This window comes from Alkalinema pantanalense CENA528, from assembly GCF_050753345.1.
Taxonomy (GTDB): Bacteria; Cyanobacteriota; Cyanobacteriia; order Leptolyngbyales; family Leptolyngbyaceae; genus Alkalinema; species Alkalinema pantanalense.
In genome coordinates this window covers 1-57,671 of record NZ_JBLZFX010000020.1, presented here as the reverse complement: position 1 = coordinate 57,671, position 57,671 = coordinate 1, and the positions used below count along the sequence as shown (strand labels likewise).

General features: G+C 49.9%; 51 protein-coding genes and 1 tRNA gene (1 of these 52 running past the window's edge). 30 read left to right on the top strand and 22 right to left on the bottom strand.

From position 1 onward, the window contains the following. On the top strand, positions 1-998 hold the 3' portion of the coding sequence (locus ACN4EG_RS09045; RefSeq protein WP_431629019.1) for an HD domain-containing protein. 250 nt of this gene lie to the left of the window's left edge; only the last 998 of its 1,248 coding nucleotides appear in the window; the start codon falls outside the window, past its left edge; the stop codon is at positions 996-998. 142 nt (positions 999-1,140) lie between these two features. Here the strand turns inward: ACN4EG_RS09045 and ctpB are convergent, their stop codons facing one another. After that, entirely contained in the window at positions 1,141-2,478 is a 1,338-nt protein-coding gene (gene ctpB / locus ACN4EG_RS09040) for a carboxyl-terminal processing protease CtpB (RefSeq protein ID WP_431629018.1), read from the bottom strand. 737 nt (positions 2,479-3,215) lie between these two features. Between ctpB and ACN4EG_RS09035 the strand changes: the two genes are divergently transcribed. After that, on the top strand, positions 3,216-4,184 hold the full coding sequence (locus ACN4EG_RS09035) for a hypothetical protein (protein WP_431629017.1): 969 nt from the start codon (positions 3,216-3,218) through the stop codon (positions 4,182-4,184). Between the two features lie 10 nt (positions 4,185-4,194). Here ACN4EG_RS09035 and recJ read toward each other — a convergent pair whose 3' ends face one another. The 3 genes from recJ to ACN4EG_RS09020 all read right to left on the bottom strand — a co-directional run bounded on the left by recJ (position 4,195) and on the right by ACN4EG_RS09020 (position 8,149). Next, positions 4,195-6,624, bottom strand: a complete 2,430-nt coding sequence (recJ, locus tag ACN4EG_RS09030; protein ID WP_431629016.1) for a single-stranded-DNA-specific exonuclease RecJ — start codon at positions 6,622-6,624, stop codon at positions 4,195-4,197. Positions 6,625-6,681: 57 nt separating this feature from the next. Beyond that, the gene (locus tag ACN4EG_RS09025; RefSeq protein WP_431629015.1) at positions 6,682-7,485 is read right to left on the bottom strand and encodes a PD-(D/E)XK nuclease family protein; all 804 of its coding nucleotides are present in this window, start codon (positions 7,483-7,485) and stop codon (positions 6,682-6,684) included. A gap of 79 nt (positions 7,486-7,564) precedes the next feature. Next, complete coding sequence (locus ACN4EG_RS09020) at positions 7,565-8,149, bottom strand: PAP/fibrillin family protein (protein WP_431629014.1); 585 nt, start codon at positions 8,147-8,149, stop codon at positions 7,565-7,567. 521 nt (positions 8,150-8,670) lie between these two features. Between ACN4EG_RS09020 and ACN4EG_RS09015 the strand changes: the two genes are divergently transcribed. The 4 genes from ACN4EG_RS09015 to ACN4EG_RS09000 all read left to right on the top strand — a co-directional run bounded on the left by ACN4EG_RS09015 (position 8,671) and on the right by ACN4EG_RS09000 (position 12,072). Then, the gene (locus ACN4EG_RS09015; RefSeq protein ID WP_431629013.1) at positions 8,671-8,910 is read left to right on the top strand and encodes a DUF3134 domain-containing protein; all 240 of its coding nucleotides are present in this window, start codon (positions 8,671-8,673) and stop codon (positions 8,908-8,910) included. Positions 8,911-9,291: 381 nt separating this feature from the next. Then, the gene (gene mraY / locus ACN4EG_RS09010) at positions 9,292-10,398 is read left to right on the top strand and encodes a phospho-N-acetylmuramoyl-pentapeptide-transferase (RefSeq protein ID WP_431629012.1); all 1,107 of its coding nucleotides are present in this window, start codon (positions 9,292-9,294) and stop codon (positions 10,396-10,398) included. A gap of 81 nt (positions 10,399-10,479) precedes the next feature. Continuing rightward, a tRNA-Ser gene (locus tag ACN4EG_RS09005) sits at positions 10,480-10,571 on the top strand. A gap of 175 nt (positions 10,572-10,746) precedes the next feature. After that, positions 10,747-12,072, top strand: a complete 1,326-nt coding sequence (locus ACN4EG_RS09000) for an ABC transporter substrate-binding protein (RefSeq protein ID WP_431629011.1) — start codon at positions 10,747-10,749, stop codon at positions 12,070-12,072. 251 nt (positions 12,073-12,323) lie between these two features. Here ACN4EG_RS09000 and ACN4EG_RS08995 read toward each other — a convergent pair whose 3' ends face one another. Beyond that, positions 12,324-13,157: a tetratricopeptide repeat protein gene (locus tag ACN4EG_RS08995; protein WP_431629010.1), complete on the bottom strand. Its 834-nt coding sequence runs from the start codon at positions 13,155-13,157 to the stop codon at positions 12,324-12,326. Between the two features lie 773 nt (positions 13,158-13,930). On the opposite strand from ACN4EG_RS08995, the gene ACN4EG_RS08990 reads away from it, so the two are divergent. The 3 genes from ACN4EG_RS08990 (at position 13,931) to ACN4EG_RS08980 (ending at position 15,321) form a co-directional block, all read left to right on the top strand. Further along, positions 13,931-14,398 carry a hypothetical protein gene (locus ACN4EG_RS08990; protein WP_431629009.1) on the top strand — a complete coding sequence of 156 codons (468 nt, stop codon included), beginning with the start codon at positions 13,931-13,933 and terminating at the stop codon, positions 14,396-14,398. A gap of 208 nt (positions 14,399-14,606) precedes the next feature. Beyond that, a complete protein-coding gene (locus ACN4EG_RS08985; RefSeq protein ID WP_431629008.1) occupies positions 14,607-15,170 on the top strand; it encodes a glutathione S-transferase family protein in 564 nt (187 codons plus the stop codon). 10 nt (positions 15,171-15,180) lie between these two features. Continuing rightward, positions 15,181-15,321 carry a hypothetical protein gene (locus ACN4EG_RS08980; protein WP_431629007.1) on the top strand — a complete coding sequence of 47 codons (141 nt, stop codon included), beginning with the start codon at positions 15,181-15,183 and terminating at the stop codon, positions 15,319-15,321. A 290-nt stretch (positions 15,322-15,611) separates the two neighbouring features. On the opposite strand, the gene ACN4EG_RS08975 is transcribed toward ACN4EG_RS08980, so the two are convergent. Then, on the bottom strand, positions 15,612-16,175 hold the full coding sequence (locus ACN4EG_RS08975) for a DUF721 domain-containing protein (protein WP_431629006.1): 564 nt from the start codon (positions 16,173-16,175) through the stop codon (positions 15,612-15,614). 266 nt (positions 16,176-16,441) lie between these two features. Here ACN4EG_RS08975 and ACN4EG_RS08970 point away from each other — a divergent pair, with 266 nt between their 5' ends. From ACN4EG_RS08970 to cynS, 4 genes are all read left to right on the top strand, one after another. Next, positions 16,442-17,947, top strand: coding sequence for a hypothetical protein (locus ACN4EG_RS08970; protein WP_431629005.1), 1,506 nt, complete (start codon positions 16,442-16,444; stop codon positions 17,945-17,947). A gap of 109 nt (positions 17,948-18,056) precedes the next feature. Then, positions 18,057-18,830 carry a PspA/IM30 family protein gene (locus tag ACN4EG_RS08965; protein WP_431629004.1) on the top strand — a complete coding sequence of 258 codons (774 nt, stop codon included), beginning with the start codon at positions 18,057-18,059 and terminating at the stop codon, positions 18,828-18,830. A gap of 33 nt (positions 18,831-18,863) precedes the next feature. Beyond that, positions 18,864-19,115 carry a hypothetical protein gene (locus ACN4EG_RS08960; protein ID WP_431629003.1) on the top strand — a complete coding sequence of 84 codons (252 nt, stop codon included), beginning with the start codon at positions 18,864-18,866 and terminating at the stop codon, positions 19,113-19,115. A gap of 231 nt (positions 19,116-19,346) precedes the next feature. After that, positions 19,347-19,796, top strand: coding sequence for a cyanase (gene cynS, locus ACN4EG_RS08955; protein ID WP_431629002.1), 450 nt, complete (start codon positions 19,347-19,349; stop codon positions 19,794-19,796). 43 nt (positions 19,797-19,839) lie between these two features. On the opposite strand, the gene ACN4EG_RS08950 is transcribed toward cynS, so the two are convergent. After that, positions 19,840-20,760, bottom strand: a complete 921-nt coding sequence (locus tag ACN4EG_RS08950) for an alpha/beta fold hydrolase (protein WP_431629001.1) — start codon at positions 20,758-20,760, stop codon at positions 19,840-19,842. A 298-nt stretch (positions 20,761-21,058) separates the two neighbouring features. On the opposite strand from ACN4EG_RS08950, the gene ACN4EG_RS08945 reads away from it, so the two are divergent. From ACN4EG_RS08945 to frr, 3 genes are all read left to right on the top strand, one after another. Beyond that, entirely contained in the window at positions 21,059-21,601 is a 543-nt protein-coding gene (locus ACN4EG_RS08945; RefSeq protein ID WP_431629000.1) for a thioredoxin family protein, read from the top strand. A gap of 216 nt (positions 21,602-21,817) precedes the next feature. Beyond that, positions 21,818-22,546: a UMP kinase gene (pyrH, locus tag ACN4EG_RS08940; RefSeq protein WP_431628999.1), complete on the top strand. Its 729-nt coding sequence runs from the start codon at positions 21,818-21,820 to the stop codon at positions 22,544-22,546. Then, a complete protein-coding gene (gene frr / locus ACN4EG_RS08935; RefSeq protein WP_431628998.1) occupies positions 22,536-23,081 on the top strand; it encodes a ribosome recycling factor in 546 nt (181 codons plus the stop codon). The genes pyrH and frr overlap by 11 nt, the downstream gene beginning before the upstream one ends. A gap of 297 nt (positions 23,082-23,378) precedes the next feature. On the opposite strand, the gene ACN4EG_RS08930 is transcribed toward frr, so the two are convergent. From ACN4EG_RS08930 to ACN4EG_RS08920, 3 genes are all read right to left on the bottom strand, one after another. Further along, complete coding sequence (locus tag ACN4EG_RS08930; protein ID WP_431628997.1) at positions 23,379-24,500, bottom strand: geranylgeranyl reductase family protein; 1,122 nt, start codon at positions 24,498-24,500, stop codon at positions 23,379-23,381. A gap of 244 nt (positions 24,501-24,744) precedes the next feature. After that, positions 24,745-25,548 carry an RDD family protein gene (locus ACN4EG_RS08925; protein WP_431628996.1) on the bottom strand — a complete coding sequence of 268 codons (804 nt, stop codon included), beginning with the start codon at positions 25,546-25,548 and terminating at the stop codon, positions 24,745-24,747. Between the two features lie 87 nt (positions 25,549-25,635). Next, positions 25,636-26,640 (bottom strand): hypothetical protein, encoded by a 1,005-nt coding sequence (locus tag ACN4EG_RS08920; protein ID WP_431628995.1) that lies wholly within the window; start codon positions 26,638-26,640, stop codon positions 25,636-25,638. A 217-nt stretch (positions 26,641-26,857) separates the two neighbouring features. Here ACN4EG_RS08920 and ACN4EG_RS08915 point away from each other — a divergent pair, with 217 nt between their 5' ends. After that, the gene (locus tag ACN4EG_RS08915; RefSeq protein ID WP_431628994.1) at positions 26,858-27,841 is read left to right on the top strand and encodes a stage II sporulation protein M; all 984 of its coding nucleotides are present in this window, start codon (positions 26,858-26,860) and stop codon (positions 27,839-27,841) included. A 121-nt stretch (positions 27,842-27,962) separates the two neighbouring features. Here ACN4EG_RS08915 and ACN4EG_RS08910 read toward each other — a convergent pair whose 3' ends face one another. From ACN4EG_RS08910 to ACN4EG_RS08900, 3 genes are all read right to left on the bottom strand, one after another. Further along, on the bottom strand, positions 27,963-28,223 hold the full coding sequence (locus ACN4EG_RS08910) for a hypothetical protein (protein ID WP_431628993.1): 261 nt from the start codon (positions 28,221-28,223) through the stop codon (positions 27,963-27,965). Between the two features lie 122 nt (positions 28,224-28,345). Then, the gene (locus tag ACN4EG_RS08905) at positions 28,346-29,971 is read right to left on the bottom strand and encodes a C39 family peptidase (RefSeq protein ID WP_431628992.1); all 1,626 of its coding nucleotides are present in this window, start codon (positions 29,969-29,971) and stop codon (positions 28,346-28,348) included. 310 nt (positions 29,972-30,281) lie between these two features. Further along, on the bottom strand, positions 30,282-30,731 hold the full coding sequence (locus tag ACN4EG_RS08900; protein WP_431628991.1) for a peroxiredoxin: 450 nt from the start codon (positions 30,729-30,731) through the stop codon (positions 30,282-30,284). Positions 30,732-30,898: 167 nt separating this feature from the next. Here ACN4EG_RS08900 and psb32 point away from each other — a divergent pair, with 167 nt between their 5' ends. Then, positions 30,899-31,612 (top strand): photosystem II repair protein Psb32, encoded by a 714-nt coding sequence (gene psb32, locus ACN4EG_RS08895; protein ID WP_431628990.1) that lies wholly within the window; start codon positions 30,899-30,901, stop codon positions 31,610-31,612. A 139-nt stretch (positions 31,613-31,751) separates the two neighbouring features. Here the strand turns inward: psb32 and ACN4EG_RS08890 are convergent, their stop codons facing one another. Then, positions 31,752-32,138 (bottom strand): DUF4346 domain-containing protein, encoded by a 387-nt coding sequence (locus ACN4EG_RS08890; RefSeq protein WP_431628989.1) that lies wholly within the window; start codon positions 32,136-32,138, stop codon positions 31,752-31,754. Between the two features lie 997 nt (positions 32,139-33,135). Then, positions 33,136-33,891, bottom strand: coding sequence for a hypothetical protein (locus ACN4EG_RS08885; protein ID WP_431628988.1), 756 nt, complete (start codon positions 33,889-33,891; stop codon positions 33,136-33,138). 671 nt (positions 33,892-34,562) lie between these two features. On the opposite strand from ACN4EG_RS08885, the gene ACN4EG_RS08880 reads away from it, so the two are divergent. From ACN4EG_RS08880 to ACN4EG_RS08870, 3 genes are all read left to right on the top strand, one after another. After that, complete coding sequence (locus ACN4EG_RS08880) at positions 34,563-35,507, top strand: RnfABCDGE type electron transport complex subunit D (RefSeq protein ID WP_431628987.1); 945 nt, start codon at positions 34,563-34,565, stop codon at positions 35,505-35,507. An 88-nt stretch (positions 35,508-35,595) separates the two neighbouring features. Then, complete coding sequence (locus tag ACN4EG_RS08875) at positions 35,596-36,984, top strand: DUF2330 domain-containing protein (RefSeq protein ID WP_431628986.1); 1,389 nt, start codon at positions 35,596-35,598, stop codon at positions 36,982-36,984. Positions 36,985-37,010: 26 nt separating this feature from the next. Further along, positions 37,011-37,184, top strand: a complete 174-nt coding sequence (locus ACN4EG_RS08870; RefSeq protein ID WP_431628985.1) for a hypothetical protein — start codon at positions 37,011-37,013, stop codon at positions 37,182-37,184. Between the two features lie 22 nt (positions 37,185-37,206). Here the strand turns inward: ACN4EG_RS08870 and ACN4EG_RS08865 are convergent, their stop codons facing one another. Further along, positions 37,207-38,529, bottom strand: coding sequence for a four-carbon acid sugar kinase family protein (locus ACN4EG_RS08865; RefSeq protein WP_431628984.1), 1,323 nt, complete (start codon positions 38,527-38,529; stop codon positions 37,207-37,209). A gap of 184 nt (positions 38,530-38,713) precedes the next feature. Further along, on the bottom strand, positions 38,714-39,079 hold the full coding sequence (locus ACN4EG_RS08860; protein WP_431628983.1) for a hypothetical protein: 366 nt from the start codon (positions 39,077-39,079) through the stop codon (positions 38,714-38,716). Between the two features lie 746 nt (positions 39,080-39,825). Here ACN4EG_RS08860 and ACN4EG_RS08855 point away from each other — a divergent pair. Continuing rightward, a complete protein-coding gene (locus tag ACN4EG_RS08855) occupies positions 39,826-40,272 on the top strand; it encodes a pentapeptide repeat-containing protein (protein WP_431628982.1) in 447 nt (148 codons plus the stop codon). A 131-nt stretch (positions 40,273-40,403) separates the two neighbouring features. Here ACN4EG_RS08855 and ACN4EG_RS08850 read toward each other — a convergent pair whose 3' ends face one another. The 4 genes from ACN4EG_RS08850 to ACN4EG_RS08835 form a co-directional block, all read right to left on the bottom strand. After that, the gene (locus ACN4EG_RS08850; RefSeq protein ID WP_431628981.1) at positions 40,404-41,348 is read right to left on the bottom strand and encodes a glycosyltransferase family 9 protein; all 945 of its coding nucleotides are present in this window, start codon (positions 41,346-41,348) and stop codon (positions 40,404-40,406) included. Positions 41,349-41,467: 119 nt separating this feature from the next. Beyond that, entirely contained in the window at positions 41,468-42,958 is a 1,491-nt protein-coding gene (locus tag ACN4EG_RS08845) for an HlyD family efflux transporter periplasmic adaptor subunit (protein WP_431628980.1), read from the bottom strand. A 421-nt stretch (positions 42,959-43,379) separates the two neighbouring features. Continuing rightward, the gene (locus tag ACN4EG_RS08840; RefSeq protein WP_190569701.1) at positions 43,380-43,694 is read right to left on the bottom strand and encodes a DUF6679 family protein; all 315 of its coding nucleotides are present in this window, start codon (positions 43,692-43,694) and stop codon (positions 43,380-43,382) included. Between the two features lie 1,018 nt (positions 43,695-44,712). Next, positions 44,713-46,236, bottom strand: a complete 1,524-nt coding sequence (locus ACN4EG_RS08835) for a hypothetical protein (protein ID WP_431628979.1) — start codon at positions 46,234-46,236, stop codon at positions 44,713-44,715. 353 nt (positions 46,237-46,589) lie between these two features. Here ACN4EG_RS08835 and ACN4EG_RS08830 point away from each other — a divergent pair, with 353 nt between their 5' ends. From ACN4EG_RS08830 to ACN4EG_RS08795, 8 genes are all read left to right on the top strand, one after another. Beyond that, positions 46,590-47,294, top strand: coding sequence for an FHA domain-containing protein (locus tag ACN4EG_RS08830; protein ID WP_431628978.1), 705 nt, complete (start codon positions 46,590-46,592; stop codon positions 47,292-47,294). A gap of 119 nt (positions 47,295-47,413) precedes the next feature. Then, positions 47,414-49,555, top strand: coding sequence for a glycine--tRNA ligase subunit beta (gene glyS / locus ACN4EG_RS08825; RefSeq protein ID WP_431628977.1), 2,142 nt, complete (start codon positions 47,414-47,416; stop codon positions 49,553-49,555). 58 nt (positions 49,556-49,613) lie between these two features. Beyond that, the gene (murD, locus tag ACN4EG_RS08820) at positions 49,614-50,981 is read left to right on the top strand and encodes a UDP-N-acetylmuramoyl-L-alanine--D-glutamate ligase (RefSeq protein WP_431628976.1); all 1,368 of its coding nucleotides are present in this window, start codon (positions 49,614-49,616) and stop codon (positions 50,979-50,981) included. A 433-nt stretch (positions 50,982-51,414) separates the two neighbouring features. Continuing rightward, complete coding sequence (locus ACN4EG_RS08815) at positions 51,415-51,633, top strand: hypothetical protein (RefSeq protein ID WP_431628975.1); 219 nt, start codon at positions 51,415-51,417, stop codon at positions 51,631-51,633. Between the two features lie 14 nt (positions 51,634-51,647). Beyond that, entirely contained in the window at positions 51,648-51,770 is a 123-nt protein-coding gene (locus tag ACN4EG_RS08810) for a hypothetical protein (RefSeq protein WP_431628974.1), read from the top strand. 292 nt (positions 51,771-52,062) lie between these two features. Beyond that, a complete protein-coding gene (locus tag ACN4EG_RS08805; RefSeq protein WP_431628973.1) occupies positions 52,063-53,886 on the top strand; it encodes a HEAT repeat domain-containing protein in 1,824 nt (607 codons plus the stop codon). A gap of 333 nt (positions 53,887-54,219) precedes the next feature. Next, positions 54,220-55,947 (top strand): ABC transporter permease, encoded by a 1,728-nt coding sequence (locus tag ACN4EG_RS08800; RefSeq protein WP_431628972.1) that lies wholly within the window; start codon positions 54,220-54,222, stop codon positions 55,945-55,947. A gap of 15 nt (positions 55,948-55,962) precedes the next feature. Continuing rightward, positions 55,963-57,327, top strand: a complete 1,365-nt coding sequence (locus ACN4EG_RS08795; RefSeq protein WP_431628971.1) for an ABC transporter ATP-binding protein — start codon at positions 55,963-55,965, stop codon at positions 57,325-57,327. A 143-nt stretch (positions 57,328-57,470) separates the two neighbouring features. On the opposite strand, the gene ACN4EG_RS08790 is transcribed toward ACN4EG_RS08795, so the two are convergent. Continuing rightward, positions 57,471-57,671: winged helix-turn-helix transcriptional regulator (locus ACN4EG_RS08790; RefSeq protein ID WP_431628970.1), on the bottom strand; the 201-nt coding region annotated here is incomplete at its 5' end.

Genomic DNA, 57,671 nt, shown 5'->3' with positions numbered 1-57,671 from the left:
TGCAACCGTTTCGATCGACCGTTCTCTGTGCCGCGCTACTGCATGATATTGGCCACAGTGCTTTGAGCCATACAGGGGAAGAAATTTTTGGCACTCACCATGAAGTCTGGACATGCCGGATTTTGCACGAGTCCCTGCCGATCCGTGAATTGCTCGATCGCTTTAATCCTGATCTGTTGCCACAGCTCGAAGCGGTCTATCACAAAAAACATCCCATTCCGCTGGTCTGGCAATTGGTCAGTAGCCAATTAGATTGCGATCGCTTGGACTATTTGATGCGAGATAGCTATTTTACAGGTGCATCCTATGGTCATATTGATTTAGATCGGATTTTGCTAGCCCTGCGTTATGACCCCGTGACGCAACAGCTGACAGTAGCGCAAAAGGGAATTGCCGCGATCGAACATTACCTGGTGGTGCGATCGTTTATGTATAACCAGGTTTACAACCATCCTAAAAATTTGGCGGCGACTTGGGTCTTAGAGCGTTTATTTGCCCGTGCTCGCGAGGGAGGGAGCGCGGGCAAAATCTGGGCTGATGCCGTGATGGGCGCTTGGTTACAGGGGGATTGCGATCGCCTATCGTTGGAACATTACCTGGCATTGGATGATTCTCGGCTGCTGTATCACATTCAATGCTGGCAAGATGCCTCAGATCCGGTGTTAGCGGATCTCTGCCGTCAGTTTTACGATCGGGATTTACCCAAGGCGATCGAAGTGACTCAGGTATGCCCTGATCGGCGATCGGAAATTCGGGAATGGGCCAATCATCTAGCTTTACAAATAGGATTGGATCCTAATTACACGATCGGGGTTCGAGTGGCTCGTAGTCGTGGTTATACCCTGTATCAGCGGGGCATTAATTTGCAAACGACCCAAGGCTTGCAGGAAATTAGTGAACGATCGGCCTTGGTTCGCACCCTCATTCAACCGATCGAGCGAACCTACCTCATCTGTCCCAGGGCGATCGCGCAAACCATGAAAGAAAACCTCCCATAGCTGCCAGGACGACCGGAAGCGAATGGAAGGTGGATGGGCAACGTTCGGTAGCGGTTGCGTTTGTTCGTGTTGTGTCCGTTAGGGGGATGTCTGCTAGCGTTGTGCTGGGCAGTAATGAGTTGACGACCAGCAATACCAACCCCTACTGGGCGAACAATCCAGGGGTTGTACCAGGTGTGGCCGGACGCTGGCCAACATTTTGATTGCCCGTGTTGCTATTGGCAATTTGCTCTAGGGCTGCGATCGCTCGAATATACTGCGGATCCTCCAGGGTACCTAGCAGTTTTGGATTGGTATAGAGCTTGCGTTGCTGATCGGTAGACAGATCTAAAACGACGTTGGGTTCAATTCCCTTGTGACTAATGTCGGTTCCATTCGGGGTGTAGTAGTGGGCGATCGTCACGGCTAAGCCTGATCCATCCGAAAGGGGATGGACGGATTGAACCAGTGCTTTCCCGAAGGTTTGGCTACCCACAACGGTGGCCCGTTTGTTGTCTTTCAAAGCTCCAGTTAAGATTTCGCTGGAACTGGCAGAGTTTTTATCGACCAAAACAGCTAGAGGTAGCTTAGTTAAAGCGGTGCGATTGGCCGCAATTTCTTCGCTTCCCCCTTTGCGATCGACAGTTTTGACAATGCTGCCTTGATCCATCCACATACGGCTAATTTCGATACTGGCTTGGAGTAAGCCCCCCGGATTGCCCCGTAGATCCAGAACAAAGCTGTCTACCTTTTCAGAGAGCAGCGATCGAATCGCTTGCCGCATCTGTTCCGCCGCATGACTACTAAATTCACTCAGGCGAATATACCCAATCCGACGTTTTCCTTCTTGCTTGACGTCGTAGCGAACGGTTTGCAGTTCAATCCGGGCTCGCGTCAAGGGAACATCAAACTCACTGGCTCCCGATCGCCCAATCCGCAGAACCACCTTGGTGCCTTCCTGGCCACGAATCAGACTAGATGCGTCATCCACTGTCATTCCCTTAGTGGACTTGCCATTGACTGCCAAAACCTTATCGCCTGACTTTAAGCCGCCTTTGGCCGCAGGTGAGTTGGGCAAGGGTTCCACTACCGTTAAAGTTTTGGTTTGACTATCCAGTTCTAACCGGATTCCGACGCCGGATAATTCTCCCGATGTCTGACTATTCAGCACGTCAAACTGCTTAGGATCCATGAAGCGCGTATAGGGATCATCTAACTGCTTCAGCGCAAGGCGCAGAGCATTATAAGCTTGCTCTTTGGAGGAGTAGTCTCGGCTTAACAGATCCTGCCGAATGGCTTGCCAATCCTTGCGATTGAAGGTGGGATCAACATACTCATGGTTGACAATTTGCCATGCCTCATCAATTAGCACCTTAGGGCTGTCTTGGAAGGATGCCTGGGCGGGGCGATTGAGCAGACAGGGGGCAAGAACGGCACTGGTCAAAAGGGTCGTGCTGAGAAGCAACTGTGACAGAAAGGAACGTTGGATGAGGTGGTTCATTGGCTGCGATCGCAATAGTTAGGAACGGAATGAAAAAACCGGACAATCCGTAGCAGCGCTGATAGTCAACAGATCTCAAGGCTAAGGTTCATTGAGTGCGATACCTGTGTTTGACATCCCTGCTTGATATCTCCTGTGTATTAATATCCAAGGTTTATACCTAGGGTTAATACTGAAGAAGGCTGATATCTAAAGCATAGCCATCCAATCATTGAACGATGTTGATTTCTAGTGACTTACACAAAAAGGAGCCCAGACAGTGACTTGTTTTCACCGAGTTAATCACAATCACTCAAAAAGGTGAGAGCAATCCGGAGAAAATAACTTGTCCAAAGTAACTTGTCCCAAATAACTCGTCCAAAGTAGTAGACATCCTGACCTGAGCAAAGGCAGCAATGTGACGGTTTGACAAGTGGTTCAAGTCAGCGGTTTGAACACCTTGCTTGAATAAAGGGCTAGGTATCACCGATGTATCACGGAGAACACATACTACCAATCCTACTTCAGTCGAGATTGGGCTGGAAAAGTAAAATAAGCTGCCTAGGATAACGAATAAAATTACGGAAGTTATGGCTAGTGTAGCAGTAACTTTTGGCAAAATGGGAGCGCAAAAGCCGAAAGTCTTGCAAAAGCTAGGAAGCGATCGAACGTCTTCAATTTTGCAGCAAGCTGACCTTATCCGATGTCGCTAGTAATACTGCTTCGGTAATACTGTTGCCAATCACTAATGGAGTCCTATGGTTGGAAATCGCTGGAAAAACCTGTTATTCACTTTAGGGAAACTTGCGATCGCCGCAGGGGCGCTGACGGGGCTGGTTGCTATGCAGCGTACCCAGTTACAGCAGGGTGCCGAGTTCACATTTTCTCCGGAGCAGCTAAATCAGCAGGAACGCTGGAAGCTTGATATTTTGCAGCGATCGCCTACCTTCGGTTTCGATAACTTAATGGCCGATTGGGTCTTTCTCAACTTCCTCCAGTACGACGGGGATGACGAAGCGCGAGCCCAATTAGGGTACGAACTGGCTCCCCAGTTTTTTGACCTAATCACTCGTTGGGATCCGCGTTTTGTTGAAAGCTATCTCTTTTTGTCGGGAACTCTGTCCTACCGACTGGGGAAGCCCGATATTGCAGTGGACTACATGACCCGAGGAACCAATGCGCTACAGGCCAATCAGCATCCCAAAGCATTTCTTCCCTGGCGGTTTAAAGCGTTAGATCAACTCCTGCTCCTCGGTGATGTTCCGGGATCGATCGTCTCCCATGACATGGCTGGAGATTGGGCGATGCAATCGATCGATCCTGATGTCAGCCGGGTTGGGCCATTGATGAAGCAGACAGCTGCGTTCCTCAAAACCGATCCCGATAGTCGTATGGTTCGGCTTTGGGGTTGGAGCTCAGTGTTTGAACAAGCGGAGGTCACGCGCGATCGGCAAACCCAGGCGCGGGCGCGGCAGGAACTGTTAAAAATTGGGGCGGAAGAACGGAAGGATCCCGAAGGCAGAACCTATTTCGTTCTGCCTCCTGACAATCCCAATGCCCCGACCGCTCAACCCAAAACTCCGTCTAGTCCCACGCCTACGACCGAGACAATTCCCAATGCCCAACAATCTCCAGAGGATATCCCCTCTACAAGTCCTAATCCCGCCGATCCGACCCCTCAGGCCAATCCAATGACTCCCCCTTCTGAAACACCAGCCAATCCTTAAGGAGTGCTGGCTAGGGTAAGGTTCTACGGGCGAATGTTTGTAGTAAGCCAAAGGGAACGGTTGCAAAATATTGTCGGCGGAACCCCTCTTCTCGAACGGCGTGGAGGAAGGGCTGGCCTGCGGTTCGCCAATCGGGATTGGAAAAGCTGGGGGTTTTTTGCTGGGGAGAGGATGGCCCACCGACGGTTAAGCCCCGATCGCCGCTGATAATCTCTAAGCCAAGGGATTGCAAAGCTTGAAGGCCAATGCGTAGGGTGGAGGGTGTGATTTGCAACTGTGCAAGAATCTGCTGTGGCGATGCCCAAGCTTCGGTGCGGCTGAGGTATTTGGCAATGCCCAACAGTTTGAGCCAAGGTTCTGGACTGGGGGAGAGGAGAGGGGCTGGGTAGGCGATCGCGAGGTATTTGCCTTCCTGATAGGCCCGTCGGAACCAAGGGGTGAACTCTTCCCAATCGGTTGGGCAAGTGGTCATCACTAAAATGTCAGCATCCTTGGTTGATAGAACTTTGTGTTCCTCAGGATCGAGGGCTCGCCAATCCAACAGCCAATCTAGGGCTGCCCGATCGGAGGAAAGGGGGGCAATGCGACTTTGGGTCGGTAGGGTATCGGGCCATTTCCCAGGTTGCTCGATCGAGGGGCTCGACCGTACGTCAATTAATCGCACTTCATAGCACCGTTGATACACATTATTTTCGAATTCCACCACCACATCACAGTGTCCTGTTGGAAGTTCTTCTTTGTAATGTCCCCACCAACTGCCGGAAATGCCTTCGGGCCAACTCTCTTCGCCACAGGTCTGATCCCACAGGCGAAAGGTGGTGCGAATGTAGGTGACTTTTTTGTTGTTGCGATCGGTGAGGTTGCGGTGGGTTGCTTGGGTAAACCACACATTTTTGAGCAGTAACCGAGGCGGCGGATTGCCCATACCACAGGGTTCGATGGCTCGCAGTTCCCGATAGAGATCTAGCCCCAGTTCCGCCACCGTAACTTGGAGGTCAACTGGTAAGGGACGTTGCCCTACCCGATCGGCCAGTTCCTGTAAAGCGCGTTGATTAATCGCCTCGGCAAATAGGGGTAAATTTTCGACCCCCAAACTTAACCCTGCGGCGTAGGGATGGCCACCAAAGCGATGCAGTAAATGGGCTTGATCCTTGACCAATTCGTAGAGGTCAATGTGGTTGGCCGATCGAGCGGAACCACGGGCGATTGATCGATCCCCTGCGGTGTTGGCAGAGGAACTTTCTGTACTCAGAAGAATGGTTGGACGACCAAACTCTTGGGCCACTTGACTCGCGACCAACCCTAAAACGCCGGGATGCCATTGTTCATCCCACAGCACAATCACTTGGGTTGTAGATAAATCGAGCTGCTGTACCCGATCGAGCACTTGTTCAGCCACTTCCCGTTGCAAGGCGCGACGGCGGGTGTTAGCCAGTTCCGTTTGTTCTGCCAGTTGGCGACATTGCGCGGCATCGGTGCTGGTGAGGAGTTCCACACAGAAATGGGCATCGCCTTGAATCCGACTGACGGCGTTGATGCGGGGGCCAATGCCAAAGGCAATATCCGTAGCCCGATCGCCGGCCCGTTTACAGAATTCCAGTAGGTGAAATAATCCAGGGCGGGTAGCGGTGGTGCGATCGGCCTGTTGTTTTAATTGAGCGATGCCCTGCTGCGCGAGATAACGGCAATCGCCCTTGAGTTCCACTAAATCGGCGACTAATCCGATCGCCACCAGATCTAACAGGTGTTCTAACGGTTTTACGGGAACCTTGGGCAAGCGATCGTACAGCGCTTCAACTAATTTGTAGGCTACGGCAACCCCGGATAGTGTAGCCAGGGGATGATCCGAGGGTAAATTGCGGGGATTGACGATCGCACACACCGGAGGGCGTTCCGGCGCTAACGTATGGTGATCAGTCACGATGACATCAATCCCTAGGGAATTGCAGTAGTCAATTTCCGCTAAGTTTGTACTGCCTGTGTCGCAGGTGACGATTAACTGACACCCTGCGGCATGAAGCTGATTGATCCCTTGCTGAGAGAGCCCATGGGATTCGGTCAAGCGATTGGGAATGTAATAGGTCAGCCGATCGTCCTTGGCAAAAAACTGTCCCAAACCATCCCATAGCACCGCTGTGGCTGTTACCCCGTCAGCATCAAAATCCCCCCAGATGGCGACTTTTTCCTGGTTCGATCGGGCCTGCACCAATCGATCGATCGCCCATTCCATCTCCTCTCCGAAGGCCCAGGCGGGACAGGGCTGATATTGCTGGGGGTTGAGAAATCCTGGCAAATTGTCCAGATCCCGCACCCCCCGATTCCACAACAGCCGTGCCAGATACTGACTGGGGAGGTGGGTGATGGATTGCAGCGATCGACAAAAGGTGTCGGGCGGTGATTCGTTGCTCAGAAGCCAGGGAGGAAGGATGGGGAGATTCATGGAACGCTAGCTGAGACAGGGGATCAAACAAAACAGGGAATCACACAAGACAGGACATCAAAGGGGAATTTCAGCGATCGTCTCCCAGGACAAAGTATCCCAGTCGGGGTAAGGCAGATCATGAGTTAAGTCCAGTAGGCTATGGCGTTGGCAACTAACGACAAAGGGACAGGTTTGGCAGAGGGGAGAACTTCGCGTTACTTGGGGAAAATCAGTACCAGCGGTTTCGTACTGAGTTAGCCATTGGCTGAGGTGAGTGAGTAACTGCATTAACTCCTGGTGAGTCCGATCGTGGCGTTGCTGATCCCAGCGTAGAGTGATTGATTGGGGAATGGCTTGTCCATCCCGCCCTTGGAAAAACCAGTAGGTCATGGCAAGGCTATCTGGCGAATAGTGGCTAGTCTCCGCTAACAGGTAGAGATAGAGACGGGTTTGCCATTGGCGTTCCAGGTTGCGAACTTGCTGGGGTTTAGGATAGGTTTTCCAATCTAAAATGTGCGCCTGCAATTGGCCTAGCAGCAACAGGTCATAAACTGCAACTAGGACGTGATCAGCTAGAGCGATCGTGCGGCTCTGTTCACTTTGACGAAGGGGTTGCGGTTCTCCCTCCAAGATCAAAATTTGGGGTGCCGCCGCCAAAAAGGCGTCAAACCAATTTTTCAGGGCTGGATTGGTGGCTGCTAAAGGGTCGATCGGCAACCCCAAATCCCACTGTTGCAATAACCGATGGAACTGACTTCCTTCTGCTAAGCGCAACGATTCCTCCGGCACTGTCGGTACAGCTAACTGTTCCAAAATGAGGTACTGGAACTTGCGGGGACAATTAGATAACAGAGAAAGTTGGCCTTGGGACAAACGCATGGCTAAACCACAGAGCAGAAACGAGGGAAACTCCTTCTCAATTCACTTACGGCTCGAATTGACGGGTTCAAAGAGTTCCCTAACACTTTGTTAGCACAAATATACTTCCTTCATTGCCGCGCCCAAGGCGTAAATCTTCATCTAAATAAGTAACGTCGATCCACCCATTGCGATCGCGGGGCGGAATCTGGAAATCCACCCCCAGAAATCGTTTACCGGCTTCAATGTCGCGGATGAGGGCTCTGGGTGACTGATATCCGATGGGGCGTTGTAACCCGGCGATCGCCCGTTCAAACTTCACCTCCAGTCGGCGTTCGGAAATGGGTTCAAATTGGGCAACCACACTAAATAGCCCTTCTAAAAAGGGAAGCCCTGCCACTTCTGCCACGTTGTAAACTCGATTGCCTTGGGGCCGAATACACTGATAGATCTCGCCCAAGTGATTGAACGGGATGCGATTTAACCCCAACAATTCCTGACTCGTGGTGTAGAGCAGTCGCCAATCCCCCGCGAGGAGATCAATCGCTTCCGTGGGTCGGGGCGTGGGGTTGCGATCTTCCAGCATGGCCACAGCGGCAGCAATGGCCAACTTGTCAGTCTCGGTCGCTAAGAGTCCGCGATTTTTTCCTGCGATCGCCGTTAGTAGTTCTGCCTTTCCCAGCATAGTTATTTTTCTAGCGATAATTTTCTAGTGACAGAGGCCCATGGGGGCCTATGCGGTATTGGTGGTATTGAGATGGTGCATTGATGGAGGTGGCGTCAATTACCGTCAGCTTGATGATTTCTTTACACTGTAACAAGGCGTTCCTCGGACTGGGCATCCTACTGCCTCTGCAAAATTACAGAAACTCCCTCAAGGATCAACGTTAATTTGCGGAAGCATCAGGTAATGGGTGGAGGGAAACTCCCTAAGGAGTAAAGTTCCTATATTTTGTGAAATCTTCCCCTGATTACTAGAAGTAACTGGTGAACATGTCTCGTAGACGGCTTTTCCAGAACTTGTCAACTGCGCTATAGTCCATCAGGGATGTTTTTTGCATTCAGTCTAAAAAATCTCGAGATTGATGCTGCAAAAATCACACTCGGTGATAAACTCTGGGTACCTCAAGCCCATCCTAATGTCTGAGTCTTTAATGTCTGACTCTGCAAACGCAGAAAACACGTAGCTAATCTAGAACCCACAACATGGTCTACAATCCTTCTCTTCGTCAAGAACCTCGCGATAAGCCAGCCAGTGTCATTCCAATCCAACAAGAGTCCTCAATCTTGGATTGGTTGGAACATACGGGTCGCCTCCGGGCACGGCAAAAGGGCGACTACGATTATGTCGATGATGAGGAAGAAATTAATGATCTGATGGGAAGCGATGACGAATCTTTTGATGATCTAGATGATGACGATGACCTAGGCGATTTAGAAGAATAGGAACAATTAGGTTTGAGTTGAAGCCTAGATGTTGAGGTATCTAGGTCTTCGGGATTGTCGGAATTTTTTAAGTGTGTCTCCTCGGACATGACATTCAAGTCTGAGCTTCGGGTTTATGATTCAGTTCTCCGCTAGCTCTTCAAGCAAGTGGATTTCAGGAAACCAAGATTGAAAAAATCTCCTACAATTCCCTGCAAGTAATGGCCCACAAGTAACTTACAAGTGAGGCCCGTTACTGCAAACGAGGAGAAGTATCTAGAATACGCTCTCTTTACTTTAGGGGTTCGTTGCTTTCCTGAGTTTCCATTTCTAGATGAGATCATTGCTTAGCAATGGGTGAACCTTTCAGTGTGGTGTAGTGCGTGAAGTGAGAGTGTCGTTGTGGACGCCAAGTTATTTACTAGCCAATCTTTTAGCTTTTCAGGAACGCGCCTCTTTTTATTCCTAACAGGAGGTCTAACCGGGTCGGCCATGTTGCTAGATCTCTGGGCAGGCCGATCGTTCATTCAAGGAGCTTCTCTTACCCTTCCTTTAGTGCTCTGTGCTGTGGTCACTGCCTTAGTCGGCTATCTTGCGGTTCCCCTCCTACGATCTCTCAAGGCTGGTCAAATCATCCGGGAAGACGGCCCCAAGGCCCATTTAAAGAAGGCAGGAACCCCGACGATGGGGGGAGCCTTTTTTGTTCCGGTTGCAGTGATTGCCGCCGTCCTCTGGTCTGGCTTTGCCCCCAAGGTTTTAGCAGTCTCAGCTCTCACCCTCGCCTACTTTGCCATTGGCTTCTTAGATGACTGGAAAATCATCCGTAAGAAGTCCAACAAAGGGATTTCCCCCCGTATGAAAATGGGGCTACAAATTGGTGGGGCTGTGCTCTTCTGCCTTTGGATGCTGCTGACCCAGTCTCCCGATTTAACTCGCATTGCCCTCCCGATCGGGTCTGGCCTGTCCCTCGGTGCTCTGTTTTGGGTGGTGGCCGGGTTTGTCATGGTAGCGGAAAGTAACGCGACCAACCTGACCGATGGAGTGGATGGCCTTGCTGGGGGTACCGTTGCCATTTCTCTACTGGGTCTGGGCGCGATCGCTGGGTTAGAAGGTTCCCACTATGCCCCAGAATTAATGATCTTCTGTGCCTGTATGAGTGGGAGTTGCTTGGGGTTCTTAGTGCACAACCGTAATCCCGCTAAGGTGTTTATGGGTGACACAGGCTCCCTCGCCCTTGGGGGCGCTTTAGCAGCCGTTGCCCTACTGACGAATTCTCTGTTTGCTTTGCTGATTGTCAGTGGATTATTCCTATGGGAAACCATTTCGGTCATCATCCAAGTCAGCTACTACAAAGCCACAAAGAATGCCGATGGGGTGGGCCAGCGCTTTTTCAAAATGTCCCCTTATCACAACCACCTAGAGCTCAGTGGTTGGACTGAAACCCAGATTGTTGGATGGTTCTATGCCGTCAATGCCTTTCTGGTCATGTTGTCGATGGCTCTGCTCTAGCTTTTCCTCAACGTTCTCAAAAAAAAATCTACTGCTTTACTTTCTTAAAATTTATCTGTTAAGATAACTAAGCAGTGGCCTGGAGAGGTGGCTGAGTGGTCGAAAGCGGCAGATTGCTAATCTGTTGTACGGCAGGTAACTCCGTACCGAGGGTTCGAATCCCTCTCTCTCCGTTCTAAAGCTCACGTGTTGATCCTAAAATTTAATACTTTCTGGGAAGGATGCTTGAATAAGCATCCTTCCTTATTTTTAGCAAATCAGACAACCATAGCCCTTGCTCCAATCCCACAGACCCGATACCCTTAACCTAAATAACAACCTAAAGTGTGTTGAGGGGTAAGACATTCAATGAGTAAATTGGGATCTTCTTCCAGAATTAGCCTGCCCAAGGCATTAGTAGTCGCAAGCTTAGCCCTTGGAGTAGGGGGCATCACGGCAGCCTGCCAGGAAGCTGAAACGCCTCAGACAACTCAGACAACTACTAGTGGCACATCTCCTAGTTCGGCGGTAGGAGATAGCAAGGGGCTGAAGCTAGGATCCCTATTGCCCTCAACGGGAGATTTAGCCTCCCTGGGTCAACCGATGATTGCGTCGGTTCCCCTACTAGTGGAGACGGTGAATCAGTGTGGCGGCGTCAATGGGGCACCTGTGACCTTAGTGGCTGCCAATGACCAAACGGATCCAGCGGCTGGAACGGAAGCAATGACCAAATTGGCAACTGTAGATAAGGTTGCAGGGGTGGTGGGTTCCTTTGCTAGCAGCGTCTCTATGGCAGCAGGTACGATCGCGGCTCGGAACAAGGTAATGCTGATTTCTCCCGGCAGTACCAGTCCCGAATTTACAAAAAAAGCTAAGGATTTCCAGGGTTTTTGGGCTAGGACGGCACCCTCTGATACCTATCAAGCTCCAGCCCTGGCGAAGTTAGCTTACGAAAAAGGCTATCGCAAAGTTTCTACGATCGTGATCAACAATGACTACGGCGTTGGGTTTGAAAAGGAATTTGTCAAAGCCTTCAAAGGTCTTGGTGGGACGATCGTCAATGAAGCCAAGCCCACTCGCTACGACCCTAATGCCCAGACTCTGAAAACAGAGGCGGCTGAAGCCTTTAGTGGGAAGCCCGATGCAGTGATAGCTGCCATGTACGGCGAAACGGGGAGCTTGCTGTTGAAATCCGCCTATGAACAAGGGGTCAGCAAGGGCATCCCAATTCTGGTGCCCGATGGGATGTACGCTGACGATTTGGCAGTCAAAGTCGGCAAAGGGACGGATGGGAAATTTATTGCGACCGGGGTGCTGGGAACGATTCCTGGCGCAAGTGGCAACGCCCTAGCAACATTTACCAAGATTTGGGAAGACAAACTGAAGCGGCCTGTGGGAGCCTATGCAGCCCACTCTTGGGATGCAGCGGCGCTTCTCGTCCTAGCTGCCCAGGCGTCCAAATCTAACACAGGTGAGGGCATCCAAAGCAAACTGCGGGAAGTGGCCAATGGCCCTGGTGAAGAAGTCACCGATGTCTGTAAAGGACTAGAACTACTCCAGGCTGGGAAGACTATTAACTACCAAGGGGCAAGCGGCAACGTAGACATCGATGAAAATGGCGATGTGCTAGGAACCTATGATGTCTGGACTATTAAAGAGGATGGCAAGATCGCCAAAATTGGCAGTGTGAAATAAAGTCGGCTTGCAAGAATCCTGAGCGAATGAGTGCATAGCTGAAATTAAGAGTTTGCTTGAAATTTGAAATTAAGAGCTTGCTTGAAATATAGCGGTCAGCCTCATTCGTTCTGGCTTCCATCCCAGGGTCTGTCCGTTTGCCAACCTGTTGTTTACCAATTTGCTTCCCAACTTGTTTGCCAAGCCAATAGTTTGCCAAGCCAATAGTTTGCCAAGCCAATAGTTTGTAATCTTATGGTAAGTGTGCAAACCTAGCCCGTGACTCCATCCCCTTTTTGAGTTTGCAGGATGTCGTTGAGCCAGCTCTCTACTTGCCACCAAAGCGGAGGATACACCGTCGGTTGGGATTCGTGGCTCAGATAATCTAGAGCTAGATAATAATCTGAGAGGGCGCAGTTCCAATCGCCAAAGAGGTGATGGGTACGTCCTCTTTCCGCATAAATGTGGGCGGATAACATGACCTGCTCGGTGTAGTTGGGTTCTTGCTGAACGAGCCATAGGGCTTGATTGAAGTTATCGATCGCAGCGGAGAACATATCTAGCTCGCGAAAGGTAATGCCCTGGTTGACCCAAGCTCGAATGTTGTAAGCATCAATTTCTAACGCTGTTTGGTAATCAGTGATTGCCGCAAACAAGTCTCCCTGGGCCGCGTAGTAGTTCGCCCGATTATTGAAAACATGGGCAAGGTTGGGATTGAGGCGAATGGCTTCGTTGTAGTCTCTCAGCGCTGCCTCCCAATGACCCTGTTGGGCATGGACCAGTCCACGGTTGTTGTAATCCGTTGCACTGTTAGGATTGCGATGAATAAGTAAATCAAATCCTGCAATGGCTTGGGTAAACTGACTGCGCTGCGCTGCAAATAGAGATTGTTGGCGCAGGAGTCGATCCCGATCGCTACAATTCCAGGGGGCTTGGCGAGAGGATGGGTTCCCTTGGGCAATTCGATGCTGGGTAGTCCGATGCCGCAGATGGGTATGACGCTGAGATCGGGCTAAAAATCGCCAGGTACCCGATCGTTGCAATTGCCAACGGGAATGGGGACGGTACTTAAGGGGTGAACGGCGGGAAGAAACAGATGAAAACATAAAAATCAACAATTACCCTGATGCGAAATCAAAAATTGGCAAAATGCCCGAATTTTACAAAAAAATCTAGCTTGACAAAAAATTAACTTTAAACACCAGAAAATGGTTTGGGATAGCAATCTACGAATCAGCGAGATTGATCCCCATGAATCTATGTTCCCTATGCAGCCAACACACCCGTCATCAGCACAACTTGAAATTCCTTCACTCAATTCTCAATGAAGTTTGGTCAACTTCCCGTAGATTGGCTGCCTACCTATGCCAGCGCGGGATAGATTAAGTCAAGCAAGCCAACTGGTTGAGAAAGCTGGTGGCAGAAAATTTAGGCTCGGAGCAATCTGTACTGCATGATCCTAATGTGCCCCTTCTCCCTAGAAAGTCAACACCTCTGCAAGTCAACACCTCAATTCTGCACCTGCTCAGCCTGCTGGTGAGTGATGGCTTAGAGAAGTTCAGTGGAGGTCGTTGCAGGGCTGATTGTGAACCATCGAGTTGCGATAAGGCAACAATAAGTTATTTGAAATGCAACACTGTGTCTGCAACTGTTCACAAATCAGTTGTCTTCGGTACAAAGTTGATAGAATGCGAAAAGTCATCTTGACGCTTCATCGAAAATTTTGGAGATAACTTCGGCCTTGGCTTAAATTCGGCTTGGCTTAAATAGAGGAATGACGGGAAAATCACGACCTACTGAGAAGAGACGATTCCCCTAGTCAATGACCTTTCTGCCGCCAAATTTCAGATTAATAACTTCTTCTGGTGACATAACTTCTATGACAATTGAGCAAAATACATACCCCAATGCCACGGATGTAGTAGCGGAAAGTTACCTGGTAGTGGGCTTAGCCACCTGCTTCTTGCGAGAAGATGGTGAAGTTCATCCTGTGCAGATTATTGAACCGATTCCTGCCGCTGCTCTCGAAGCTCTCCTGAAAGGGATTCCGACTTCCTATGAGCAAGCGATCGGGATTACGATCGGGTCTGTGCTCACACCGGAGGGTCTTCAGTTGCCGACAGCGTTTCCAGTGATCACGCAATTTTGTGATGATTTTGCTTACCGAGCAACGGCTGCTGCCCGTACCTATCAAGCCCGCCCGCAGTCCCAAGACTTGATCCCCTTAGGAACGACTCGGCAAGACTTCAACTATTCCACCGATCGCAAACGAATCCTCAATTCGCAAACCATTGTCCGCAACGAAGATAACGTTAAGCAGCATGCCTATACCCATCAAGTTCTTTAGGTTCATCTCAGGGAGAAGCCGTTATAATGAGCTGCTGGTACTTGGGTTCTATCGATCTCGGGATCGGGCTGGACTCCCTGAACGCTGCTGTGATTGTTTGATTCTCATCAATCCTATGCTATTTTCATCAATCACATTCTCCTCAATTGCATTGCTCTAAATCGCATCGTTCTAAATTGCATTGCTATCAATTACTGTCTGAATCGTTATGCTGAAACTTTATGGTGGCGCTCGCAGTCGCGCCACAATCATTCATTGGTACTTAGAAGAACTGGGTATTCCCTACGAATTTGTCCTGTTGGATATGGCAGCGGGTGCTCACCATGCACCAGATTTTTTGGCAATTAACCCATTTGGTAAAGTTCCGGCCATTGAGGATGGGGACTTCAAGTTATGGGAATCCGGTGCAATTTTGCTCTATCTCGCAGAAAAATACGGGGGTGGCTTCTCGTCGATCGAAGAAAAGTCGATCGCAAATCAGTGGATTTTATTCGCCAACTCGACTCTCGCAACTGGGATCTTTATTGAAGCTAGTCGAGAGAAAGAAATGCCTCGCTTGATGGGAGGGCTGAATACTTTACTGGAGAAGCAATCGTATATTCAAGGAGAGCAGTTTAGTGTTAGTGATGTGGCTGTTGGATCCCTATTAAGCTACATCCCCATGATGCTGAAGCTCGATCTGAGTGGTTATCCAGCCGTCCTCCACTACATGCAAAGGCTGGCTGAACGATCGGCTTTCCAACGGGCTTTCAGTAATCGTCCCGACCGTTGATTCTCCTTTGATGGCCTCTACTTTCATGACTTCCATCAGCATTTCAGAGGCAATGCTGGCTTCGGCAATCACGGCCTCTACAACGATCGCAGGGGCGACTAGGGGCGCAAAGCTAGGGATCGCGAGTGTGCAAGCATTCCAACTGCCTTGAACCGGAGAATTCAGTTGATGACAATAACCACCGCGTCGGCCTTCGATTTGATAATGCTTGCAGTGGCGGCAGGTCGAAATCCGGGGATCGCCTAGATTCATAGGGGTTGCGTACTGTGAAAGAAGGTTGATCCCATTCTGAACTAACGTGGAAAACACTTTTTCCCTCCCAAAACAGGCAAAGGCTATAGCCATGGTCATTTGCTCACAGTTTTGCGTGGAATTACTCATTCATATAATCTTTAGATTCTCGTCACGAAGAGTAATCTCAACAGAGGGAATAACTCCTTCCTAGAGTTGACATTTTGTTATACAAATCGAACAGGATCCCCACCGATCGAGCTCTCCAGGTGGGGTAGGGCATTGACAGACTGGACAGATTGGCCACTGGTGAGTGCGGGCTTGTACCTGGGCAGCCCACTGATGAAAAGTAGCCTCTGGAGTGTTGTAAAGCAAGGAAAGTTGGTACTGGTGGCTGATTGTGGGATCAAGTGATGGGTGCTGATCCCAGGTCTGGTTCGTGCTTATATTGGGACGAAGATCCGCCAGATCCCCCGATGAAGTCAACCACTGAGTGGTTGAAAAGCGAATTTTGACCAATTGCAATTCCAACGTTTGATTGAGCTTGTTCAGCAGTGATATCTGCTGAAACATTAAGTTTTGTACCCATACAGAATTGACCGTTGCCACCTGCAAAATATTTTGATGCAGGCTGATAGGTCGTGTGTGCTGGGCAAGGGTAGATCCCATAATTTCGGCCCACTGGGATTGGATGCGATCGAGTTGCTGATGTTCGATCGAAGGGGCCGGAATGGGTAACTGTGGAAGAACTTTACCTACGGAGTGCCAAGCCATAATGCTGAATTTCCCAAACAAAATTACTACTAATTAAAGATATCTTGCCAAGATTTCGGGGGATTGGGATGGTTGGTGATTCAGCTAAATCCTTGACTGTTCTGCCTTGGGATCAAAATTTTCGTGCAATTTTGAGCTACTCGACTACACTGGTACGCCATAGGGTTCTAAGAAGGCTTTGTACCTGATGAAACCTTGGGTGGGTGCTTAATCCGGCATTTTTTCCGATTTCAAATTGGATTTAGTCAAGACTCATAGATAAACCTATGCAGCAAGCAACGTTTGCCAACTCCACGAACAGCTCTTTAGCTGCTGTCCTGAATCCTCGCATCCAGACAGCCCTTAGCAACTTAGACAGTCGGCTAGAGGATGAACTCGCACGCTATCGTCGCTATCGTGCGGGGTTGAAGGTGGCTCCCTCTTCAGCTAAAGCTATGCATCCTAAACCCAAGCTTGATCGGGTGGAATTGGCATCCTTTGCTCCGATCGGGGCTCCATCGGGGTATGCATCGGTTCAATCTGGAAATGATGCATCTCGATCTCATCTAGACGGAGCCGATCAAACGTCGGTTTCTGTGGGGTTAACCAACGGTAGCTTGGATCCTCAGGACGAAGTAGCTACTGATTCCGCTTTAGCGGTGCTGCCCACCCAAGCCGATACTTTGGTCTCGATCGAAGCTTTGACGGCAGACACGATCTCCGACAATGCGATCTCTTACAACCCCTATGAGTTGTCGATGGATTTTACGGCTGCTCAAAGTAACCATGCCCCAACAGGTTACTTGCCCAGTGATTATCTGGAGTCCTCAGAAGCCTTATTACGCAGCCTTGCCGAAGAGGAAGCCCAAGCCGATTTAGAGCGGGGAGTATTGGAGAATCTGCTGACGCCTTTGGGGGTCGGCTCTATGCTGTTGATGTTGCTAGCCAGTGGGATGTTTGGCTATTTGGTGATGAATCCGAATAGCTTGAAGGCGATCGCGGGCTTGGCGGGAAGGGCGATCGCTGGGCTACGGGCTCCAAGCAATTCTCAAACGGTGGTTCAGGCTCCTGTAACAGTAGCCACCGAAGAACCTAATAATGGATTTGCCCTAGATTCCCAGGAATTTGCTGATCTCAGCTTGGGTAACTTGACGGCGTTGCGCACGGGTAGCTCAGGGGTTCCCATGGGTAAGCCACTGATGATGGATAAGAATAAAGCCGGTAAGCCTGTTCCGAATGGAGTGGTAATCAATCCCAAGCTTTCTGCTGGCAAAGCGGTAGTAGTCCCTGGCACCCCAATAGGGGGAATTCCCTCGAGCGCTGCTGGCAATGCTCAACCTTCAGGAATTGCGCCTGTGTTTGGTCGATCGGGGAATTCCGGTGGCCCAGTCCGTACAACGCCCCTACCCCAGCCGCGACGGTTTAGCGCTCCTGCCCCTGTTTATCGGGCTCCTGCACCCCGCTATAGCCCCAGCCGACCTAGCTCGATTAACAGTGGGAATACGACGCCACTGCCTCCGGCTCCTTTACCTCCGGCTCCGCTGCCATCCGTTGCCCCTGCTCCAGTCAATAGTTCAGAAAGCCCCAAGAGTTCCGGTTATAACGTGGTAGTGCCCTACGATAGCGATCGCACGCTGGAAAAGGTACAACAGCTTGATCCCAATTCCTACTTCCGCAATAGCGAAGCGGGGGCTGTAATTCAAACCGGGGGTTCCTACAATAGCGAGGCAGAAGCCCAGCAAAAGGTACAGGAGCTGAAACAGCAGGGCATTGAAGCTGAAGTACAAAAGTAACCTGAAGGGTGAACCGTAAGCTGGAAAATTGAGATTGAAAATTCAGTGAAAAAGCAATGAGAATAGAGGTACTGTTGCCGCTATTCTCTTTTTTGTTGAGGAATTTCCCATGGGTTTAGTCGATCGGGTCTGGCGTTTAGTCCGGGCAAATGTCAACGATTGGATTGAGAAAAACGAAGACCCCGAGAAAATCCTGGAGCAAGCGGTTGCGGATATGCAGGATGACTTGGTGCGGATGCGGCAGGCGGTGGCCCAGGCGATCGCGACCCAAAAGCGGACAGAACGGCAAGTGACCCAAGCGGAACTCCAGAGTAATGAATGGTACCGTCGGGCGCAGCTTGCTTTACAAAAGGGAGATGAAGCTCTCGCCCGCGAGGCCCTCACCCGGCGGAAATCCTACCAGGAAACTGCAGAGGCCATGGCGGGGCAATTGCAACAGCAGAGTGGTGTCGTTGGGCAACTGAAGCAGAATTTGCAGCAATTGGAAAGCAAGCTGATTGATGCAAAGACCAAAAAAGATATGTATATTGCCCGTGCCCGTGCTGCCAAAACTTCGCAACAGTTGAACGATATGTTGGGCGGCATCGGCACCAGCAACGCGATCCAAGCCTTTGAGCGCATGGAAGAAAAGGTAATGCAGTTGGAAGCGCAGGCAGAAATTTCTGCGGAACTGAGTACCGATCAGCTGGAGAAAAAATTCCAAGCGCTCGGTGAAGCGAGTGAGATTGATCAGGAGTTGGTGGAATTAAAAACCCAGTTACTAGGAACCACGCCGTCGGGACAGATTAGCAGTTCTAGCGGTTCAACAGTGGGCAATTCTACTGCCAATAGCTATTCCGATCCCGAGTTAGAAAAACTGCGCCGCGAGATCCGAGGCATTTAGACTTGGGATATTTAGATAACAGGTTGCATTAGGATGCAAGACCGGCCTTATCATCCGATCGACTGCGATATTTACGATCGCTTGTTGGAACTGATTTTGCGTTGCCGGATTTGTGAGGTGGTCTATCGCAATGAGGCTGGGGAATCGGTTGTAATCCAGGCCAAGCTCGTTGATATTTACAGCCAGAATGCAGTTGAATTTGTTCGTCTCGACTCTGGAATGGTGATTCGCCTCGATGATTTAATCACCGTCGATAGCGTGGTAATTCACGGATGCGAGATGTAGAGGCGGTGACTACGGCTTGCAAAATTTACGGCTTGCAAAATTGTTGTAGCAAGGGCACGGGATCAGTCGATCGAAAAAACTGCTTGTGGTTCACAGTTCGCTCCAACAACTTAGTCTCTAATGGAATAGATTTTCAACTAGGATTGCTGACGGCAACCGTTTTTCTGGCAATGGGCAGCGTAGTTGTGAATCAAGGGTTGTGAATTAGCTATTGTGAATCAGGAGTTCAGGATGTCTAGCGTTGAAATTCCCGCATTGACGCAAACATTACTTGCCGCCAAAAAGCAAAAGGGCTTGACGTTTGCTGACCTGGAATCCTTGCTCGATCGGGATGAAGTGTGGGTTGCCGCATTATTCTATGGCCAAGCGGCGGCCTCGGAAGAAGAAGCTCGCAAATTGTTAACGGCGTTGGATTTGCCGCAAACGTTGGTTGCTGAATTAACCGCCTGCCCCACGAAGGGCCTGGGGCCGATCGTGCCAACCGATCCGCTGATCTACCGCTTCTACGAAATCATGCAGGTGTATGGAATGCCCATGAAGGATGTCATCCAGGAAAAATTTGGGGATGGCATTATGAGTGCGATCGATTTCACGTTAGATATCGAAAAAGTGGAAGATCCCAAGGGCGATCGGGTGAAGGTGGTCATGAATGGGAAGTTTCTACCGTATAAGAAATGGTAGTGCTGTTGACCCATCCGGCCTAATCTTCACCGATCGTAGGAGTTTACAGGTGGGTTTGAATCCAATCCTGCACGATCGGGTTGACTAACTCCGGGGCTTCATCCTGGGGACAATGGCCAACGCCGGGGAGCGGAATAAATTTCTCCACTGCGGAATATTGGCTGAAGGCTCGCCCCAGGTCGATCGGTTCCCAGGGATCTTGTTCCCCCCAAACCACTAGGGTGGGACAGGTTAACTGGGGTAATAGATCCTCCGGTAGGGGGCCTTGGGAGTAGGCGGTAAAGGCCAAGAAAACGTCTACGGCACCTGGATCGCGGGCGGGGGCTAGCAAGTATTCCACTAACTCATCGGTCACAGTTTCTGGGCGGTGGTAGGCTTGGCGCAGAATATTTTTGACCGCTTTAGGTTGGGCAATTTGATTAAAAAAGAACTGACCGATCGCTTTGTTTTGTAAAACCGACTGCAAAATGGGAGCCCCTACCTGCTTATACCAAGCTTGTCCTTGGCGTTTGAGATCGTGGAGTAGCCGTAGGGAGCAGTTCAATAAGACAAGCCCGCGTACCTGATCCGGTTCGTCTACGGCTGCCTGCATCGCTGCCACACAGCCGATCGAATTGCCCACCAAAAATACCGGAGACCCAATCACTTCTCGGCAGAAATCGCGAATTTGCTGGCTCCAAGTTTCAAATGTGTAGGCAATTTCCTGGTTGGGTTTCGGTTTCGCCGATCGGCCAAAGCCGATGAGATCCAAGGCATACACCCGACAGGTCTGGGCCAAAACGGGAATATTCTTGCGCCAATGGTAGCAAGAGGCCCCGAAGCCATGGATCAGCAAAACAGCGGGGCGGCGATCGCCCGCAGATGGGTTAGGGATAGATTGGTCAGCAGTCGTTTGGTAGCCAATGTCAAACCCTTGCCACTCCCAAATCCGATAGGGCGTTGTTTCAGAACAGGCAACTGTCATAAGTTTCAGGGCATGGAATGAGGAAAGGGGATAAAAAATACTAACGGGATAAAAAGATACTCAAGCAAATGCTTGCTTCGACAAATTTCGATTGATGCAGTTGATTGATGTAGATCAAAAGATCTCAGCAGACAGCAGGTATGCAACCTACCTGTGTCATTGTGACTGTTTTAGCTTTGATTCTCAATCCATCCATTGTTCAGCAGACTTTAAGATTGTTTCTCAGGTTCAGTCTGACCAATTTGGTCTATAAATTGAAAGGAAACCTGTTGCCTTGAGGCTCTTGTAAAGTTCGACTATGGAAGGAACAGCGATCGGCGGATACGCGCCCGACTTTGAGTTGCCCGGTGCAGATGGCTCTGTGCATCACCTCGCGCGATATTTAGAACAGTACAAAGCGATCGGGGTGGTTTTCATGTGCAATCACTGCCCCTACGTCAAATTGTATTTGGATCGGCTCAAGCAGATTCAAGCGGACTTTGGTGGCCAGGGGTTTACGCTCATCGGCATCAATCCCAACGATGGCAAACAATTTCCTGAAGATGCCTTCGATCGAATGCAGCCCTTTGTTGAAGCTAATGGCATCAATTTTCCCTATCTGCGGGATGAAACTCAGGATGTGGCCCATACCTTTGGAGCCGAAAAAACACCCCATGTGTTTCTGCTGAACCAGCAAGGCATTCTCTGCTACAGCGGTGCCGTGGATGACAATGCCCAAAATCCAGCCTCCGTAACCCAAAACCACCTGCGAGATGCGATCGCTCGAATCTTAGCCGATGAAGCGATCGTGCCAACCTCAACGGCTCCGGTGGGCTGTTCAGTGAAATGGCGATCGGCCTAGTTAAGCGGGGTCATGCATCAGATTGCGCCTTGAGTGTTCACCTTTTGCAACGGCTTGATCAGTTAATGGTTTTGCTAAATGTTGACCTTATGGGCTGGATCATTTCATCCGGTTCTGGGCTTAATTGTGGTAACAGAAAAACTGTCATCTACTGTTACTGAAGTGCATCTGTCCTGGTATCGTAGGTTGGAAATCTTCGCAATCGGATAGGCGGGCATGAGCGTAACATATCGACGAGTGTTGCTGAAACTCAGTGGGGAAGCCTTGATGGGCGATTTAAATTATGGAATCGACCCTGAGGTAGTAGACGGCATCGCTCAAGAAGTTGCAGATGTAGTGAAGTCCGGTGTTCAGGTCGCGATCGTGGTGGGTGGAGGCAATATCTTCCGAGGCGTGAGTGGCGCAGCAGCCGGGATGGAACGGGCCACGGCGGACTACGTGGGGATGATTGCAACGGTGATGAACGCCATTACCTTGCAGGATGCGCTAGAGCGGATTGCGGTGCCCACCCGGGTGCAAACCGCGATCGCCATGCAGGAAGTCGCGGAACCCTATATCCGTCGTCGAGCCATTCGCCACTTAGAAAAAGGCCGGGTGGTTGTGTTTGGTGCAGGTTCCGGTAATCCTTTCTTTACCACGGACACCACCGCAGCCCTCAGAGCCGCTGAAATTGGAGCCGATGTGCTGTTTAAAGCCACTAAGGTAGATGGGGTCTATGATGCGGATCCAAAGAAAAACCCCGATGCGAAACGCTTCGAGACCTTGACCTACTCGCACGTTCTGACCCATGATTTGAAAGTTATGGATGCAGCGGCGATTTCCCTTTGTCGAGAGAACCATATTCCGATTATGGTATTTAACCTCTCTGTGTCCGGAAATGTACGCCGTGCTGTAATGGGTGAACCGATCGGGACGATTGTTGGAGGAGATTGTGATGTTAGCTGATGTTGAAGAGCGGATGAAAAAGTCGGTGGAGTCTACTGTGCGAGCGTTCAATACGATTCGGACGGGGCGCGCCAACTCCTCTCTGCTAGACAAAATTACGGTGGAGTATTACGGTTCGCCGACTCCCCTCAAGCAGTTGGCTAATATCAGCACGCCGGATTCGACGACGTTGCAGATTCAACCCTACGATCGCTCGTCACTGTCGTTGATCGAAAAAGCGATTTCCATGTCTGATATTGGTCTAACGCCAAACAATGACGGGTCTGTGATTCGGTTGAATATTCCCCCGTTGACCAGTGAGCGCCGTAAGGAGTTCGTCAAACTGGCGGCGAAGTATGCGGAGGAAGGTAAGGTTGCCATTCGCAGTATTCGTCGGGATGGCATTGATGCGGTGAAAAAACAGGAAAAGGACAAAGAAGTTTCGGAAGACGAGTCCCGCGACCTGCAAGACAAGCTGCAAAAGCTGACGGATAAGTACATTGCAGATGTCGATCGGGTGCTCGCAGAAAAAGAAAAAGACATTATGACCGTGTAGACCCACGATCGCATCGAAGTAATCGACAACAAAGAGCCGTCTGATAGACGGCTCTTTTTGAATTAGCGTGAGTTTGCTGAATTCGTGGTGCAGCGCGATCGTCGGGGCTGCTGCGCAGCGAAGATCGGGGAACTTCTCCCCGCCCCCCTGCTATGTCAGGGGACTCTACTCCCCCGACACCCCCCGAAAGTGAATTCTCCGTCCCAGTACGGGGGATTTGTGAGGGACATTGGTGTAATCGAACCTGGTATGTATGTCAAACCTACATTAAGCCTCAGATTTATGGCTGTTGAGTAGTTAACCCAACCCCGGAATTAATCCACCACTCAACCGCTTCAGCGCACGGGTTGCCACGTCAGCATATTTCATTTCGCCGCACATAATTTTACCCAAGCGATCGGTGGCGGTAGGCCGTTTCACGCCAACTTTGTAGCCAATTTGGGGCACCCGGTAAAAAATGCCAGCCAGCTTTTGCGCCCAGGCCATATCCTTGCCCCATTCTTCTTGAATGAGTTTGGTGTAATTGGCCAAAGCATTGGCATTTCCGGTCAGCGCTTGGTCGATCGCCTCCGCGGCCTTTACCCCGCTAAACATGGAAGGCCGAATGCCTTCGCCCGTGAACGGATCAACCACCCCTGCCGTTTCTCCCGCCAGCAGGGCATTGCGGGTATGCAATTGCTCGTCGCCATCCCACACAGAAATGGCCCCTTCCGTAATCTTGGCTTGGCTGAGGTTGTAGCCCTGGAGGCTGGAATATTCCGACAGCGCTGCCTTGAGATCTTCGTTGCCCTTGCCTCGGAAGGTTGCTGTGCCGATCGAATAGCCTTCTGCCTTAGGAAAGCTCCAAATAAAGCCGTTTTTGATGATACCGAAGTCGAATTGGGCGCGGGTAATACCATCCTGAACGGGGAGTTCTAGCAAGGCTCCAGTGCGCACCTCCCGAGGTTTGAACCCGAGCCACTGCGCCATCGGCCCTTTGGCTCCATCGGCAGCGATCAAATAGCGGGCTTGCAGTTCGCCGTCTGTCGTTTTGACCTGCCAATGGTCGCCACGAAATTCGATGCCCGTGACTTCGGTGCGATCGCGCCACTGGGCCCCCAGTTTTTCCGCCTGTTGCAGCACATAGAAATCAAAGGCCGCCCGATCGACCATCCACATCGGTTCCGGCGTATTCAAGCTGGCATCTACGGGGTCACTGACCCGCCAGGTATAGCGAATATCTGATACTTTTTTGGCAATGACGGGGCTGAAGTCAAAGTCAAACCATTGGCCTACAGCGGGAGATACGCCACCACTACAAGCTTTTTGCCGAGGTAGAGCCGCCCGCTCCAACACCATCACAGAGCGTCCACGCTTGGCCAAATGGTAAGCCGCAGATCCGCCGGCTGGCCCCGCACCCACCACAATGCAGTCAAACATAGAATTATCCATAGAGCTTTATAGGACTCCTGATCGGAACTTTAATACAGCTAACAGTCTTTTCGGATTGTTCTCCAGCCAATCAGCAAGAACTTTGTTCAAGATCACAGGTTTGATGAAGATTTACTTCAAGATCTACATGAATCTCAGCAAAACAGACCGTCTTGGTAGAACAGACCTTGAGTTCAGCCCCAGCCTTAGACAGGCTAAGAAGTAAACGTGGAGAACGTTTCCACCAGCGGATTTAAGCTAACCAGCGATCGCCAAATTGTTGCTGGTAGGCCAAGTACACTCCTTCCAAGAATAAATCTGGAGTCATATCGAAGGGCAATTTGTCTAAAGTCAGAACTTTTTGAACTTGTTTGGCTAAGTTGAGACTTGTGGTGGCCTTGGCATCTGCCGATAACTGGTTGCGCCGTTGGAGGTATTCCCGCACGATCGCGAAATCATCGGGGAGCAACTGCGTCAGATCGGCCACGGCGAGCAGGCGATCGGCCACCTCCTGCGCTTGGCCTGAGAGGGGAAAGGCCGCAGATCCCACAGGGGGTAATTCTTCTTGAACGACGACTGTTCCCGCTGCCCAGTCCCCTATGCGCTTTTCCTGTTTACCTAACACAATGAACACAAAGCCCAGAAATAATGTGTCATCGATGGGGCGTAGCAATGCTCTTAATGTGGCCTGCCGCAGGCTAACGGGTTGTCCATTGTCTTGAATAACGCGAATTTTGGCCCATTTTTTCCCTGGGGTTTGGCCTTTCCAGAGGGTTTCAAAAAAGATGAAATACCCTACAAAAATGACAAAGACGATCAAAAAGGGAATGGCGATCAGCCAGTTGCTCAGGCCCGAGTAGTCGATATTGAGTTGGAGGAGATATTCGGTGAGTTGGAAGGACAACGCCAGCCAGAGCAATAAAAAGACAACAATTACCAAAGCGAGAATGTGGTAGTCCACTAAGAGCGCAAAGGCTCGGCTACCAATACCTGCCAAGGTAAATTCCAGGGCAACGCTTTCCGGGGTGTAGAGGGTGATGCGGTTGAAATATTTCATGGGTAGGGTGCGATCGCATAGGGCATTCTACCGATCGCGCAAAGGATGAATTGCCAAAGGTGAGATCGCGTCGGCACTGGCAACCAATTATCGATCGCGCAAGCTCAGTCCTAAGCCTTCCCGCCGACTGCGCAAATCGTAATAAATCACGGATTGAATGATCTGCCAGTAGGGGAGCGTAAGAATGCTAACGGTAAATCCCAAAATCATCGCAATGATTGAGCTAATAATGGCGTAACTGGGTGTAGTTCTTGGCAAACTAAGGGCAATCGTTTGATTGACTACATTGATCATCACTCGTAAGAGGACTTGAATGGGGAGTGTGATCAGAAATGCAACAACTAGGATTAAGATAATTCGGCCTGCATGTTTTTTGGTCAAGTTCCAACTACGCCCTAGAGAATCCGCTGCCCCCACATTATCTTCCACCGCGATCGTGACTTCTCGTAATGCAAACCGGGCAGATATCCAAGTTACCCAAGTTAGCCAGACAAGGGCTGCACCGATGACCAAGAGTAAGATTCCTAGGGCTAGGGCCGGATCGTTCATGATGGGTCTACCGGATGGAGTGAGGCGAATTGCACCGGAACCCGCTATCAAGCCAAGGAAAATTGCAAATCCGATCCACAGGACGATGGATATTCCCAGAATGAGGAGATTTAATAAAAAAGCACTGCCCAAAAACGACCATCGACGACTTTGGGTGATTCGTTGAACGACTTTAGGGTCTTCGGGTTTTTCCAGCAGTTCACTATGGGCTAGGCGAGTGATGGCAGCGGCTTGGGCGAGATAACAACTTAAACAGTAGATATATCCCATGCTCCAAGCGATCACAATGAGCCAAAAAACGCCCAATCCTTGAGCCGTTCCCGATCGGCCACCGACCATACTCACGAAGTAGACCGCAGGAACCAACAGTAACAATAGGGGCAATACCACCCAGAGTGTGGCTTGAAAAGCAATCCCCACATATTGATTGAAATGGGCACTATAGAGGCGGAAGGCCGCACTGACAACATTTCCTACGCTCAAAGGTTTGATGGGCGACGGCTCATTCGGGGATGGGCCATTGGAAGGTGAAGAAAATGACATAGGCGATTTATCCCAAATTGATCCAAACTAGGTGATCTGTTCACACATCGATCGAACAAATTTTTGCAATCAGATATTTGCAGTTATCTTAGTTTTATTCGCGAGTTGCCTAACCTTGGCAAAATTTCACTAATTATTTCATCCTAGAATCTGGGTCGATCGCGTTGCCTTGGCAAATGTTCCCTGGTCAGATAGTCCCTAAACTTGATAGCCCGTTATGAATATTCAGCGATGGATTGCCCGTAAAGAGCCTTCTTGGAAACAGTTGGAAGCGTTGCTGCAAAAGGCTGAGAAGCAAGGGATCCGATCGCTGACCGCCATAGAAATCCAGTCGTTGTCGAGCCTGTATCGATCGGTGTCTGCCGATCTCGCCCGCGCGAAAACCACCCAAGCCAGCCAAACCTTAATTTATGTACTCCAAGGGCTTACCAGTCGAGCCTACAATCAGGTCTACCAAGGTTCGCGGCGGCAGGAATGGCAGAAGGTTTGGATATTCTACCGCTGGAGATTTCCGGCAGTGGTGCAGGCGACTTGGGCTTATACGGCGTTGGCGACGGCTTTATTTCTGTTGGGAGCATTATTAGCTTGGTGGTTAGCTTGGCGGGATCCGGATTTTATTGCATTAATTGCCCCAGCTAGCTTGATTTCACAGGTGCGCGATCGGGGGGAACTGTGGATGGGCAATATTGTTGGTTCGGAACCCCTAGCCTCCAGCGGCATTATGGTCAATAACTTGGTGGTGTCCTTCCGGGTGATTGCCGGGGGCATTACCGGTGGATTGCTAACCACTTGGGCGCTCTTTTTCAATGGCATTATGATTGGCGCGATCGCCACGTTAGTCGGGCAAAACAACCTGGCCTATCCCTTTTGGGCCTTTGTGTTTCCCCATGGCGCATTGGAACTGCCTGCAATTTTTTTTGCGGGGGGAGCCGGATTTCTGATTGCGCGGGCGTTATTGTTTCCGGGGCAGTATCGTCGAGTGGATGCCTTTAAGATTTATGGAACGCAAGCGGCGCAGTTGGTCTATGGCATTGTGCCGATGCTCGTGATTGCCGGGACGATCGAAGGCTTTTTTTCGCCCAGTCCGATCGTCCCGTCACCTTTGAAGTATTTAGCGGGTTTACTGTTGTTGATCGGTTTAATAGTCTACTGCAGGCAAAGGACTCCCGATCGGAGTACAGAGATCGATCGAGTCGCTTAAGGCGCGATCGCAGATTAGCCTGAGGGATTTGCAAATAATATTCCCGATTTATCCTTCTACCCCCCAACCCGTTTACGCTCCTACCCCTACCTAATTGAGACTCTATGTATATACTATTCCCTTAGGCCCAGCGATTCACTTCCTGTTGTAGCCAGTCATCCACAGCTTGACCATCTTTGCGTTTCAGCTCAATTTCCGTTACCATAACCTCGCCCGATCCTGGAGGGGCAGGTTTTTGGTGGAACAGAATGTTATATTCTGCGGGATTGTGTCCCCGCTCCTTCAGCCATTCCTGCACCTTCATGGGCGCAAAAAGCGACTGTCCCTGCTGGAACATGCGGGTGATTTGCATTTGCAATGTGTACGGATTTAGGCGTGGCATAGGTTTGCTCAGTCCTCCTCGTCAGGATAATGAATAAGCTGGATCCTACAGACAATGAGCCCATCTCCCAACCACAATGCAGCTTGGAAGATGGGAACTCAAGAGAGATGGTTTCCCGGCGTTTACGCTTTCCGGATAAAGTGCGCCCACACATCCCCATCCACACCGCACATTTGTGTTGTGTAGTCGTAGGGATAAATCAGCTTGCGGCCTTCGGTGCTGGCATAGCCGTAATAACCATCCCCCCAAGGATCATTCACAATGTAGCCCTGGGGGGTGTAGCCCACCACGGTAACAATGTGGCCGCCATGGGTGAAATAGCCACACAGAACCACGGGCCGACGGTTCATCAGTTCTTCTTTGATGTCTTGCCACTTGTAGGTGGTGCTGAATTGGCTCTTAAAGCCGTAGGCTTCGATTAACTTAATGAGAACACTGTGATCCGTCTGGGATCCTGCCCCGTAGCGATCGAGGCACCATTGCAGCAGTTCATCTTCCAGTTGTCCGCCATCCTTCGATCGCACGCCGTAGTAGTAAAACACCATAGCGATCGACGTGACGTTGCAAGTAGACCAATAGAGGCGCGGATTGTCCCGTTGGGAGAAGTAGGGCACATTCAGTTCCACCTGCGGCGGAATGGGATTGAACGATCGCCCACCCCGCTGCATTTGCACAAAGTTCGGGAAAATATAGCCCGTATTGCCAAAGCCGGGAAATTCTTCGGTGGTCGAGAGCTTGATATGCCCTCCTTCGATCGTGTAACTCGACACGCCGTAGACCCGACCAGCAGGGGCGCTCACTTTATCCTCTGCTGCAAGTTTAGAAGAATCAACGGGCGATTTTTTCAGTACCGTATCTTGGAGGATGCGGGCGGTGAGGGCATCGGGATCGAAGGGGATTTCCTGGCCGAGGCGGGTTAAGCGCACATGCCGCCAATAGATAAAGCCGACATCGCCAAATCCGGCGATCGGGGTGGCCAACGTTACCCGAAAATGTCCTCCTAGGCAGGCATAGCCCTTAATTTGCAGCGTTTGGCCCTGCATCAATTGCGCTTTTTGGGAGTCGGGTAGGGCGCTGGAGTCTTCCCGCGATTTCTTCAGGAAAGTGGTGGTGGTAACTAGCATTTGGATCCCATCACCGGGGGTGTCAGGCACATCATCCACCGTGAAGCGCAGCACCTGAGTGCCTTTGCTCAGTTGCACATGGGCTTCGTAGAAATAGCCAAAGCTACCAATGGGTTCAATGCTTTCGGCCAGTTCCAACTTCAAGTGGGCATCCATGGAGCCGTAGCGGTTAACGTGAAAGATCTGCCCTGCCTTTACTAGAACCTTTTGCTGGTTATTTAACTTAGAAGAATCCTGGGAGGATGCTTTAAAGTAAGTGTCTCGTAATACCTTCAAGGTCAGCGCTTGAGCCACAGTTAAGGGATCACGGCTGACGGTCATGTAAAAAATTCGACTTTCGACTTGCTTGCCTGCGCTGTCAAATCCTTGAACGCGGAACCAACGTGCCCCTGGGGAGGAAAATCCCTTAGGCATATTGACTTCCCAGGTTCCGTTCTTGAGGGTGACAGGGAGGGAAAACTTATCCTCTGCCCGAATCGTTAATTTTGCGATTCGGGAGGCATCATAGCTCCCTTTCAAGATGACAGGTTTGCCTAGTAGAACTTCTTTAGGGCCACTGTAGACAGGGGGATTGGTGACCTTAGTGGCGAGGTTGGTGGTGTCTAGATTTGCTGTATTCGTCATAGGAGTATCCGGGAGGGATGCACAGGCTGATGGCCTAGAGGTGCAAGTTTTAGGTTGCTAGTTTTAAGGTGCAAGTGCTAGTGCAGCTTCAACCCCTTCAGGGTAACCTACGGATTTTCGATCGATCCAATTTCCAACAAATTGCCCTGGATCGCGGAATGATGAAGCCGCAAAAATTGACAAAAGTTTACGCTTTGTCCTTCCTGTATCAACATTAACGGCCATCAATCAATGCATAGAAAACAATGCATAGAAAAACCGATCGAATCTCCGATCGGTTTTCTGAGTTCCAAAAAATTAAGACGCGAACTTAAACTCCCAACGCGCTCAAAATATCGGTTGCATGGGTTTCGGTGTTGACTGTTTCGTAGACCTGCTGGATTTTGCCATCGGCACCAATCACATAGGTCACCCGTTTGGCATATTTGAAGCCGTTCATTTCCCCGGCTACGTCGTAGGCTTGGGTGATTGTGCCATCGGTATCGGCCAGGAGAGGGAAGGGCAGATTGAACTTGCTAGTGAAGGCTTGGTGGGAGGTGGAGTCATCCATGCTGACGCCGAAGACGGTAATGCCCTGATCCAGGTATTGCTGGTAGTTATCTCGGAAGCTGCAAGCTTCTTTGGTGCAACCGGGGGTGTCGTCCTTGGGATAGAAGTACAGGACTACGGTTTTGCCTGCGTAGTCAGCGAGTTTGACCGTGTTGCCGTTGGTGTCTTGAACGGTAAAGTCTGGGGCGGTTGCGCCAACTGGTAGAGCCATATGCTTCAAAACCTCTTGATTATTGTTCAAGATTGTACCTTGGGAAAATTCCAATGCGAAATGGCTGGGGGAGGGGCTGAGATCGGTTTTCCTGGGCTAGCTCATCTTTTGAACCACTGAAAACGGTAACCTAGTGAAAAGAATTATCATGGCAATATTTTGAACTTATGAGTCATCTTTTCCACCAGACTGGCCAAGCCCTCCGGCGGCTTTGCGCGATCGGTCTGATGTGCCTGTTGGCGACACAACTGTTCCTGGCTCCTGCCTGGGCGACCAGCATCTACGAAGTGCCGGATTTTGAAGAAAATTCCCATGTGGTGGATCAGGCGGAAGTACTGAGCCGTGCCACGGAAGGCCATATTAATGGAACGTTTCGGGATCTGGAAAAGGCCACTGGTCAAGAAGTTTATGTGGTGACGATCCGTCGCTTGGATTACGAAGAGACGATCGAGAGCTTTGCCCAGGCATTGTTCCAGCGGTGGTTTCCCGAGGCGGCTGATCAGAAGAATGTCACGCTAGTCGCGATCGATGTTTTGACGGACAATACTGCGGTCGTTGTGGGAGACGGCGCAAAGGCGCGGCTGACGGATGAGATTGCTGAGAGTGTGGCGAAGGAAACGGTTTTGGTGCCGCTGAAGTATGGTAATCGCTACAACCAGGCGTTTAATGATGCAACCGATCGCATTGCGGCGGTGCTGTCTGGTAAAGAAGATCCCGGCCCCCCTGAAGTGCAGGATACGGTGAATGTAGAAAGTACGTTCGCTTCGCCGGAGGAAACGGAGGAAAGTAATGCAACGGTCTGGGTAATTGTGTTGTTGGTATTGGCGACGGCGATTCCGATGGCGACCTATTATCTTTATGTTTACTTAGGCAATCGGTAATTTTAGGCAAAGTCAATAATCGATCTATTGCAACTCGTGCGATCGAAACTATCGTGATCAAGCAATAAACCAGCGTGAATGAAAGTATTTACGCTGGTTTGTTTTTGGATTAATTCGATCGTTTGATAAGTTGGGTCGCTTAATCTTGTACGTATTCTTGGCCGTTGTAGAGGGCGATTTCTGCCCGTACAAATTCCCGACCTAAGTAGGCTGCGTGGTCTAATCTCAGCGTGATTGAAGGTTCGGGTTTTTCAAACAGTTCGATGCAGAGTTCTTTGGCAGTTCTACCGCGAAAGACGGCGATCGGTTTGCGTTCCAGTTTGGCGTTGCAGGGGAGGGGTTCTCCGGTCGCGGGGTCGCAGGCTAAGCCTTTGTCGTTGATGGTGTTGCTGTAGAGATCGGCGCAGATGTGGCCGGCGGCCCGATCGAGGTAAATCAAGAAATATCCAGTTTCGTCTAGTTCAATGAAACGGTTGGAGAGTTTGTCGTCTAAAACTTTGGCGTCGGTGAAGGCAAGGATGGTCATGGGCTTACTTCAATCTGAGAGGGTTGAATGGTGGATGGTTTGCTTTGGAGATGGAGCTTCGATCGTATTATAGTCCTACCTTGTTGGCAGCGATCGGCCCACAATTGCCCAGGGTTCTCTGTCTACGGTTGTGGAAATGGGTGAGGTGTAGCACGATCGGTTACTTAGCGTTGAACATCTATCAACATTGATTGCACGAGGCAGATACAAATTGCTCCAGCAGCAAAGTTATATTAGCCCTTTTGCACTCCTCCCCTTTTGTATTGAACACTTTGATTGATTACCAAAAAAGTACGACGAAAAGAAATGGACTAGCGGAAATACAGGTCATCATCGCTACGAGATAAGGAAGCCATCGTAAATTCTGACTGATTGTACGTTGAAGGGCGTATAGCAACCCGAACAGAAGGATTAAGAATACTAAGAAACCAACAAAAGTTGCCATGCTGTCGTTTTCATACATTTGCACTCCCCCCACATCCGTATACCTACCCCGTAAAGCTCCACGAGCTAATCCACAGGCGAATCCTGATACAAAGACAGCGACAATGGATAAACCAGTAGACAGGAGATGTTTAAGTGCTAAGGAAATGAACTTCCACATTATGTTTATCCCACCTGTACACCTGAAACGACTGCTCTATGATTGACTAAGGGCTGAAGTCTACTAAGGGATTTGCAAAGAAATAATATCCCCTCTTCATTCCCCTACCCTCCTACCCTTTTACTCTCCTACCCCTACCCAATTGGGATTTTATTTATGCACTGTTCCCTAAGGGCTGAAGCTGTAATTTTTATCGGTGAGGTTCAAACCACTACCTTGAACTCATAACCTGGAGGGCTAAAGTTCGGCCTTAGCTGCTGTGGGTGATCTTTCGGAAAAGGCGATCGCCCCCTGGTTCTTAATCCCACGATCGCCCTCAAAATACTGATCTATGGATGAACTCCTGACGAAACGATCGATCGTAATTTTGCGCCCAATTTCCGATGGTACTCACTATTCAGCCTTCATACATTCAAGCATGGCGCTTCTTGCTTTCATAAATCCAGTCATACTGGCACGAAAAACTTCTTTGCCATCCAGTTGCAGTGTGACTTCATTCTCTGCATTTGCACGACGCATCATCCCCACCATGTCAGTTAAGACCAGAATGCCAGAATTCTTGCCGTAGGGTATCAATGCTGCATTAATGGGTGCAGGTTCAGAGCCTTTAAAGGTGAGAGTGGGTTGAATCTCTTTGATTTCAGGGGTTGCAGGCATTCCAATTCCTTGAAAGAGGATGGCACCTGCTCCCTTTTGAGCCGGGCCAGAGAACAAGACAATGTTGGATACTTTAGGGGTTTCGGTAAATGAGACGGCACAATTTTTCCCCGTTCCATCCCCTTCGGAAGTCATTAACCAGATTCCTACGTTAGGCTCGTAAAACAGAATTCTTCCGTATTTTGCTTCAAATTCTGCCCGTTTAACCAGCGAGTCTAGCACTTTCATCATTGCTGGGTCGGGAGGAAGTTTGAGTGGGCTGGGTTCGGGTTTAGTGGGTTCAGGCAGGGGGCCATTGATCGCTGGTGTATCTTCTACCCACGCGCACGCAACCCCCGACTTATTGGGTTGTCCGCTGCTAGGATCTGGCACCCCGACTGGGCATTGCCAACGAGCGTTAGCTTTAGTCATCATCATTGTATTGATGACAGCAAGCGATAAAGCAGACAAAGCTAGTTTTGCAGATAAAGAAGAAATGCTGGTGAAATTCATAAATATCTTGGGGAAAGGCAAGAAGCTCAGTCGTGAATAGAAGCAATTATGACTCAGGTCGCGATTTAGGTCGCTTTGTAGAGGTTTAAGTTTCGAGTCTAGGGAGGTTATGCAATCTCATTCTTGAAGCATAATTTTACGATCGCGATTGATGCCTTACAACCTGATGCAATTTGTGTGGCAAACCCGATATCGTCCTCAACTATTCTTCTGTATCAACTCTAATAGGTAATCAAAGGGGTATGAACCCCGGCGGGGGGGAGTCCTATTTCTTAAAGGATGAAGAATAATCAGACTTCGTCGAAAGCTTTGTAGCAAAGACCTTTCAGCTTAAGGTTATTTTCTCTATCCTTTACGTCAGGGCACTACCCAACTCCATGGGGTGGGAATTTTCAGCACACAACGGACTCCTAGTACTTGGGTGTATGGCCGTGGTGCAAGATCTGAAGGACAGGTTAGCGTTTGGACAAACCACGATCGGGCGATCGCGAAACATTAGATCCCAGAAAATTGGGTTAATTCCGTGCAAGATCACGAAACTTTGAGGTCTTGTAAAATCTAGTAATCCCTAGTTCGCAGGGAATAAAACAGAGATGTTACATAAACTGTAACGGCGCATAGGTGATCAGCGATGGGAGGCATAATTCAGCTACAGTTTGTACCTCACAACCATGTCCCAAACTGCTACATCCCCATCGGGCTTTGTTCCGCTGGCTGCTGCTGACGTTTCTTCAGCAACCCAGGCCACGCCCCTAGATCCCCGTCTATATCAACTCCTCTTTCTCAGCGCCTTTTTACTGTTGGGTCTAGTAACGCGCGATTGGACTTTGCATCCCACTACTATCCTGGTGGCGATCTGGACTTGCAGCCTTACCCAAGCGATCGCCCAGTCGATCGTCCAATTCCTACCATCGCGGGCAGGACAGCCGCCCCAGTCCTGGCCGAGACTTCTGCAACCATCGACTTACTACAGCGCTCTGATTACCGCTCTGGGTCTATCGCTCCTGCTGCGGGTCGATCGCTGGGAAACCATGGCCGTAGCCTGCGTCATGGCGATCGGGTCTAAATTTATCCTGCGGGTCAACCAAAAACATATTTTTAATCCCGCCAACTTTGGCATTATTTCGGTTTTACTGCTGACCCATCACGCCTGGGTGTCGCCAGGGCAATGGGGAGAATCAGCTTGGTATGCGGCGCTTTTTCTGCTCTGTGGCGGTCTGGTGTTGCAAAAGGTAGGGCGCTGGGATACGACGGTGGCATTTTTGGGGTTCTACGTGGGTTGTGAAGCCTTTCGCAACCTCTATCTGGGCTGGACGTGGGATGTTTGGGGGCATCGCCTCATGAGTGGATCTTTGGTGATGTTTGCGCTGTTTATGATTACCGATCCAAGAACGATTCCCAATGCGCGAACGGCTCGCTTGATTTGGGCCGCCGCGATCGCAGGACTCACCTTTGTTTTACGAAATGTCTATTTCCTCAATACAGCCGTTTTTTGGGCCTTGTTTCTCCTGGCTCCCTTGAGCTTGCTACTAGATCGGCTGTTTGAGGGCGATCGCTTTGAATGGGTGCCGCTACCGACTGCAACCTCCTCCCTCGATCGTGAAAACTTGGATTGATATCTGTTCGATCGCAGCGTTTTTTACACTCAGTTCTCGTCATTTTATTAGCAACTTACTGATTTATGCAGATTGATTGGATACAACAATGAAACCATTTTGCTCTCTATTAAACTTTGTGTTAGCTTTTCTAGCTGCAACAGCATTGTGCTTAACGGTTGTCCCAGCCGCTTGGGCCTTCTGTGGCTTCTATGTCGCAAAAGCAGATTCCAAGCTCTATAACCAAGCCTCCCAAGTGGCGATCGCCCGTGAGGGCAATCAAACTGTATTGACCATGGCCAATGATTACCAAGGTGAGGTCAAGGATTTCGCGATCGTAGTGCCCGTGCCCGTCGTGCTGAAAAAGGAACAGGTCAAAGTCGCCAATCCCGCTCTGATTGAACGGTTGGATGCCTTCAGTTCCCCCCGACTAGTGGAATATTTTGATCCCGATCCCTGCCAGCGGCTTGAATTGGAAGATCGGATCCCCATGGGTGCGGTTCCCGCGCCCCAAGCTGCCGGAGAAAGCAAAGCCCGTCGCAATGAGTCCTTCGGTGTGACGATCGAAGCCAAATTTAGCGTTGGCGAGTACGACATTTTAATTCTCAGTGCGAAGGAATCCGGTGGCCTGGAAACCTGGCTTCGGCAAAACGACTATAAAATTCCTGAGGGTGCCCGTAAACTGCTGCGGCCTTACATTCGGCAGAAGATGAAGTTCTTTGTGGCTAAGGTGAATCTCGATAAGTTTGAGGATTCCGGCTTCACCCGGCTGCGGCCTCTGCAAATGACCTATGAATCGCCGCGCTTTATGTTGCCCATTCGATTGGGCATGGTGAACGCTCAGCAGGCCCAGGATTTGATCGTCTACATTCTGTCGCCCCAGGGGCGTGCTGAAGTGACGAACTACCGCACAGTGCAAGTCCCATCGAATGTGAATATTCCTGAATTCGTCAAGAATGAGTTCGGCCCCTTTTACAAAGATCTGTTCAGCACTGCCTACGATCGGGAAAATCGCAATGTCGCCTTTTTAGAATATGCCTGGAATATGGCCAATTGCGATCCCTGTTCCGCCGATCCACTCAGCCCAGAGGAACTCAAGGAAGCAGGGGTGTTCTGGCTCGATCGATCAAGTGATGAGCCCAACCCCGGAATTTGGAATCGTCGTCGTCCCCCTGTGGTGAATAACGGCGTTTACCTAACCCGCCTGCATGTACGCTACACCCGCGACAAATTCCCGGAAGATTTGATGTTCCAAACCACAAACAATCAGGACACCTTCCAAGGTCGTTATGTGATGCAGCATCCATTCCTGGGGGCATCCACCTGTGCAGAGGGGAAACGGTATCGCGCTTCCTTGCCCCGCCGCTTTGAACAGGAGGCTCAAACATTATCCAAGTTGACGGGTTGGAATATCAACGACATTCGCAAAAAGCTACCAACCATTAAGCTGGCGGACTTTAGCTGGTTCGATCGGGTGTGGTTCAATTTCTTTGGTTAAAGTAATTCTGATAATTCCGGCTAGTATTGCTATCAACCATTGCTCTTAAACAGTTGGCGGACGATCGAGAATTCTACGATCGTCCGCCAACTCCGTTTGATTACAATCCGGTGATTTATTCAGCGTTCAATGCTAAGTCTAATGTCATGCTTAATACTAAGCTTAATGCCGTAATTAACGCTGATTTTATGATGACGTAATAATAAATCCAATCCCACAGACTCAACGTTGACTCAAGCGCTGATAAACCTGAGTCAACGCCATTCCATCACCCACGTTGCCAGGAAAGAGTACGATCGGTAAATTGGGAAACTGCGGATGCGTCTCGGAGGTGCGTACCATCGATACCCCAGGAATCACCTGCCCCAACAGATAGGCGGTTTGCAGCGCTAATCCTTGGCTCAGGGTGTCGTTGGAGGTAATGCCGCCTTTGCTAATCAAAAAGCCGATATCCTCTGGTAAATGGCGAATTACATCCATCAGTAAATTTGAGACGGCTTCCCCAAATTTCAGCCGAGTCTGCACATCGTCAAAGGTCAGTTCCTTCCGACTGGTGTAAACCACCGCCGTTTGTCCCGCTTGGTGGATTTGGCTGACCCGATCGTAAATTTCGGCCAAGAGTTGCCCAGGAATTGCGGGATCTGGGTCTAACAAACGGCCTACTTCGACTTCCACCCCCACCGTTCCCGGGGCTTGCAATAGGTTGGCTAATTGCTCCGTTGTCTTCTTCACATGGGAACCAACAATCACAGCCCCCGGCTTGCCCTCTCGGACGTAACTAGCCATCTCCTCCGGCGCGATCGGTTGGGGCGGCAAGTTCGCTAAGGCGGTGAGTAAACTTGCTGCACTGCGGAACAAAAAGCGCTTGCCCTGGGAGGCAGCGGCCAAAACATCTGCTGCAAATTGATTCAGATCTGCTTGAGTTTCCGCATCCACCACCGCACAGCAATTCTGGGTGAGCTGCAACAGGCGATCGAGTACGCCCGATCGAATATCCGCCAACAAAAATCGTTCCACTTGGCTAGCGGCAATGCGCCCTTGGGTTTTCTCCTCAACGTAGTCAGGAAGATAGCTATGGCTGTACCCAAAGACGGAATCTCTGGCAAATTCTGTTTCGTGCACCGGAGTATCTACACCATTCACCTTGAGGTAGTGGATGCTGTCCCGCGTCGTGCGACCGCCCTCAAAAAAGGCAGGCGTCAAGAAATGGGCATCAAATCCCCCCAGTTCCTCGGCAATCACATCGGTTTCAATTGGGTAATGGCCACGCAGGGTGGAATCCGATCGACTCACCACCAGAAAATCTTGTAAACCCACATCGGCGATCGCGGCTTTCAGATTGCGACAGACTTCCCGCGTTACCGCTGCGGCCTGTTCCGCCGGGAGCGATCGTGTATTGGTTAACACGAAAAAAATGGGTGCCTCATCTCGCAATCCCAACTTTAAAGTTTCCACATCCCAATGCATCAACAACAGACAGCTATGAACCGTCTGAGAGCCAGTGGGATCATCATCTAGCACAATAATTTTGGGGCGAGTATTCATAACCAACAATGCAACCGCAATAGGAAAAACGATGAACTGATGCTTGCTTTAGCCTACCAAGGAACGATCGCGAAACTGGCCGATTATCCGGCAACCGACCATAGAAATTACCAATGTCCAACAAAAAGAGACCCACTATGGTGGGTCTCTTAAAAATCGCTCCCTTGAATCAATTACGACTCAATTAGCGGCGCATGTCTTTGGCCATGTTGCGGAACATATCCATGCTGGTATCCAGTTTGCGCCGTTCTTGAGTTTCTTGGCTGCCAGCAGCACCATTCTCCGTAGCCTTCGAGGCTGAGGTAGAGCTAGTAGCCGAAAAACTACCGTTCTGACTATTGAAAACCGTTTGGTCCGCTGCGGACACTTCCTTGACAATCTCAAACTCTTCACCATTGGCGCTCTTCGGGAATGTCCGACGGATCTTTTTGGACTGCCGCATGTAGTCGGTATTGCCCATGGATCGCGCAGCATCATCATCCAAGAAGAAACTTTCCTTGGATTGAGGCTCTTGATCGTTATTTTTCCCAAATCCAAATAGACCTGCCATGCAATCCTCTCCTACCCCGTATAAAAACTTGATTTAGTTTTGTAAAAATCTATTCTATCAAAAATCGCTTAACAATCACGTCAAAACTGTTCCCTGTCAGGAATTGGTGAATTAGGAGTTCCTTACCGTTAAGCATGAAATTTACATTTCTTGAGAATTCAATCTGTAATGTAAATCACATTTAACAACGTAAAGATTTCTTCACTAGTACCCTTCACAAAACGTGAGTTCGACCAGCAAAATTGTCTCCCATCAAGCCCCTAGACTTGGACGGAGAATTCACTTTCGGAGAGTGTCGAGGAACTTCTCCCCCAATCTTTGCTGCGTCGCAGCCCCGAAGATCGAGCCGCACCCCAAATTCATCGAACTCACATTAACAAAGGTGGTTGATCTTTTAAAAAAGTGTTGATCTTTTAAAAAAAGTGTTTCATCGGCCCTGCTGACGAGGTCGGCGTCAGAGGCTCAACGCTAGAGCTAACCTGCTGTCTGAGCTGCTAACTTATGTGTCGATATTCTTATGGACAGCCTGAAAACTGAGAGAATTAGGTCATAAGTTAGATTTGCTTCCCTAGCTCCGCCCCCTACAGTGCTAAGAGGATGCATAAGTAACGATGGAATGCAAACTAGGTGAATTACATCCAGTGAATTACATTCAGTGAATTGCATTAATTCCAAGCCTTTCCGGAATACTACGCATTTCCACTGAAGTTAAGCCCACCTGTCCTGTTTGGTGGAGAAGGAACACTATGCGGCAATCTATACAGCGATCGATGATTTATGCCATTACCGTAGCCATCGCATTGCTGATGTCTACACCATCACAAGCTGCCGATCCGGAACAAGTCCAGAAGTTACTAGAAACAGGCGCATGTCAGGGATGCAACTTGGCAGGAGCTAACCTACGCCATGCCCATTTAATTGGGGCAGATTTGCGGGGAGCCAACCTGGAGGGAGCGGATCTGTCAGGGGCCAATTTGGAAGGAGCAGATTTATCGGGTGCCAATCTGGAACGAGCCAACCTGGTTGGAACCTTTGCCACCAATGCGGACATGAGTGGCAGCAATATGGCGCGGGCTGATTTGACCAATGCGATCGTCTACAACGCAGAAACCCGAGGGGCTAACCTTACTGACTTAACGTTTCAAAACGCTCAACTCTATGGCAGTGGAATTAACGTAGGTGGGAGTGATTAGGCAATCCAGAAGCCGCAGTAATTTCTAAAACGCCTTGCCCAAATTTCTATTGCCCAGAGATTCATCCCACACTAGATTCATCCCGCACCTAGAGATGTAGCCTATAGACACATCGCAACTCCTATGTGTCCTTAACCACCCCACACTTTTTCCAGGACAGTGGAAGGTGCAATATCTGCTGCTTGACCTGTGGAGGACTTAATCGACAGAACCCGATCGCTCTTAGGTAAGAGTTTATTAGGATCCGCCTGACCTAACAGGACTAAGGTAAAGGATTGCGATGCCACAGAGAGATGCATTGTGTCACTATTCAGACACATCACCAGACTGGCTCCCGTCAACATTGCCACCAATTGCCCCAAGTTGTCCGGACAGGTGAGCTTCAGACCCGGTAAGACCTCCATCAAGGATGTCACCCAGCTATCATCCTCGGATACCTGCGCCAGCACCAACGGTAACTCCGGTTGTTTTTTCTGAAAATCTTGCAGAATCAAGCGCCAGTTGTCCGTCGGGTAGAGGCCATCGGTCGATTTAGCATCGCCACAGACCAAGACATACCCCCCTGAAGACAATCCTAGGCGTTGTCGCTCTTGGTCAGCCCACTGTAAATCTTTGGCTGGGACACTCACCTTGAAGTCAGGCAGTGGGGTTCCCAAGTCCATGCCCTGCAACAAATCATGGTAGGCCTGGGCAATATATTGATTGCCCTTGTAAGGCACAGTCCGGTTTAGGAAAGAATCCCCCGAGCCTCCCGCAAAGCCAATTCGGTTGGGAATGCCGCTCAACCACAGGAGAAACCCGACTGACCAGCGATTATCCAGGGTAATTGCTGCTTCGTATTCTCGATCGCGCACCGTTCCCAGCAAGTTACCCCAGTCGGCTAGACTGTTCCTTGCCTGAAAGTCAAACGCAATGACTTCATTGACTGACTTGGATACCCGGTAAGCTTCCTTGGCTCTGGGTTCTACTACTACATCAATCTGAGCCTCGGGATAACGTTTTTTCAAATCATCGATCGTCGGGAAAAAAAGGATTTGATCACCGATTTCACCGGGAACAAGGGCAAGGATTCTCATAAAAAATGTTTTACACGTCTACCCGCTCCTTATTCTATGGGATTTTTGGAGAGAGGAATCGTGATTTCCTAGACAAATCTAGGGATAATTGCTCATGACTGCTCTCGCTCCCACCTTCATTAACGCACTGAGAAGGCTTCGTTAAAGCGTTTGGTAATCGGTTCGGTCAGGAAGCTAAGAACGGATTTCTTGCGGGTCACAATTTCGGCGGTGGCTGCCATCCCTGGGGTGAAGGCAACCTCTCGGCCTCGAACTTTGATCGAGGATTGCTTCAACTGAATTTTGCAGGGAAACACTGGGCCAATATCTCGCCCACTTTCATCCTTCTCAACGATCGCGTCAGGACTCACCTGGATCAGCTTACCTTCGATGATGCCAAATTCCTGGTAAGGAAAGGTGGCGAATTTGACCTTGACGTTCACTTCTTCCTTTTGCTCGAATTTTTGCAGGATAAAGCCAATATCTCGGTTGAGAATTTTGGCTTCCAGCACCAAGTCTTGATTTTTAGGCAACACCCGCAAAATTTCTTCACCCTGCTGAATCGGCCCTTGAGTCACCTTCACGTCATAGACCGTCCCGTCAAAGGGGGCAGAGATCGTTTCGCGATCCTTTTGCTGCTTCTTGGCGACGTCCAATTCCCCTTGCTTTTTCGTCAGTTCCTGCCGTTGCTGTGTCAACTGCGTCAGAATTTCCCCTTGGCGTTGGGGGCCGATCCCCGCCGCTGTACTTCTCGCGCCTTCAAACGCTTGTTGAGCTTGTAATACCCGCTCTGCCTGGGCCTCGATTTCCTTTTCTAAGCTCACAATCTGGTTCTGGGCTTCCACAATCTGATTGCTGGCATTGGTGACTTGGTTGCTGGCATTCGTCACCTGATCCACAGCATTAAGGTATTCAATGTGGGGCACCGCCTGATCTTCATTCAGGGTGCGCAAACGGGATTCCTTTTCCTTGGCCGTTGCTAAATTCCGTTCAGCGTTTTGCTTACTAATCTGAGCATTGGCGAGGGTCTCCCTAGCGTTGGTGAGGTTCTCACGAAAGCGCTCTAGGCGGGATTGGCCTTCCCCGATCGTGGCAAGTTGGCGATTGGCCTCGGCGTTGGCCGCTGATTGCTTTTCCTGGAGCTCCCGTTGTCGTGCTAGGAGCAACTGACTTTGTTCGGCATTGGAGGCCGTCACTTGTCCTCGGCTTTCCGCTTCTAACCGTGCAATATTTTCTTGAATTTTGGCGACATCCTTCTCTAAACTCTCCACACTCGTTTCTGCAACCCCAGGATCCACTTCCACCAAAACCTCATCCTTGGTGACGGTCTGCCCCGGCTGGACGGCAACCCGTGACACACTGCCCGCACTCAGGGCACGTAGGGGGCGGACTTCAGTAAAGGGGATCAGTTTACCCTGGGCCGTGGCTACTTCATCAATCAAGCTAAAGTGGGCCCAACCGATCGCGCTGAGAGTCAATACGCTAATTCCACCCGCTAACAACCGGGTATACAGCGGCGGAAGCTCTTGGACAGCTTTGCCCAACTCATAGGACAGTTGATCTTCTGGGTTCGCCAGTTGCTGTTTCAGTTGACGGGACTGGGCCGGGGTTGCGGAGAGAGAGACTTTCATGGAATTGCCGGGATAGTTATGGGGCTAATAATGTTTCTGATCATTGTGAAAGCGTTAGCTTTCAGGGTAATCCACCTTCGCAGCTAGATTACCCACTTCTTAGCAAAAATGTTGGGTCATGCTCTCCAAATTTACATCTCCCTGCAAATGAGCATCTACTTTTGATATTGACGCTTGACCATTCAATCTTGACTAGTAACCTCTACGACTACCAACCTCTACAGGATTGATTCCAGCTGATCCGAACTAATCCTAATCTAGAACGTTTGACCTGCTACATCTGTAGCACTGAGCAATATAAAGGGAGGCCGATCGTCGATCGGGCCTCCCTTCCTTAGTCATCCTCTCTGAATCATCCAGCCCCCCGCACAACGCCCCGTTCAGCAAATCTTACAAGGCTAGGGCGCAAGGGCTAGAACCACTAGGACTCATTCGATTCTGACGACGGTTGATTCGACAACTGCTCTGCTTCTGGACAATCGTCGGATACCAAGGGATCGACGTTCCCCTTAGGCACCGATGCTAATTTTTGGGTCACTGCCCCAATGCTTTCTAGACGAACCATTTCTTCCCAGGAACACACTTCGTCCTCTTCCTCGGTTTCGTACCGCAGGGTTACGAGATCCCCCTCAATGTCTAAAATTCGGGCGCGCTCAATCCAGCGTTGCTGATCCCGCAGAAAAATCCAAACTTCTCGTCCATCGCAGCAAAGTTGATAAATTTTGCGGTGCAACATGGTGTTTCTCCTGAGACAATCTCAAAGGTCTAGGGATAGATCCATCACATCGTGTAATTGGCTGGAGTCTATCAGAGAGGAATTGGATATTGTACTTCACTCCCATTTCCTCTGGGCGATCGATGCTCCTATTCACTCATACACGACCTCTCTGAATAATCTCGAGATAACGGGCTTAGCACACCTGAGAATGTTGGGTTCCCTAAGGGGTTCCATGGCAGCTTCCAGGAAGGTTAGTCTGTCAATCAGGACGATCGTCCGCCCCGCCGACCTAGGAAACGGAAACAAGTGCGAAGGAACACTAAGGATATGGTGCTGAAAATTCTTCACTAATTCAAATAGTAACCCCAAAAAATCTTGGATCCCCGAAGGCTAGGGTTGTTATTAGGAGTCCCAGACCTGGGCTCATTCCCCAGCAGTCAATCCCAAAACCCTTTGACCCACAACAAGTAGAACTGTCAAATACAAGTAGAAACGTCAAATATAAGGGTCAAAAGCGCAAGTTACAGGGCTTTTAAAGACGCTTCACCACTACTTGGGCAATCGTTGACTTGGGCAATGTTGACTTTGGGCAATGTTGACTTGGGCAATGTTGCATTTACAACTGTAAAATTTGGAGCTTTAACCGCCGAGATGCAGTATGTACGAAGCTGTACAAAGATGGGGGAAGGAACCCGCAGCGCCAATTGAACTCGGTCAGTATAGTCATGTTGAGATACGAGGAACTCTCCAAGAACCTACCAAAGACTAGAGACGCGATCGACGTGACACGATCGACGGATGTTCGGCGTCAAGTGATCCACTCGTCTCACCTCTAGGTTACCCCCCATTCTAGCGATTGTCCGGTCAATCTGCCGTCTCCATTGATAAATTTGTTCATAAAGCCTAATCTGCCTAAAAGTCTTCCTAAGCCAGTGATTCTTGAAAGCAAGCCAGAACCCGCCATGGGGATCTTCAAGCGATCGTAAGGAGAGAACGATTGAGGAGATTAGACGAAACATCCTGAGAAGAGCCCCCCCTAGGGCAACCATTGAGGATGAATTCCAGAAAAAGGTAGGGCTTGGGGTTCCAAGACTTGCTTCGGATCACTCGCTAGGGGAAGGAGCCAAAGTTGCCCCGTCTGAGCCGGCTGCCCCTGGGAACTATCCCCCATCACGGTCTGATCAAACAAGAGCGCTACGCCATCAGGAGAAAGACTGACTTTGACTTCCCGTTGATTGGGGAGTTTCAGGAGTGGGCGCAGGGCTTCATTCAGATTCGTTGCCGTTTGAGCCGCTTTCAGGTCGATCGCAGCAAGGTAGGGCTGTTCCTGATAGGTTTCGCCGGGAATCAACTCCGTAAGCAGACAGTAGAGAAACTGCTTCGTGGGATCAAAGATTGCGGTGAGGATTGATCCCGTAGTTTGAAAAATTTCCTTTTCCCCTTGACCAGTGACCAGAAACAACGATCGGGTGTAGTTCTTATTAAACTTCACCATGGCCGCTGCGGTATTATCCCGAGCTAGGCCCAAGACAGTCCCAAACTTGGGCAAGAAACTGGGGGCTTCGGCTCCTTCTTGTAGGGGAAGAACGGACAACCCTTCTCCTTGGGCCAAAATTAAGGACTGACTATCGGCGGTGATCAAAAAGTCCCCGCTGGGCTGTTCCAGCTTGATCGGTGCTGGAGCTTGTCCCGATCGCAGCACCCAGGGTTCGGACTGTCCTTGATTTTTCCGGCTGACTCGTTGCACTACGATCGTGCGCCCATCAGCCGACAGATCAAATTTCAAGTTTTGATAGTCTTGATTGTCCAGAACTTCGAGCACCTGTCCCGCATCCCCCGGACTATAGGGCAAATCACTCGATTGATTGTCGAACGCCCCTGCGGCGTTCACACGCAACCCCGTAGCCACGGTATAGAGCTTTTGTTCCACAATCGGAACTGGAGTATTAGGCGCTTGGGAGGTTGCCATGGCCCGATCGACCGCCGAGAAAAGAATGCGATCGGCCAACGGATAGGGCTTAAATTCAAAGACCATGAGATGGGACGGCGTCAGAAGGCGTTTTTCCTCCTTCGTCAAGTTATAAAGCACAATTCGTCCGGCTTCTTCGCCCTCGGTGCCAAGATAGGCAATGACCCGATCGCGGGTGCGAAAGGTGGCGCTGAAGGGTTGTATTTTGGCGTGGTAGGTGCCCTGCTGAAACCGATCCTGCGCATCTTGCAGTTGCACCTGAAAACCCTCCCCATAGGGAGCCGGAAAGTTGAGGGTATAGACCATGCGCCGACCCGCCCAACTAATCCGACCGGGTAAGGAGGGGGTAATTTTGAGATTTTGCACCACGCTGTCATGATCCATGGGGCGGCTAAAATTCAGCACAAAGGCCGTATCCATTGCGCCAACCTCGCGATCTTGCCAGCTAAATTCCCGGACTTTAGGTGCACCTCGATCGCCCGCGAACAGTAATACACCAATCACAAGAACCAACGCTGCAATTAAAGCCACAGCTAACCGATCGAGGGGGTGACCAAAACGGCGTGGAACTGGGGCAGGCATCTGCATCATGGCAACGAACCCTTCTCTCATTACGCGCGGGGTACGCCGTCTATTCTAGAACGTAGGGGATCGAGTGACTGGTATTGGCGTGGCTGGTATTGGCGATCGTGGGGTGCAGATCAGGGAGAAAGGCTGATCTAGGCCACAGAATCCGGCATTAGAGCCATGTTGGCAGACGAGAAGACATATTTTACGCTAAAAAACAAATAAAAATAATCGAAAAAATCACGAAATTATGGTGGCGCACTCGTTAGTTTGTCCGCTAGCCTGGGGCACTCTAAGCAGGAATGTCCTCCCATAGCATTCGCCAGATGACGACGCCAAATAATGACATCCTCAAAATCATTTAAGGGGAGATTTTCATGAGTTTAGACCCACATTCTCCTGATATTTTTTTATCCCCCTTTGACTCAGCATCCCTCAACCTTGACGCCCTCGTCAGCGAAATTGAAGTGCTGGCTTCAGGACAAGCTACGAGGTCTGAAAATCTCGATGGGCTAGATGACTCCGATGAAGTGCTATCCCACCAGATTGCGACCTTTGTCATGGATGATGGCAATGATCAACCCAATAGTGACCTTACTAGCTATCACAGTGATGTGGCGAGACCTAAGTATGTGCAGGGGGTACTGCGAGGCCAACAAGCTTACCTGATCACCAATCTATTGGGTGAAGGCTCCCGTACCTTAATTCAACCCCAGATGGTCTGGACGATCGGACGGAACCGTGAAGCCGCCGTCCCAATGCGCGATCGCATGATGTCCCGTCGTCATGCCGTCCTAATGTTTACTCGCCGGGAAGGGTTTTATCTCATTGACCTGAACAGCATGAACGGTTCCTTCGTTAATGGAGTCAAGGTCGAAAACCGTTGCCTGCTCAAAGATGGCGACTTTCTTCGCGTTGGGAATACGGAATTTTTCTTCTTTGTGAGTGGCAGCTATCGCTCCCTAGAAGCACTTCATCCAGAAGTGTTGACGCGATTGACCCATCCCACCACCAAGGCGAGTGCCTATGTGGACTACTCGGAAATCCACGAGGAAATTTCCTTTAACTTAAACCCAAACTAAAATCCTAATTGCCGGGAAGACAATCTCGAGAATTCTATAACGGGATTCCGCTCACAGACTGGCTGATCACGGTAAACTAGTCCAGTTGCCTAATTGCTGATTACAAGCTGCACTGGACTATGTCGTCGTTTTTGTTGGAAGTTGGAACCGAAGAACTCCCTGCTGCCTTTGTGGCGAGCGCGATCGAACAATGGAAAGTTCGCATTCCCCAAAGTTTTGCAGAGCTGAAACTGGAACCTTCGGGGATTGAATTCTACGGAACTCCGCGACGGCTGGCGGTGCTGGTGAAAGGACTGCCCCTGCAACAGGCCGATCAAACCGAGGAAGTGAAAGGCCCCCCCGCCCAGGCCGCGTTCAAAGACGGTCAGCCCACCAAAGCGGCAGAAGGCTTTGCCCAGAAACAGGGTGTGGCGGTGGCGGATTTGGAAATTCGTCCCACGGAAAAGGGGGACTTTGTCTTTGTGCAGAAGCGCATTGCGGGGCGTCCGGTGGCGGAGTTGCTGACGGAATTGGTGCCGCAGTGGGTGATGGGTTTGGAAGGTAAGCGGCTGATGCGCTGGGGCAATGGGGACGTGCGGTTTTCCCGGCCTGTGCGCTGGTTGGTCGCGTTGATTGACGATACGGTTCTGCCGATTACGTTGACCAATGGGGCAGAAGCAGTTTACACCAGCGATCGGCTGTCGGCGGGCCATCGGGTGCTGCATCCGGAACCGATTAATATTGCAACGGCGGATGACTATGTCGCCACGTTACGCAAGGCATTTGTCGAGGTGGATCCAGCTCAGCGGGAACAGACGATCGTCACCCAAGCCAAGGCTGCAGCGGAGGCGATCGGCGGTGTGGCAACCATCAACTCTGACCTGTTGGCGGAAGTCGTGAACCTGGTGGAATATCCCTCAGCGGTGGTGGGGAAATTTGATGACGAGTTTCTGGAGTTGCCCGCTGAGGTGGCCGTTACGGAAATGGAAAGCCATCAGCGCTACTTCCCTGTGCGCAAAGGGGCCGATTCTACGGAATTGCTGCCCTACTTCATTACGATTTCTAACGGTGATCCGGCTAAGGCGGACATTATTGCCCGAGGCAATCAACGGGTGATTCGAGCGCGGTTGTCCGATGGGAAGTTTTTCTTTGATGCCGATCGTAGGGAAAAGCTGGAAAGTTTTCTGCCGAAGTTGGAAACGGTGACGTTCCAAGCGGATTTAGGCTCCATGCGAGCCAAGGCCGATCGCATTATGGGCATTGCAGGGCATCTGTGCGACCAGTTGGCGATTGCGGGAACGCAACGGCAGGCGATCGAACGGGCGGCGCTGCTGTGCAAGGCGGATTTGGTGACGCAGATGGTGGGCGAGTTCCCGGAACTGCAAGGGGTGATGGGGGAGAAATATGCCCGTCATAGCGGTGAAGGGGAAGAAATCGCGATCGCGATTATGGAGCATTACCTTCCTAAAGGCGCGGGCGATTCCTTGCCACAGACCTTGGCGGGTCAAGTGGTGGGCTTGAGCGATCGCTTCGACACTCTGGTTAGTATTTTCAGTTTAAACATGATTCCCAGTGGCTCGTCCGATCCCTTTGCGTTGCGGCGGGCGGCAAATGCCATTGTCAATATTACTTGGGCCGCTAATCTCAAGATTGATCTCCTAGCATTGCTAGAAACGATTATTCAGCAATTTAACCAGCAGTATGAGTCGGTCATGAAATTGAAGGCCGACGGTTTGCTGACTGCGTTGAAGGACTTTTTCCTGCAGCGGGTGCAAACCCTGTTGAAGGAAGAGCATGGCATTGACTATGACTTGGTGAATGCTGTAGTGGGCGAGAATGACGCTGACTATGCCGATCGCGCCTTGCGGGACTTGGTCAATGTGCGCGATCGGGCGGTGTTTGTGCAGACGATTCGCCAGGATGGCCGCTTAGCGCCGATCTATGCGGTAGTGAACCGCGCTGCGAAGCTGGCAGCCCAGGGAACCTTAGATTTCCAACAGACCGATGTGACGGCGGTGGTACAACCCACTTTGTTCCAGAAATCCTCGGAGCAGGCGTTTTATGATGCCTTGACGCAGTTGCAAGCCCAAACGGATTATGACCAGTTGGTGAGTTCTTTGGCGGCGATCGCGCCGACGTTGACGCAGTTCTTTGACGGCGAAGACAGCGTTTTGGTGATGGATAAAGATCCGGCCATTAAGCAAAATCGGTTGAATTTGTTGGGTGTCTTGCGCAACCGGGCACGGGTACTGGCGGATTTTGGCGCGATCGTGAAATCGTAAATTGTGAGATCGTCAATTATCCAACGTAGGCCGTCAAATCGTAGACCAGGAGCGGGGTATGCCAAAGGCGTCAATTATTGGGGTGGGCAAGTCAGGCAACGGCGCGGCGCGATTACTGAAGGCTCAGGGTTGGGAGGTAACGATTCACGATCGTGGCCAGTCGAAAGCCTTGCAAACCCAAGCAGCAAGCTTAGCGACAGAGGGCATTTCCGTATCCCTAGGGGATGGCTTTGATCCGACGTTGGCGCAACCGGATTTGGTGGTTGTCAGTCCGGGAGTGCCCTGGGATGCCCCCAATTTGGTGCAGGCGCGGAGTTTGGGTATCGTGACGATCGGGGAAATGGAGCTAGCTTGGCGAAATTTGCGCGATCGGCCCTGGGTGGCGATTACGGGAACGAATGGGAAAACGACGACGACGGCCTTGGTAGCGGCAATTTTTCAAGCGGCGGGCTACCAGGCTCCGGCCTTTGGCAATATTGGCTATGGGGCCTGTGAGGTGGCGTCGTTAGATCCACAGCCGGACTGGTGTGTGGCGGAGTTGAGCAGTTATCAAATTGAAGCAGCCCCAACGATCGCGCCGCAGATTGCTCTGTGGACGACGTTCACACCGGATCACCTAGCTCGCCACAAAACCATGGCGAATTATTTTGAAATGAAAGCGCGATTGCTAGCCCGATCGCAGTTACAAGTGTGGAATGGGGATGATCCCTATCTGCGGAAGTTAGGGCTGGAGCAGGGGTTCCCGGTGCGGCAGGATGCTTGCTGGACGAGCGTTTCTGGGAAGGCAAATTTGGTGGGGAATCCTGAGTTAGGGATTTGGATTGAAGGGAATCAGGTGGTTTTTCGCGGTGAGGTGGTGCTGGCGGCAGATGCTTTGCGGATGCCGGGAAGCCATAATTTACAAAATTTGTTAATGGCGGTGGCAACAGCAAAGTTAGCGGGAATTGAGAACACTGCGATCGTGCAAGCGATTACAGAATTCCCTGGGGTGGAACATCGGTTAGAACAGGTTATTTGCTCGCAGGGAATTGATTTCATAAACGACAGTAAAGCCACTAACTATGACGCGGCGGAAGTAGGTTTAGCATCGGTTCAGGCTCCAGCAATTTTGATCGCAGGGGGAGCGCCCAAGGAAGGGGAAGATGGGGCTTGGCTGGCGCAAATTCAGCGATCGGCGGCGGCGGTGTTATTGATTGGGGATGCGGCGGAATTGTTTGCCCAGCGCTTGCAGACGGTGGGCTATAGCCATTACGAAATTGTGGAGACGATGGAGCGGGCGGTAACCCGATCGGCGGAGTTGGCAAAGGCATTGGAGGCAAAGGTGGTATTGCTGTCTCCGGCCTGCGCAAGCTTTGATCAGTATGACAATTTTGAGCAACGGGGTGAGCATTTCAAACGGCTCTGTTTCGAAACACTCGGTGCTTAAAGGCACTTTATGGATCGGTCAATTCGGTCGATCGATAAATTTTGTGTAGAACAATTGCACGCTTAAAAATGGGCTTGACATTTGCCTAGGTTATCCGTAGGCTGGTTTGTCATAGCGATCGCCATGGACATCCTTCTTTCGCGAGATGGTTTGTATGAAGCATGGGGTCGCTGGGTTCCCGAAAATTTAGGCCACTACTCGGGATTGGTGACACAACCCCAAGTAGCTATTCCCCCTCGCTGAGGTAGCAGCAAGGCGGCTTGTTGAGGATTTTAACATTCGATCGAGCCACTCTTGTTTGTGATGTCAAACGGGGTGGCTCTAAATTTTTGGGCTTTCTTCGCCCTCATCCCCAGCCCTTCTCCCGCACGCAGGCGTAGGGAGAAGGATTGTAGCAGGGATGGGATTCACTACAACAAGGAGAAGCTCAATTATGGCAAAGGGTTCTAGCGATCGGAGCGATCGTTCGGTTCAACATGAGCGGCAACGCTTACAACTCCACTTAATCGGTCATCTCGAATTCATTCAAGACACGATTAATCAATTCCATGCGTTACGGTATGCGGATCGAATTCATTGGAGTCAACCAATGCCGATCGTGCATTCGGATGGGCAATACATCAGCATATTGAGTCGCGAACGTCAGCGTTAAGCATTGAAGCATCAGTGTCCGCAGGTTTGTTTAGCAGTCTGTGGGCACTTTGGTTAGGGCGATCGGCGGTTCTAGCAAAGGCGATCGGCTCATTTTCCCAGGAACCCGTCCACGAAAGCAGAGATAGTGGTCATTGAGAGCGATCGAGAAGTTTCTCACTCATCTGTGTGATGCAACGTTCGATCGGTCTTTCAGATTATTTTGTGGGCAGTCGTTCTGAGTGAAATCTTCAGAAAATCTTCCTTATTAGCCCAGCCTAACCCGTCGTCGTACCTGACTAGCAATGCTAAACTAGTTTCAGCAAAATCAACTCACAGCAGGTGAACTTTGCGTTATCTTTCTCATTGGTAGTGAAGAATGATGCATTTTCTAATCATCCATTTTGAGTTTGCTTAAGTTTTTATTTCCTTCGAGAGGCTAAAACTTGTAATGAAACGTATCTACCAAAGTTTGATAAATGTTACTCTTATACTTGGCTTTTCTATAGCTAGTCATGTTGATTTCGTTTATGCAAAATCATTGGTTATATCACAGGCATCCTCTGAGCCTAATCAAGTTGTTTCTACAGAAGATCTAGCTGCAATCAAAGATCTGGTAGGGCAACTAAAAAAAACTAACACTGATGATCGTATCGCTGCGATTTCTAGTCTGGGGAGATATGCTAGAAGATCAGCTTCACTCACTGAAAGCATTGCACCACAAATTGTGCCTCTTCTAATTGACAAATATCCATCTGTGCGGCAACAAGCTATGTTTGTGCTGGCAGACATGGGTGAAAACGCAAAAAGTATTATTCCGCAGATTCAGCCTCATCTAAAGCATGAATTTAGTGAAATCCGTCATAATGCAGTTTTTGTTTTAGGGTACATGGGAGCATCAGCTAGAGATATTGCTCCACAAATTTCGCTCTTAATGATTGATCCTGATAGTTCGGTTCGCTTTGAAGCAGCTAACGCTTTAGAAAGGATGGGTGAGAATGCAAGAGGTGCAATTCCTGAGCTTGTTGAGTTATTAAAGAACTCAGATAATCAAGTTCGCTACCGCGCAGGCTTAATTATAGGTAAAACAGGGGAATATGCGAAAAGCGCAATTCCTCAACTTATAAATTTGCTAAAACATCCCAATGAAAGTGTCCGTTCAAGTGCATCTAGGGCACTGGAAGCGATGGGCAAGAATGCGAATAGTGCAATCCCTCAAGTTATTGCTTTACTAAAGCATCCAGATTTTGGGATTAGGATGACTGCTTCTTTGCTATTAGAAGCAATGGGTAAAAATATAAAAAGTATTACTCCTCAAATTGTTAAGCTTTTAAAAGAACCCAGTAAAGATACTCGTATAATTGCACTTCTCACATTGAAGAACATGGACGGAGTTTCACAGGATCTTGTAATTGCAGAAGCAGTAAATCATTTACAAGATCCAGAATCAACTGTTCGCCGTAATGCTATTAGCATCTTGGGAGGTATCAGAAAATCTGCTGAAACTCTAATCCCAAAAATTGTTCCATTTCTCAAAGATTCAGATCCATACGTACGTGCCGAAGCAGCCGAAGCGCTGGCTGAATCGCAAGAATATGGAAAAGTTGCCGTTCCACAACTTATACCTCTACTTCGAGATCCAGATGCATATGTACGCTGTAATGCAGCAAGGGCCTTAGGTGAAATGGGGGAGGCAGCGCAGATTGCGATCCCAGATATTGTTTTATTACTGAAAGATCCAGTTGTTATTCCTCCTGAGTGCAATCTCCGTGCTGTCTCAGTTCTTTCTTTAGGTCGAATAGGAAAAGCTGATCCTAAACTTGTTTTACCCCATATTGTAGAACTTCTTAAGGATAAAGAGGTCAGTGGTGATGCCTTATTCGCTTTGGGTGAGATAGGAACTGGTGCTAAAAGTGCATTACCTTATGTTGTTGATTTTTTGAAAGATTCTCATGAGGATACACGTAAAACTGCAATTGTTGCTTTGAAGAAAATAGATACTCCTAAAGCCTTAGTGCCTAAAATTACTCCTCTTCTGAATGACTCACGTTCATATGTCAGAGTTAGTGTTGCTAGTCTGTTAGGTGATCTTGGAGTAGATGCACAAATTGCAATTCCACAAATATCGCCTCTTATGAAAGATAAAGATTTAGCAGTTCGCATTGCAGCAGCCTCTGCCCTGAAAAAAATGGGTTATTCATCTGAAGAAGTTGAAGCAATTCTTAAAGATAAAGAACCGAAGGTAATAAGACCGACTGGACCTCTTGGTCAGTAAAGCTGTTGATCGAATTCGAGCCATAAAGTGGACGGGTGAAGCGAAGTAGTAAATCATGAATTATTTGGTTATTAAAGAACTATCATTGAATAGTTGTAGGCTGGACTAAATAGGGTAGAGTGAGAACGAAAGATAACAAGTGCGATGCACCGGAACTTTGAAGTATAATGGTTTATAGTCAAAGTTATCTGAGTCCGGTGATCGCAATCGTTAGCCGTCTAAATTCTCTTGTCGCCCCAAATAATCAGACTTACACCTGAAAGCGTCTTCATAGTGGGAAAATCAGTGAGATATTAAGGTCGCTCCTGCTCATTGACAGTAGTGTAGATTTCTATGAAAACCTTTCCATCTCCTGAAGCCTTGCGGCGCTTTCCCTTTGGGTTAGCTGATGTTGCCGTCATTCTTGGTACGCTGGTTTTACTAGCATTGGTAGCTCGCGTGGGGGCTGGGGCACTGGTCAGCTTTGAGCCGCCCGACATTGTGCCTGCCATTGATCTCGATCCGCGCAACTTGCCGTACTACGCGGGGCGATCGACCCTGCGAATGTTTATTGCTCTATTTTTCTCTACGGTGTTCACGTTGGTCTATGGGTATATTGCTGCCAATAGCCGACGGGCAGAGCGGGTGATGATTCCACTGCTCGATATTCTGCAATCGGTTCCTGTATTGGGGTTTCTCTCAATTACCGTGACTGGGTTCATTGCGTTGTTTCCAGGCAGTTTGTTGGGGTTGGAATCAGCCTCTATTTTTGCGATCTTCACCAGCCAGGTCTGGAATATGACCTTTTCGTTCTATCAGTCCTTGCGAACAGTTCCCACGGAACTGGATGAAGCCGCAACGCTTTACCAACTGTCCCGCTGGCAGCGGTTTACTAAACTGGAGGTTCCATCTGCCGCGATTGGGCTGCTGTGGAATGCCATGATGAGTTTTGGCGGCGGCTGGTTTTTTGTGGCAGCGAGTGAAGCGATTAGTGTATTGAATCAGGAATATACGTTGCCGGGGATTGGCTCTTATGTGGCTGCTGCGATCGTTGATGAAAATCTCGCTGCATTAGGCTGGGCGTTACTCATGATTGCGATCGTGATTGTGTTAGTGGATCAACTCTTTTGGCGACCCCTAATTGCCTGGTCAGACAAGTTTCGGATGGAGCAAAGTGCCTCGGCGGAAGCACCCGAATCCTGGGTTTATGACTTGCTACAAGCGGCACGAATTCCGCGAATGCTGGGCAAAGCGTTGACACCTGCCACGGAAATGGGTAATCGCCTTTTGTCCAGGCTTACTCAACCCCAATCTACCTTTAAGGTTGATTCAACGCAGCAACAGCAGGGCGATCGCCTCTACAACCTCATCCTGATTGTCATTATCGGTATTTTAGTTGCCTGGGCATTACACTTTATCTTGACCACTGTGGGCATTGGTGAAGTGGTTAAAACCTTTGGATTGGGTACTCTCACCCTGTTGCGGGTCACAGTACTCTTGCTGTTCGCCACCGTGATTTGGACACCCATTGGAGTCGCGATCGGGTTTGATCCTAAATTGGCACGCACGCTGCAACCTGTCGTTCAGTTCCTTGCCTCGTTTCCAGCCAACTTCATTTTCCCTTTTGCCACCCTGTTCTTTATTCGCGCGAACATTAGCATTGAATGGGGGAGCATTCTGTTGATGGCGCTAGGGGCGCAGTGGTACATCCTCTTTAACTCGATCGCAGGTGCTCAAAGCATTCCCACAGATTTGCGAGAAATGGCGGACGATATTGGTTTAAAGGGCTGGCAACGCTGGAAGAAGCTGATTATTCCCGGTATCTTCTCTGCTTGGGTGACGGGAGGCGTAACCGCCAGTGGTGGAGCCTGGAACGCTAGCATCGTCTCAGAAATTGTTGCCTGGGGATCGACGACCCTAACGGCAACTGGGCTAGGCACCTACATCGCAGAAGCTACCTTTGTTGGAGATTGGCCTCGCATTACGCTGGGCATCAGTATGATGAGTTTATTTGTTGTCGGTCTAAACCGTTTGTTATGGCGACGACTCTACCAGTTAGCTGAAACCAAATATCATCTCTAAGGGGGAGGTAACACCATGACAGTCGTAACGTCTACTCAGTTAATTGCCGTTGAGCAGGTATCTAAACGGTTTCCCTTACCGGATGGCAAAGGGGAGTTTACGGTTCTCAATGGCGTGAGTTTAATCGTGAAATCTGGCGAAGTCGTTGCCCTGCTGGGGCGCAGCGGTAGCGGCAAAAGTACTCTCTTGCGGATTATGGCGGGTTTGATTCAACCAAGCGAGGGTAAGGTTTTCAGCAATGGTAAGCCCCTGCGGAGTGCGAACAACGATGTGGCAATGGTGTTCCAAAGTTTCGCCCTATTGCCCTGGTTAACGGTTCAGGAGAATGTGGAATTGGGCTTGGAAGCACGGGGAGTCAAACGAGATGAACGCCGAAAACGGGCTTTGAAAGCAATCGATATTGTCGGTTTAGACGGGTTTGAGAGTGCCTATCCCAAAGAGCTTTCGGGCGGCATGAAGCAGCGGGTCGGCTTTGCACGGGCATTCGTGTTGGAGCCGCAGGTTCTATTTATGGATGAACCCTTTAGTGCCCTCGATGTTCTCACCTCTGAAAACCTGCGAGGTGAAATTGATGATTTGTGGAATGCGAAAACCTTCCCATCTAAAAGTATTTTAATTGTCACTCACAATATTGAAGAAGCTGTATTTCTAGCCGATCGCGTGGTGATTCTAGGCTCTAATCCCGGTCGCATTCGTGGTGAAGTCGTGATTGACTTGCCCCGTCCCCACGATCGTACTCATTCCCGGTTTGCCGCTCTAGTCGATTACATTTACACCGTGATGACTAACCCCGAAGTCGAAGTCACTGGGGAACTGTTCGGCAAGACCATGAGAGAGCTAGTTTCAGCCATGACCTCTCCCTATGCCAACGCCTTACCCCATGTTCGCACTGGAGGCATCAGCGGTTTGTTAGAACTGATTGTGGATCAACCAGAAGGAGCCGATGATCTACCTCGACTTGCAGAACGGCTTCAGCTTGCAGTAGACGACCTTTTACCGATTTTGGATGCCGCAGTTCTACTGGGGTTTGCCAAAGTTTCTGAGGGTGATGTGAGACTGACCGAAATCGGGCAGGATTTTGCCACAACCACCATTTTGCGAAGTAAAGATCTCTTTCGACAGCAAGCCCTAACCCATGTCCCAGTTTTAAACAGTATCGTTCAAACCTTGCGAGAAAAGCGCAGTGGTTCCATGCGGGCAGATTTCTTTTTAGACCTCTGGGATGAGCATTTTCCCCACGAAGAAGCAGAGCGCCAGTTTGCAACGACAATAGACTGGGGGCGTTACGCCGAGTTGTTCGAGTATGATGCCAGCGAGGATCGGCTTTATCTCCCTGAAGCCAGCTTAGATTTAGAGACTGCTACTCCACCTGAACAGTAGCAAAGACGGCTAACACTGCGTGGCAGCGGACGGACATAGGTTACTGGTGTTGAGTTTGAGGTTATCTGCCGCCGCTACACTTCACCGTTAGTCTTCTCTTAAGTCACTAGTGAGGATTGCATTGAGAGGTGATCGGTGGGTGTTTACGTGGTTGTCTCATCGCCATACCAGCGTGAAGCCAGATCACAAAGGTCGTAAAGCGGCTTAGATAACTCCTTACCGCGTTCAGTTAATTCATAAGAAACTTGCGGTGGAATCGTAGATTCGTAGCTACGGTTAATAGACGTGTTGGGAAATAATGGATAATGTGAAGCAGTAGCCCAGAGCCTTCTCATGCTGAATCT

Bases quoted from the DNA above. Each gene is read 5' to 3' on its own strand.
- ctpB (WP_431629018.1), bottom strand. From the start codon at position 2,478: ATGAACCACCTCATCCAACGTTCCTTTCTGTCACAGTTGCTTCTCAGC.
- ACN4EG_RS09035 (WP_431629017.1), top strand. From the start codon at position 3,216: ATGGTTGGAAATCGCTGGAAAAACCTGTTATTCACTTTAGGGAAACTT.
- recJ (WP_431629016.1), bottom strand. From the start codon at position 6,624: ATGAATCTCCCCATCCTTCCTCCCTGGCTTCTGAGCAACGAATCACCG.
- ACN4EG_RS09025 (WP_431629015.1), bottom strand. From the start codon at position 7,485: ATGCGTTTGTCCCAAGGCCAACTTTCTCTGTTATCTAATTGTCCCCGC.
- ACN4EG_RS09020 (WP_431629014.1), bottom strand. From the start codon at position 8,149: ATGCTGGGAAAGGCAGAACTACTAACGGCGATCGCAGGAAAAAATCGC.
- ACN4EG_RS09015 (WP_431629013.1), top strand. From the start codon at position 8,671: ATGGTCTACAATCCTTCTCTTCGTCAAGAACCTCGCGATAAGCCAGCC.
- ACN4EG_RS09000 (WP_431629011.1), top strand. From the start codon at position 10,747: ATGAGTAAATTGGGATCTTCTTCCAGAATTAGCCTGCCCAAGGCATTA.
- ACN4EG_RS08995 (WP_431629010.1), bottom strand. From the start codon at position 13,157: ATGTTTTCATCTGTTTCTTCCCGCCGTTCACCCCTTAAGTACCGTCCC.
- ACN4EG_RS08990 (WP_431629009.1), top strand. From the start codon at position 13,931: ATGACAATTGAGCAAAATACATACCCCAATGCCACGGATGTAGTAGCG.
- ACN4EG_RS08985 (WP_431629008.1), top strand. From the start codon at position 14,607: ATGCTGAAACTTTATGGTGGCGCTCGCAGTCGCGCCACAATCATTCAT.
- ACN4EG_RS08980 (WP_431629007.1), top strand. From the start codon at position 15,181: ATGGCCTCTACTTTCATGACTTCCATCAGCATTTCAGAGGCAATGCTG.
- ACN4EG_RS08975 (WP_431629006.1), bottom strand. From the start codon at position 16,175: ATGGCTTGGCACTCCGTAGGTAAAGTTCTTCCACAGTTACCCATTCCG.
- ACN4EG_RS08970 (WP_431629005.1), top strand. From the start codon at position 16,442: ATGCAGCAAGCAACGTTTGCCAACTCCACGAACAGCTCTTTAGCTGCT.
- ACN4EG_RS08965 (WP_431629004.1), top strand. From the start codon at position 18,057: ATGGGTTTAGTCGATCGGGTCTGGCGTTTAGTCCGGGCAAATGTCAAC.
- ACN4EG_RS08960 (WP_431629003.1), top strand. From the start codon at position 18,864: ATGCAAGACCGGCCTTATCATCCGATCGACTGCGATATTTACGATCGC.
- cynS (WP_431629002.1), top strand. From the start codon at position 19,347: ATGTCTAGCGTTGAAATTCCCGCATTGACGCAAACATTACTTGCCGCC.
- ACN4EG_RS08950 (WP_431629001.1), bottom strand. From the start codon at position 20,760: ATGACAGTTGCCTGTTCTGAAACAACGCCCTATCGGATTTGGGAGTGG.
- ACN4EG_RS08945 (WP_431629000.1), top strand. From the start codon at position 21,059: ATGGAAGGAACAGCGATCGGCGGATACGCGCCCGACTTTGAGTTGCCC.
- pyrH (WP_431628999.1), top strand. From the start codon at position 21,818: ATGAGCGTAACATATCGACGAGTGTTGCTGAAACTCAGTGGGGAAGCC.
- frr (WP_431628998.1), top strand. From the start codon at position 22,536: ATGTTAGCTGATGTTGAAGAGCGGATGAAAAAGTCGGTGGAGTCTACT.
- ACN4EG_RS08930 (WP_431628997.1), bottom strand. From the start codon at position 24,500: ATGTTTGACTGCATTGTGGTGGGTGCGGGGCCAGCCGGCGGATCTGCG.
- ACN4EG_RS08925 (WP_431628996.1), bottom strand. From the start codon at position 25,548: ATGAAATATTTCAACCGCATCACCCTCTACACCCCGGAAAGCGTTGCC.
- ACN4EG_RS08920 (WP_431628995.1), bottom strand. From the start codon at position 26,640: ATGTCATTTTCTTCACCTTCCAATGGCCCATCCCCGAATGAGCCGTCG.
- ACN4EG_RS08915 (WP_431628994.1), top strand. From the start codon at position 26,858: ATGAATATTCAGCGATGGATTGCCCGTAAAGAGCCTTCTTGGAAACAG.
- ACN4EG_RS08910 (WP_431628993.1), bottom strand. From the start codon at position 28,223: ATGCCACGCCTAAATCCGTACACATTGCAAATGCAAATCACCCGCATG.
- ACN4EG_RS08905 (WP_431628992.1), bottom strand. From the start codon at position 29,971: ATGACGAATACAGCAAATCTAGACACCACCAACCTCGCCACTAAGGTC.
- ACN4EG_RS08900 (WP_431628991.1), bottom strand. From the start codon at position 30,731: ATGGCTCTACCAGTTGGCGCAACCGCCCCAGACTTTACCGTTCAAGAC.
- psb32 (WP_431628990.1), top strand. From the start codon at position 30,899: ATGAGTCATCTTTTCCACCAGACTGGCCAAGCCCTCCGGCGGCTTTGC.
- ACN4EG_RS08890 (WP_431628989.1), bottom strand. From the start codon at position 32,138: ATGACCATCCTTGCCTTCACCGACGCCAAAGTTTTAGACGACAAACTC.
- ACN4EG_RS08885 (WP_431628988.1), bottom strand. From the start codon at position 33,891: ATGAATTTCACCAGCATTTCTTCTTTATCTGCAAAACTAGCTTTGTCT.
- ACN4EG_RS08880 (WP_431628987.1), top strand. From the start codon at position 34,563: ATGTCCCAAACTGCTACATCCCCATCGGGCTTTGTTCCGCTGGCTGCT.
- ACN4EG_RS08875 (WP_431628986.1), top strand. From the start codon at position 35,596: ATGAAACCATTTTGCTCTCTATTAAACTTTGTGTTAGCTTTTCTAGCT.
- ACN4EG_RS08865 (WP_431628984.1), bottom strand. From the start codon at position 38,529: ATGAATACTCGCCCCAAAATTATTGTGCTAGATGATGATCCCACTGGC.
- ACN4EG_RS08860 (WP_431628983.1), bottom strand. From the start codon at position 39,079: ATGGCAGGTCTATTTGGATTTGGGAAAAATAACGATCAAGAGCCTCAA.
- ACN4EG_RS08855 (WP_431628982.1), top strand. From the start codon at position 39,826: ATGCGGCAATCTATACAGCGATCGATGATTTATGCCATTACCGTAGCC.
- ACN4EG_RS08850 (WP_431628981.1), bottom strand. From the start codon at position 41,348: ATGAGAATCCTTGCCCTTGTTCCCGGTGAAATCGGTGATCAAATCCTT.
- ACN4EG_RS08845 (WP_431628980.1), bottom strand. From the start codon at position 42,958: ATGAAAGTCTCTCTCTCCGCAACCCCGGCCCAGTCCCGTCAACTGAAA.
- ACN4EG_RS08840 (WP_190569701.1), bottom strand. From the start codon at position 43,694: ATGTTGCACCGCAAAATTTATCAACTTTGCTGCGATGGACGAGAAGTT.
- ACN4EG_RS08835 (WP_431628979.1), bottom strand. From the start codon at position 46,236: ATGATGCAGATGCCTGCCCCAGTTCCACGCCGTTTTGGTCACCCCCTC.
- ACN4EG_RS08830 (WP_431628978.1), top strand. From the start codon at position 46,590: ATGAGTTTAGACCCACATTCTCCTGATATTTTTTTATCCCCCTTTGAC.
- glyS (WP_431628977.1), top strand. From the start codon at position 47,414: ATGTCGTCGTTTTTGTTGGAAGTTGGAACCGAAGAACTCCCTGCTGCC.
- murD (WP_431628976.1), top strand. From the start codon at position 49,614: ATGCCAAAGGCGTCAATTATTGGGGTGGGCAAGTCAGGCAACGGCGCG.
- ACN4EG_RS08815 (WP_431628975.1), top strand. From the start codon at position 51,415: ATGGCAAAGGGTTCTAGCGATCGGAGCGATCGTTCGGTTCAACATGAG.
- ACN4EG_RS08805 (WP_431628973.1), top strand. From the start codon at position 52,063: ATGAAACGTATCTACCAAAGTTTGATAAATGTTACTCTTATACTTGGC.
- ACN4EG_RS08800 (WP_431628972.1), top strand. From the start codon at position 54,220: ATGAAAACCTTTCCATCTCCTGAAGCCTTGCGGCGCTTTCCCTTTGGG.
- ACN4EG_RS08795 (WP_431628971.1), top strand. From the start codon at position 55,963: ATGACAGTCGTAACGTCTACTCAGTTAATTGCCGTTGAGCAGGTATCT.